The following is a 57,671-nucleotide window of genomic DNA, read 5'->3' as shown; positions in this document are numbered from 1 at the left end:
TATAGCTTGAAATATTATGTAGATAAAGCTAAGGAAATTGAAAAAATGGGAGCACATATTCTTGCTATAAAGGATATGTCTGCATTACTTAAACCTTATGCAGCTAAGAAACTTATAACTGCATTGAAGAATGAAGTTTCAATTCCTATTCATCTTCATACGCATGATACTACTGGTAATGGTGTTGCTACAGTATTAATGGCAGCAGATGCTGGAGTTGATATAGTTGACACAACTTTCAATAGTATGTCAGGTCTTACAAGTCAGCCAGCGTTAAACTCAATAGTAGCAGCTCTTGGAAATACAGATAGAGATACAGGTATCGATTTAAGTGGAATTCAAAAAGTATCTGATTACTGGGATACAGTAAGACCAGTTTATAATCAATTTGAGTCTGATTTGAAATCAGGAAGTGCCGAAATTTATAAATTTGAGATTCCTGGCGGACAATATTCAAACTTAAAACCACAAGTTGAAAGTTTTGGACTTGGGCATAGATTTAACGATGTAAAACATATGTATAAAAAAGTAAATGATATGCTTGGAGATATAATAAAGGTTACTCCGTCATCAAAAATGGTTGGAGATATGGCTATATTCATGGTTAAAAATGATTTGACACCAGAAAATATACTTGAAAAGGCTAAGAATATGGCATTTCCAGATTCAATAGTTTCATATTTCAAAGGAATGATGGGTCAACCAGAGGGTGGATTCCCTAAGGAATTACAGGAACTTGTTTTAAGAGGAGAAGAGCCTATAACTGTTAGACCTGGAGAATTACTACCTCCAGAGGATTTTAATAAAATTGAAGCATATTTAAAAGATAAATACAAATTTACACCATGCATGAAAGATATAATAAGTTATGCATTATATCCAGATGTATTTGAAGCATATATTAAGTCTATATTAGAGTATGGTGATTTAAGCCGCATGGGTAGTGATGTATTCTTCCATGGACTTGCAGAAGGTGAAACTAGTGAAATTGAAGTCGCAGAAGGTAAAACAATGATTGTTCAACTAGTTGAAATTGGCAAGTTAGATGAAGAAGGAAATAGAACTTTAGATTTTGAAATTAACGGAAATAGAAGAGAGATAAAAATAAAAGATAAAACAGAAAGAATAATAAGCAACTCTAATTCAGTTAATGCTTCCAAGATGGCTGATACTGATAATAAGTTAGAAATTGGTGCAAGTATTCCAGGAACTATAATTAAGGTACTTGTTAAAGCTGGAGATACAGTTAAAGAAGGAGATAGTTTACTTGTAGTAGAAGCAATGAAGATGGAAACAAATATTGTTGCATCTAGTGCGGGAACTATTGAATCTGTTTTAGTAAGTGAAGGACAACAAGTTAAAACAGGTGAATTATTAGTAAAACTTAAATAATAAGTATATATGAATAGCCCTATAAGATAGCTTATAGGGCTATTCATAGTGGATGGAATATTACATAAAAGGTTATTACTGTAATTGACTTTATTTTTTTATATTAAAATACTCTTTGGGTAATAAATATAGATAAATTAAAAGTTTGTAAGCATAGGTGTTATCTGAGAATACAGAAAATGACAAGCTTAAAATATAATATAAATATTAAATAAGAAATAGGGCAATTTACTGATTTTTATCCTAACTATAATATGTATTAATATGATAAATTTATTATATTATGTAGAAATTTCGTTGAGTATTAGTAGAATTTAAAATATAATGATAATATGATTAACTTACAAAGCATATTAATTTTAATGGTTATTTTTAAAAAGAGAATTGTGAGACAGATTGATATTAAAGTTAGGTAGGTTGATTGTATTTATAAATAAAGGGGTAGGTGGTGTAATTATGAAAAATGTGAATATTGTTATAGTGGATGACTCGCCTTTTCAAATTGCTTTATTGAGAGATTTATTAACAGAAAGTGGATTTAATGTTGTGGGTGAAGCAGGTTCTTTAGCTGAAACCATTGAGGTTGTTACAAATGTGAAGCCGGATTTAGTAACAATGGATATGACTATGCCGGGAACTGATGGATTTGAATGTACAAGGGAAATACATAAAATTGATCCTAATATTAAAGTTATAATTGTTAGTTCTATGATGGATGATGAAATAGTAAGAAAAGCGAAAAAGAATCACGTATGTGGGTACGCACAAAAGCCAGTAGATGCAGAAGAATTAACATTATTAATAAATAGAGTTATGGCAGATGAAGAACTGTTTTTAGAATTGGAAGGTCTATATTCATCAGTGTTTAGAGAGGCTCTATTAGATGTATTTAATAAGCTTACTAAAACAGTACCGGTGATTACACATGAAAGCAATGAAAATGTTGAGAAAATTAGCAAGGGAATTTCAATTGTCATGGGGGTTATAGGAAAGTATTCAGGAAGAATAATTTTCGATATGTCATTTGAAACTGCTAATAGCATAGGAAAGGCATTGCTTAAGAGAGAGGTAAAGAATACTGAAGAAATGCTTAATGTTATGTCTGAGATAACAAATATGGCGGCAGGAAATGCATGTTCAATGATAAACAAAAGAAATAGGATATTTGGATTAAGGGTTGCTCCGCCAACCACATTCCATGGAGAATCAATTAGTATATCGAAAGCAGAATTAGAAACTACTTATTCTGCAAATGCAAAAACTCAGTTCGGAGATTTATCAATTAGTATAGGCTTTGGAAGAGGTGAAGGAGAATGGATGTCAATTATATAAATCCAATATTAAATTCTTTTGCAAGTGTATTGCCACAGTTAGGGTTACCTGATGTAGAGAAAAAAGGAATAAGTCTAAGAGGCAGATTTATAGAGAGTCCTGGAGTTGTCATTATTGTTGGTATTATAGGTGACATTAAAGGTAATGTTATTTATGGGTTAAGCTTAGATGATGCAAAACGAATAGCATCTACAATGATGATGGGAATGCCAGTTGAACAATTTGATGAATTGGCTCAAAGTGCAATTTCAGAACTTACAAATATGTTAACTGCAACTGTAGCAACTAATTTTTCAAAAGAAGATATTAATATAAATATATCTACACCAACTCTTGTACATGGAAGCTTTACTGCAAATGCGAGTTCAGATAAAGTTGTATGTGTGCAAATGGGTGTTGGAGATATGAATATTGAGGTTAACATTTCAATGGAGAAAAACACAATTTAGAATATTTATAATTTTTATAATAAAACCATTTGTGATTTTGAATCATAAGTGGTTTTATTAAAGGCGAATTAGATTATTTAAGGAAGTGAATTCATATAAATAAGAGTATATTTTCAAAAGTTTTAAGAATAGCTTTGGGGATTTGTAGAGATATATTTTATGCGATATCAATTATATCCATTATAGTTTTAAGTGTTTTAAATACAACTAGTATATATGGTTATGCAATACAAAGATATAAATTAAATGAATACACTGGATTATCAACAGAAATATTAATGGATAACTATAAAAGAGTAATTTATTATGTTCAGAATCCGTTTATTAAGGAATTAAAGTTTAATAGTATAACTATGAGTGAATTCGGAAGGATACACTTTTTTGAGGTGAAGAGAATATTTATAGCGCTATATGTATTTAGTATAATATTTATTGGAGTTATAATCTTTAAAGTATTGGCTAATAAATCAAATGATTTAAAAAAGAGGCTTATAGCAAATTTTAATAGTGGTGTAAATATGATGGCAGTAATATTCATATTTGTTGGTGCAATATCAGCAAAGGATTTTTCTAAAGCATTTATTTATTTTCATAAAATATTCTTTAGAAATAATTACTGGATATTTGATCCTAGAACTGATCCTATAATAAATGCATTGCCAGAAGAGTTTTTTATGCTTGAATTAATGAGCATAATAATTTTGTTGGTAGTAGTTACTGTGGTTATAAAGTTACTTTATATTAGAAACAAATTAGGTTCGAAAAGTTAATTATAATTTACTTTTGAAACTCTCTGATATATAATAACATTTATAAGAAAAACTGATTAAATATAGCGAGGTTAATATGACATACGCTATGTGAAAGACTCTTGCTTTAGAAGGCGGGAGTTTTTTTATTATTAAGGAGGAGATTATTTTGCAAAAGATTATTTATGTTGGAATAGGTGGTTGCATTGGAGCTGTAATGAGATACCTAGTGACCATACAATCAGCAAAAATGATAAATTCTAATATTCCATTGGGAACATTAATAGTAAACGTAGTTGGAGGTTTCCTTATAGGAATGATAATGGAACTAAGTGTTTCAACAGATTTGATATCGCCCAATTTAAAGCTCTTTTTGACAACAGGTGTTATGGGTGGGTTAACAACATTTTCAACATTTAGCTATGAAACAATAAATTTAATTAGCGATGGAAGATACTTATTTGGAATTGCTAACATTTTATTAAATGTATTTTTAAGCATAGGGGGAGTTGCCTTAGCTAGACTAGCATGCAGTATATCAATTTAGAAAAGAATAGTTATTTTAAAAAACTAAAAAAAGATAATATTAAGGCAATGAGTTTATGAAAAGTATGTTAAAATATATATGAAATTTAAGGGGGATGGACTATTTGAAGTGTAAAATATGTGGTATGGAAATAAATGAAAGAAATTTTAACCTTAATGAAGAAGCTTTTATTAATAAGAATTCGATAGACAATATTATTCATTGTCCATTTTGTGGTGTAGGCAAGGAGTATTTAAGTGAAAGTAATGAAATAATTACAGTACAAAGTGACTCGTTTGATGAAAATACTTTGAAGATTTTAGATCATGCTGTTAAGCTTGAGATCTTTAATGGTGACTTTTATAATACGGCAGCTATGAAAGCTAAAAATGATAAAGTCAAAAAAGTATTTGGAGCATTATCAAAAATAGAAATATGTCATTCAAAAATACATCAAAGACTAGGTGATTTTATAAAGGCTCCTAATTTAAGTAAAGTCAGCTATGATAGATATGATAGTGATAGTGCACTTTTACAATTAGCAAAACAAAAAGAAGAACATGCTGTTGGATATTATGAAAAATATAAAGATCAGGTTAATGACAGCAATTTATTTGAAATATTTGCAGCTTTAGCTGGCGTAGAGAAGGAGCATATCATTCTTGTTGAAGAATAGATAATCTTTAATTTGAAAAGATTTAAGGCTTATTTAAATAAAAAATATGAGGGAAGAATTGATGTAAAGTTAATTTTGTTATTGTATTATGGTATGTATGGAATAAATTTAACATAAAGACAGTAATAATGTTCTTGAATTTAGACTTTTTATGTGTTATCATTAACAAGTATCGAAAATGACATTTAATAAATTAATAATAATTTTAAAAATATGTTTTTGATAAAAGCAATGATTAACATGGTTTGACGTCTGAGAAGAGACGATTTTCTCAATAGGAGAAATTAAGGTGCAAACCCTTATCATTCCACCATTGCCATGCTAGATGGGGAGTTAGCGGTGCCCTGTAACCTGCAATCCGCTATAGCAGGATTGAATTCCTCGCTTAGGTATTAGCGATTTATAGTCTGACTTTTGTAAGTGGTGTTGATGACTGGGTCCCACGCAATGGAAGCCCATGAACCTCGTCAGATCTGGAAGGAAGCAGCGATAAGTGGTTCCTTCCATGTGCCGTGGATCAATCTGGTCTGAGCTAACTGCATTAGTAACGTATAGAAAACTAATAACGAAGCGAGGTGCATGGTTTATTTTAATGTTTAATTATAGCATGGAAATGAAAAATTAATTAGGTTATTCTTCAATAGGATTAACATAGGACACAATAGGATAAGAAAGTGAGGGCATTTCAGTAATGAAATACCCTCATTTTCTTATCCTATTTATTATTTATTTAAATTTACTATTTACTTTACAATATTTTTAAGACAGCCTATACCTTCAATTTCGCATTCAACTATATCGCCAGGCTTTAGGAATTTAGGTGGTATGAATCCCATGCCTACACCAGCTGGAGTTCCCATTGCAATAATAGTTCCAGCCTTTAAAGTAATTCCCTGAGACAATTCATGAATTACGTCTTGTATTGAAGTAATCATAAGATCAGTAGTACTATTTTGTCTTAGCTCTCCGTTAACTCTAGAGCATATCCTTAATACTGGAGGATTAACAAATTCACCTTTAGTGACAATACAAGGCCCCATTGGAGTAAAACCATCTAAACTTTTACCAAAATACCATTGTTTATGTCTTGTCTGAAGGTTTCTTGCACTCACATCGTTTATTATAGTATAACCAAAAACATAATCAAAAGCTTTTTCTTTAGGTACATCTTTAGCGTCTTTTCCAATGATGACTGCTAATTCAGCCTCATAATCTAGACTATCAACTATTTGTGGATAACTAGGGATATAATCACCATCAGCAGTCGCAGTATTCACTCTTTTGGAAAAATATACTGCATATGGTCTATCCCCACCAAAGGCTTCGTTTTTATATCGAGCAGATTCAACCGCATGTTCCATATAGTTGATACCTAAACAAATAATATCTTGATTAGGATTAGGTATTGGAGGCATTTTAGAAATATCCTCTATGGAGATATATTCCTTATCATTATTAGTTAATGATTTTTGTAGAAGATCCATTTCATGATCTGTTATGTTTTCTATTAAACAGATCATGCTATCATAATTAATGCCAAGAGATTTTATAGGATAAACTCCTTGCTCATTGAGAGCTAGTATTCCTACTTGCTCTATACCTTCATGCTTAAAAGTTACAAATTTCATAATACATTCCCCAATTCTAAAGATTTTTTATTTTAAAGTTGTATTTTAGCCCATTTCTAAAATAGAATTTAATTCTTCGTAATTATGATAGAGTAATATGAATTTAAAACTGATATTACTGTATATTTACATCTGTATTAAATTTACAAAAGTATAATGCAATCCATTCTTTTCATCAATAAATTTCTCTGATGTGTATTCAGCATTATAATTTGAATAATTAATTCCAGGGAAATATGTATCGCCTTCAAATTCTTCATCTACTTTTGTTAAGTATAATTTCTTTGCATAAGGGAGAAATTGTTTATAAATTTCAGCACCTCCAATTACAAAGACTTCATCTTCACACTCCAAATATCTTTGAAGTACTGAATTAAAATCGTGCTCTATTGTCACCTTATCTGAATCTACATTAAAATTATTATCTCTAGTTAGAACTATATGTTCTCTATTTGGTAAAATTCCAGGCAATGATTCAAAAGTTTTTCTGCCCATAATCATTTTTTTGCCTGTAGTTATTTTTTTAAATCTCTTTAAATCCTCTGAAATATGCCATAATAATTTGTTATCTTTCCCGATTACATTATCTTTAGCAATAGCAACAATTATTGAAATCATTTATTATCCCACCTATCTTAGGCACAATCAAAAGTATATTATTTTCTTTCATATGCCTTAAATTTAATTATACTGATACGTCCATTTTTATAGATTCATGATGCTTATAATCTTCTAATTTTATGTCGTCAGGAGTAAAATCATAGAAATTTGTAATTTCTGGATTGATCCAAAGTTTTGGAGCATTATATGCATCATTTTTTCTTGTAAGTTGAAGTTTCAAACCATCTACTTGATTTTCGTATATATGAGCATTATTTATTACATGAGTAAATAATCCTGGTTTAAGTCCAGTAACTTGAGCTAATAGATGAACTAATACAGCATACTGAGATGTGTTAAATGGAACACCAAGTCCCCAATCTCCGCTTCTTTGAACAAGCATACAGTTGAGCTTCCCATCAGTTACATCCCACATTGTAAGAAAGCAGCAAGGATATAATGGAGCGCTATCTAGATATGGAATTTGCCATAAATTAATCATCATTCTTCTATCTTGTGGGTTATTTTTCAATGCATCTATTAATTTATCCATTTGATCGAATTTTTTTACTATCCAACCATAAGAAGTTCCGATAGTTCCATCTTCCATCATCCATTCATCCCATATTTTTACGTTTTGAGATTGAAGTTCTTTTACACTGTTTGATTGATCTTTAAAGATCCAAAGAAGTTCTTTAACGGCAGTTTTAAATGCCACAAATTTTGTTGTTAGTATTGGAAATTCTTTTTCTAAATTAAATTGCATAATTTGATGAGGTAGTTTATAAGTCTTGACTCCAGTTCTGTTATTATCGAAGTAACCATTTTCTAATATATCATTAGCAATGGCTAAATATTTATCATCATATAAACTCATTATAGATATGCCTCCTTATATTTAAAAACTATTTTTATAATAAAATTATTCAATATACATTTTAACCTAAACTATTTAACAAGTCATCCAATATATTTTATATAAAAGCATATTACAAGTACATGGTCTTCAGAAGGAGTGCAAGTTGAAGAAACTATTAGCAATTATTTTTAAATATTTTTATATTAAAAATATTTATTCAAATATATGTAATATAAGACTAATTGTGTATTTTGCATTGCACAAGCAATAGTGTATAATAATGTTATATTTAAGAGAAATGGCGAGGTGGTATCCCGTGGGTTATACAGCACTATATAGAGAGTGGAGACCAAAGAATTTTGAAGACGTTGTTGGGCAGGAACATATAACTACAACGTTAAAAAATGAAATTTTAAACGATAGAATTGCACATGCTTATCTTTTTTGTGGAACTAGAGGAACAGGAAAAACATCAACTGCAAAAGTAATGGCAAAGGCATTAAATTGTCTAGATTTACATAATGGAGAACCATGTAACGAGTGTGAGATGTGTAGAAAAATAAATGAGGGATTAGCAATTGATGTAACAGAACTTGATGCCGCTTCTAATAATGGTATAGACAAAATCAGAGATATTATAGATGACACAAAATATCCACCACAAGAAGCTAGGTATAAAATATATATAATGGATGAGGTTCACATGCTTTCAGTGGGAGCAGTTAATGCGTTCTTAAAAACTTTAGAAGAGCCTCCTAAGAGAGTAATATTTATATTAGCTACAACAGATCCCCAAAAGTTACCTATAACTATTCTATCTAGATGTCAAAGATTTGATTTTAAGAGAATAAGCCAAAAAGAAATATCTAGTAGACTTAAAAAGATAACAGATTCACAGGGAATAACTTATGAGCAAAAAAGTTTGGATTTAATTTCAAGAGTCTGCGATGGTGCGATGAGAGATGCATTAAGTATACTAGATCAAGCGATTGCTATGGGTGAAGATAAAATTAATTACGATGATTTAGTTAGTATATTGGGACTTGTAACTAATGAATATTTGTTTGACATAACTTACGCCATTATAGATAGAAGTATTGAAAAGTCGATGATTATAATTGATAAGCTTGTTTATTCTGGTAAGGATATGCAATTGTTCATTAAAGATTTAATAGCACATTTTAGAAATTTACTTATGGTAAAGGTTACAAATAATCCAGAAGAAGTTTTAGATATGTCTCTTGAAAATATTCATTTGATTAAAGAGCAGGGAAGAAAGATTAGAGTAGAAGAAATAATGAGAGCTATTAGAATACTTCAGGATTCGGAAATAAATTCAAAAGCTAGCAAGCAAAGTAGATTATATTTAGAGCTTGCTATTATAAAGATGTGTAAAATTGAGTATGATACTTCAAATGAGGTTATTTTATCAAGAATAAACAAGTTGGAGGAATCATTAAAAAGTGGCAAGATTCGAATGGTTCAATCAGAAAATATTAATGAAGAATTAAAATCTGCACATAATAATATAGGAACTAATTCAAATAATAATCAAAGTAGAAATGCTATTAATAAGGGCAACATAAATAGTAATGGTGTTAATTTAGAAGCTAATCCAAACTCATCGTTAACAGTAGATGATGTTGGGAGAGTATGGACAGAAATATTAGAAAAATTCAAGGCAAAGAGGGCAATGATTGTTTATGCTTCAATCGTTACAGCAAAACCATATAGCTTAAAAAATGGTATAGTTACACTTGAATATGATTCAATGTATGCATTTAATAAAGATAGGTTGCAGAAGGCAGAATACAGAGAAATTGTGAATACCGTATTTTCAGAAGTTCTAAAGGAAAAAGTAATTGTAGATTATGTAGTAAAAAATGATAATGAAGTAAAAGATCAAGAAGAGCTATTAAAAGAAACAATAGAAGGAATACCATTTGAAATATATGATGAATAGGAAGTTACTTATTCATTGAACTTGAGTATTAATAAAAGATGTTTTATAATTAATGAATGAGATTCAAGAAAGAGGAGGATTTTTTATGGCAAAAGGTGGATTTCCAGGAGGCTTTGGTGGCGGAAATATGAATAACCTTATGAAGCAAGCACAAAAGCTTCAAAAGCAAATGGAAGATATGCAAAAGGAACTTGAGACAAAGGAATTTGAAGCATCAGTAGGTGGTGGTGCTGTAGTTGTAAAAGTAACTGGTAAAAAAGAAGTATCATCAATTAACATAAAACCAGAAGTTGTAGATGCAGATGACGTTGAAATGCTTGAAGACCTAGTAATGAGTGCTGTTAATGAAGCACTAAGAAAAGCAGAAGAGGAAACTTCAAGCAAAATGGGTAAACTAACAGGCGGAATGCCAGGCGGGTTATTCTAAGAATTTCAATAGTTATTAATAAGTTAGCATACAGGAGTGTAGAAGAAACTTCAGCCTGTATGCTTTTTATAATAGGCTAAAAATATAGATAAAGGAGAATTATAAATTATGATGGAGTTTTATCCAGTAGCCATAGAAAAGTTGATAGAAGAATTTGCCAAGCTACCAAGTATTGGACAAAAGACGGCTCAAAGATTAACATTACATATCTTAAATCTTCCGGATGATGAAGTTAAGGAATTTGCGGATGCATTAGTTAAGGCAAAAGGAACGGTTAAGTATTGCTCGGTATGTGGAAACTTTACAGATAAAGATCCTTGTGCATTATGTGGGAATCCTAATAGAGATAAGGGTACAATATGTGTTGTAGAGCAGCCAAAGGATATTATGACAATGGAAAAGGTTAAAGAGTACAATGGAATATATCATGTATTACATGGAAATATATCTCCAATGCAGGGAAGAGGTCCTCAAGATATAAGAATTAGAGAGCTTGTTTCTAGAATGAACGAAGATGTAAAGGAAGTAATATTAGCAACGAATCCTAATATAGAGGGAGAGGCGACTGCAATGTATATATCTAAGATACTTAAACCTCTTGATGTTAAAGTTACTAGGATTGCTTCAGGTATACCTGTTGGTGGTGATTTGGATTATGCAGATGAAATTACACTATCCAAAGCACTAGAGGGAAGAAAAGAGATATAAAATAAAGGAACCTAAATAAGATTAGGTTCCTAAAAAAGTGTTACATAGATGGGAGTTAGAAGTTTCTATCTGCATTAGTGAAAAGCTTCTTAAGTATAATATATATATAGATTTGAAAAAGTGTTACAGTTATTGAAATAAATTATGGAATCAAATTATGTATATTTTTACCACTAGATGGATAAAATGGTAGTAAGAAGTTTTTTGGAGGGATTTACATGAATAAAAAAAATATTGTAGAGTACCTGATGAACAAGACTAATGACTCAAGTATGTATGCTAAGTTATTACATGATATGGAAATTGCAAAAATGGAAATAAATGTGGCTCGTAGCATGTTTAATAATGTTAACGATGACAAATTAATAGAAGTAGCTATTTATTCAGAGAATGTTGCAAGAAAAAGATATGATTACTTATTATCAATAGCAAGAGAAAAGGGGATAAGAGTAGAACATAATTATGTAGTAGAAAATAATGTACGAATTGTTGAATAAATAAAGTGGGGGAGCTAAATATGGAGGGACAATATTTAATATACGGATTAGCAGGGATAATATTATTATTTTTAATGATAAGATTATTAAAATGGCCGATAAAAATACTTATAAATGGTATCATAGGCGTTGTAATATTATATTTAGCTAATTTTATTATTGCAAATCTCGGATTAATAGGCATAAATGTTAATTTTTCGCTGGCGATTAATCCAATTACCGCTTTAATAGCAGGTTTTTTTGGAGTTCCTGGTGTTATTGTGTTGATTATAATAAGGTTATTTCTTTAATTGAGTTTTAGAATTTTCATTTAGAGGATTTTGACATTGCAAAATTTAATAATTATTCAAAGGTTGTCTGTATTTAGAAATATAAAAAGTTCATTATGTTTCTAAATACAGATTTTGTTATTTTTAATTATAATTATGTTTGTTAATTAAGTGATTTTGAGTTAATATTTAATGTATAAGGATTAAAATTCCTAGAGTATTATTTATTTTCCAGGGGGGGACTCTTTTAGCCTATTGAGATTAGTTTTATATTGAAATTAATGTAGTAATTTTTTATGTATAAACAATAAAAGAGTATATTATGAGTTACGTATAAGAAATAATTTATGAAGGGGAAAAGAAAGTGAACAAAGAATTTCTTAAAAAGATTATAATAACGGGAATGACAACTCTAATGGTAACAAACATGTGTTATATCTCAGCATCAGCTAAATGGATTAATGATAAGAACAATGGTTGGAGTTGGTTAGATGGAGATATTAAAACTACTGGTTGGAAAGAAATTGATGAAAAGTGGTATTATTTTAATACAGATGGAATAATGAAAACAGGATGGCTTAGTGATAATGGAAAATGGTACAACCTATCTAATAGTGGAGAGATGACTATAGGTTGGAAAAAGGTTGGTGAAAAGTGGTATCACTTTAATAATGATGGGGCAATGAGCATAGGATGGGTAAATGACAATGGCACTTGGTATTATACTAATTTTAATGGAGAAATGGAAACAGGAACATTAGGCATAAGTGGCAAAGTTTATACTTTCTCTGATAGCGGAGAAATGCTAAATGGTAATACTGAGCAAATAGAAAGTGGATCAGAGAATGTAAATGGTGTAAAGGATGACACGAATTCTCGTATTGCATATGTCGCAACCAATAATGATTCATTAAACGTTCGATCAGATGCATCAACTTCATCAGATATAATTGATACTATATACAGAGGTGCACAGGTTAAAATTGTTGATGATGAAAAGAATGGATTCTATCCCATAATAATAAATGGAAAAAAGGGATGGGTAAGCTCTAAATGGGTCACGTTTAATAAACCTGAAGATGATACAACAAAGAGTCCAACCTCTTCTAATATACCTAATTCTAGTGTAGAGACTCCATCAGTAGATAATAAAAATTCTAATGCTATCAGTAGTTCGCTTAGTGATATAAGGAATACACAGCCAAGTACGGATAATAAGTATTACTATTCTGATGATAATCTTTTTTATAAAGTTAAGCTTTCGCCACCATTTTATAGTGGAGGAAAACCAATTAAAGGAAATTGTACATGGTACGCTTGGGGACGAGCTTGGGAAATTACAGGAGTGAAGCCAAGTGATGCAGGATTTATAGGTAATGCCTATGAATGGTGGGACGCAAATCAAAAAAGCGGTAAATATCAGTATGGTTCTCAACCTAGAGTAGGAGCTATTGCGGTTTGGAAATCTAACATGCCTAATTCTGGAGGCGATGGACATGTAGCAATAGTTGAAAAAATAGATGGTGGTAAAATTTATATATCAGAATCAACTTGGAATGGTGTAACTTTTAGGTATAGAGAAATATATGATACTAATTATTTATATGGATATATTTATCTGGACAAGCCAAACCACTAAGAATTTTATAAGCTAAAGGGGCTAGGGAGTAGTTTTTATTAGTGAAACATAATAAATATTATTGCACATGCAATATAAATAGAGGTTAATAGTAAGTTATAAACGCTAATTATAAAAAACTATCCTGAAAGAGAGGTGTAGTAATGAAAAAAATTAAAAAGTTAAGTATCGTAGCAAGTATAGTAGCATTTATGCTGGTTGTATCTAATGGATCACATAATATTGCAATGGCAGAGGAATCATCAGTAACAAACAATAGTCAAGGAGTAAGATTAAATGATGATTTTTATGATGCAGTAAATAGTGATTGGATTAAAAATGCTAAAATTGAAGATGGAAAATCTACTGCGTCTACGTTTGATGATGTTGAGAATAAAGTGACAGAACAAATCAAAGATATAATTAACAATTTGTTGATTAATAAGGATGCGTATAAAGAAAATAGTGATGAGAAGAAAATAATAAATATTTATAATAATACTTTAAATATAGAAGCAAGAAATAGAGAAGGGATAAAACCAGTAAAGGAAAATTTAGATGAAATTAAATCAATTGGAACAATAGATGATATTACTAAGCTCTGGAAGGATAAGAGGATATTAAACTCAACAATAAAGTTTTCTGTAGAAAAAGATATAAAAGATGTGAAAACAAATATACTTTATATAAGTCCTACTGCGCTTAGTTTAGGGGATTCAGATGAATATACTAATCCAACAGAGAATAGCAAAAAAGAGCGTAAGTTAACGGAAGATTATTATAATAAAATATTGATGTTAAGTGGATATACTCAACAAGAATCTCAGAAAAAAGTTGATGATATGTTTAAATTTGAAGAAATGGTAGCTCCGTATATTAAAGGAAAAAAGGAAAAGACTACAACTAAGAATTTAATTGATGAAGAATATAATGTATATACAGTAGCAGAATTAAATAATTTAGCTCCCAATTTAAATCTACCAGAAATTATGAATTATGTGGGAATAGACAAAGCTAATAAGATTATTTTAGAAGATCCAGAATGGCTGAAAGCATTTAATAAATTATATAATCAAGAAAATTTACCTCTCATTAAAAATTATATTGAAATAGTTAATTTACTATATGCATCAAATTATTTAAGTGAGGATTTTGAAAATGCCAATAAAGAATACGCAAGTAATATGCTAGGCATAACTGGTAATGTATCAAAAGAGGAAGAGGCCGTTGATAATGTAAATTCTATGATGGGAATGGCTATTGGAAGACTTTATTCTGAAAAATATGTTCCTGAAAAGACTAAAAAAGATGTAGAGTCTATAACAAAGGATATTATAGCAGTTTACAAAAAGAGAATTGATAATCTTGATTGGATGAGTAGTCAAACTAAAAAAAATGCTATTGATAAGCTAGATAAGTTAAAGATAAAGATAGCGTATCCTGACAGTTGGAATGATTATTCAAAGTTAGATATTAAATCATACGAAGAAGGTGGATCACTTTTCCAAAATGCAATGACACTTAGAATATTTGAGCGTGATAAGATGTTTAATAAAATAAACAAACTAGTGGATAAAGATGAAGATCAGTTTAAGCCTCAAACAGTTAATGCTTTTTATAGTGCAACAGAAAATTCAATTATTATACCAGGCGGAATAATTCAAGGTCATTTTTATGATGTAAATGCACCTAAGGAAGTTAATTTAGGTGGAATTGGAGTTATTATTGGCCATGAAATTAGCCATGCCTTTGATAATACTGGAGCTCAATATGATTCTGATGGTAACCTTAATAATTGGTGGACCGAAGAGGATTATAAAGAATTCATGCAAAAAACTCAAAAGGTTGCAAATTTTTATAGTCAGATTGAAGCAATGCCTGGTGAAAAGTTAGATGGTAATCTTACTGTGGGAGAAAATATTGCAGATATAGGTGGAGTATCCTGTCTTTTAGATATATTAGGTGAAATGAATAATGCAAATTATAAAGCGTTTTTTGAAAGTTATGCAGTCACTTGGAGACAGATAACAACAAAAGAATATGCAACATATGCATTAATCATAGATGTTCACTCTCCTAATAAGGTTAGAGTAAATGCAGTCCTACCACAATTTCAAAAGTTCTATGACACATATGGAATTACTGAAAAAGATGGTATGTATGTTAAGCCGGGGGATAGAATAGGAATTTGGTAGTTAAGATGTTTCTATGATAATAATCATTAAATTATATTACTATTGTAATTTCAAATAATTCGGTTAAGAAGTTGACATTAACTAACTTTGAGATAATATTTAAATTATACAGTTTAATTAAAGGAGTAGTGATACTATTATGCCAGCAGGAAATGGAGTAAATTGCGGAGATTGTGGAGAACTAAAACAAGGAAGATGTAATGGAAAGGATCTGACTTGTTTATGTTATAAATGTCCAAGAAAATTAGCACAGTGTATGTGTGTTAAATATTGTAGAGAAACTGAATCAGTATTATATTTTGATGAAGACAATTAAAATATAACTTTATAATTACTTTAAATATACTCCTAAAGGAGTATATTTAGTATAAAAAATAATCAAATGATAATGTTGAAAGGCGAATAGCGAGAGAGTAAAATAATGTATAAATAAATGGATATGTGCAAAGAGGCATATGTAAATATCTCATTAAGAGAATTACATATGCCTCTTATTTTATATTATTTAATACTTTAGGAAAGGAAGTTTTAGCAAATGCGTAGTTTAGAAACAAATGATTGGATGGTTATTAACAATATAGTATATCAGATTAATTCTATTGAGAATTCTACTACTATGCGAAAAAATTTCCTTACTCAGATGGCTTTAGTTTTAGATTTTGATAGTGCTGATTTTTATATTGCATCAGAATTAAATAGTCATACATTAGTTAAACCAGTATTTTACAATTACAAGCCTAGAGCAGATGAAAATTACATGGACAAGTATGACGGTATAGATTATAGCAGGGGATTAATGTTTGGTGGTAAAAGTAAAGTATATAGAGAAAGTGATATTATTTCAGAGAAAAAGAGAGTAGAGACAGAATACTATAAAAAGTACTTTGAACCTAACAATTGGCATCACACACTAAATATGATATTGGCACACAAAAATCAGTTTGTTGGTGTAGTATGTTTCTTTAGAATAAAAGGAAAAGAGGATTTTATATATGAGGATTCTTTTGTACTTGATATTATTAAAGAACATTTAGCATTTAGGTTATATCAGGATCTAGATAATAATTCCATGGGTGGAGAAAAAATATCTATTTCCCAGTGTGTAGATACTTATGGATTAACCAAAAGGGAAGAAGCTGTGTTATGTGAACTAATGAATGGATTAGAGAATAGCGAGATTAGCAATAAATTATGCATTACAAATAATACATTAAAGAAACATGTACTTAATATATATAGAAAGCTAGGTATTAAGAATAGAGTTCAGCTATTCAAGATGGTTAAAGAAAGAGGATGAGAATACTACTTTAGGGGTATCTATATATTAAAAAGGATAATTAAAATGGTGTTTTTGGTGAATTGTTATAAAAAGATTTTGATAGTATATTATTCACAAGAAGTAGTGAAGAGTTGGCTAGAAGGAAGTTTGTATATAATTTTGCAATTAGGGAGGAGAGAGTTTATGAAAGAAATAGTATTAATTATAAGACCGGAAAAATTAGAAATTATTAAAAGTATTTTGGATGAATACCACTGTGGTGGAATGACAATATCAACGGCAATGGGATGTGGAACTCAAAGAGGCTCGCTAGAAGGTGTAAATGAGATTAAGGGTTTAAAAACAAATATAAATTTATTACCCAAAATTAAAGTCGAGGCAGTAGTAGAGGACAATATAATAGAAGATATTATCTTATCAGTAATAGACAAGGTAGCAACTGGAAATGTTGGAGATGGAAAAATTTTTGTTAGAAATATAGAACAAGTTGTTCGTATTAGGACAGGTGAAAGAGGAAGTAAGGCTTTATAATTATAAATATTTAGATGCAAGGGTGCATAAAGGTATGAATATCTTTATGCATTTTTTTGTTTTAGCTCATGATAGAAGAGTTAGGAAATTATAAGCATAAAAGCTATTTTTATTTAGAGGAGTGATTTAGATGATAAAAGGTATATTAAAGAAACTTATATTAAGTATAACAATAGGATGTATGGTAACAATGAGTTTATCTGGCTGTGGTTCAAATACTCAATCAACTTCTAATGGAAGTACAGGTGAAAATTCTGGTGAAAGTAAGGAATTAAATGTTATCTGCTGGTCCGAATATCTACCAGATGACGTCCTAAAAGGTTTTGAAGAAAAGTATGGAGTTACAGTTAATATGACTACATTTACTGATCCAGATGAAATGCTTGCAAAAGTTAAGTCAGGAAGCAAAGGGACATATGATATGATTATTGGCCCGGCTCAAGATATTAATATACTAAAATCTCAAGATTTGATTCAAAAATTAGATACAAGTAAAATAGAGAACTTCAAAAATATTGATGAGCAATATTTACATGAAGCAAATGATCCTAAAAATGAATACAGTATTCCTTATCTGGGTACAAGCATATTAATCGCAGTTAATACAGATAAAATTAAGGATAATATAAAATCATATAAAGATTTATTGAATCCTAAGTATAAAGATACCATGGTTGTTGTTGAAGATGCCAGACCAATAGTCGGGATTGGATTAATGACAAATGGATATAAGATAAATGATACAAGCGATGAAGGATTAAAGAAAGCAGAGGACTTTTTAACACAATTGAAACCAAATATTCATGCATTTAACGGTGATAGTCCAAAAACATTATTATTAAATGGTGAGTGTTCATTAGGCCTTGTTTATGGAGGTGAATGCGCTTTAGCAGCTAAGGAGAATCCAGCAATTAAAGTGGTTTATCCAGAAGAAGGCATTTATTTCACATTTGATATGATGATGAAAGTGAACGGAGCTAAGAATTCCGAGAATGCAGACTTACTAATGAACTATATATTAGATCCAGAAGTAAGTGCTACTATTTCAAAGACTTTCCCATATGTAAATCCAAACAAAGCAGCTAAAGATATTCTAGGAGACGACTTTAAAAATAACAATATTATGAATATCCCAGAGGCTGAAATGAAGAAAAGTCAAGGCTTACAAGATATTGGAGAAAATGTATCAAAAATAACTGACTTATGGACTAAGTTTAAAGGATAAGGGTGAAAAATAAGACTTTGGAGGGGATTAAATGTCTGAGGTTATCGTGAAAATAGATAATATAAATAAAAAATACGGAGATAATCATGTAGTTAGGGATCTATTTATTGACATAAAAAAAGGTGAATTTTTAACTATGCTTGGCCCCTCAGGTTGTGGTAAAACCACAACCTTGAGAATGATAGCAGGCTTTGAAACACCTACTAGTGGAAGCATTTATATTGAGGGTGAAGAGGTTCAAAACACTGAACCCTATGAGAGAGAAGTAAATACAGTTTTCCAAAACTATGCACTATTTCCCCATATGACTATTTATGATAATTTAGCTTTTGGATTATCAGTCAAGAAAGTTAACAAAGCAGAAATTAAACAGCGTGTTACAGAAATTCTCGAGCTAGTGCAGCTAGTGGGATTTGAAAATAGAAAACCAGATCAATTATCTGGTGGACAAAAACAAAGGGTTGCAATAGGAAGAGCCCTTATAAATAGACCAAAGGTTTTGCTGCTAGATGAACCTTTAGGAGCTTTGGATTTAAAATTAAGAAAGCAAATGCAATTTGAATTGAAGCGTCTTCAAAAAAAGTTGGGAATTACATTTGTTTATGTCACTCACGATCAAGAAGAAGCACTTACAATGAGTGATAGAATTGCAATTATGTATGGAGGAGATTTAGAGCAAATAGGAACACCAAAGGAAATATATGAAAAGCCAAAATCTAAATTTGTGGCAGATTTTATTGGCGAGTCAAATATCTTTTATGGAGTTGCGAATAAGCTAGGAAATGATGTACTAAAAGTAAAGTTAGAAAATGGAGATGGTATAGTATTAGATTCTCAGGTTATCGATAATGAAATAATTTATGTTCTAGTAAGGCCAGAAAATATAAAATTATCTAAAGAGCCAGTAGATGGGTTTACCCTTGTAGGAAAGATAAAAGAACATGTTTATATTGGAAATGTTAATAAAACAATAATTATGCTTCCAACAGGAATGGAGATAAAGATGAATACTACTCCAAAAGTGGAATTACTACCAATAGGTTCAGAAGTATATGTGTATTGGGAAAAGGAAGATGCAGTTGTTATTAAATCACAAAGCCAAGAAGTCTTCAATGTTGTAGATAATCCCGTATTTACAGTAGATAATCAAACAAAATAAGGAGGTGCTTAAATGAAAAGTAAAAAGAAAATAAACATGCCTCTTATAACCACAGTTGGTCCAGTTTCAGCATGGATGATTTTGCTAGTAGCTATTCCATTTATTTATGTCTTCGTTATGAGTTTTATGAACAAGGGGGCTTACGGTGGAGTTGTCATTGGATTTACATTAAATAATTTTGTACAAGTATTTGATCCGTTATATTTAAAGGTTTTTGGTGAATCATTTTTGATTTCGACTTTTACGACTATAATCTGCATAGTAATTGCATATCCATTTACTTACTTTATAGCCCAAAAAACAACTATAAAGAAGACAGTTTTTATGGCTATGGTAATAGTTCCTTTTTTAGTAAGTTCATTAATTAGACTTTTTGGATGGATCAATTTACTTCGTAAGGATGGTATTATTAATTCACTATTGTTGAAATTAGGATTGATTAATGAACCACTTCAACTAGTATATAATACAACCGGGGTCATGATAGGTCTAGTATATATGTTATTACCATTCATGATTTTACCTTTATATAGCTCAATTGAAAAATTGGATAAATCGCTTTTGGAAGCCTGTAGTGATTTAGGAGCAAAACCTATTACTTCTTTTATAAAAGTCACCTTACCACTTACGATGCCGGGAATATTTGCAGGCAGTATTCTAGTATTTATTCCTTCATTAGGATATTTCTTTGTTACTGACTTACTTGGAGGAAGTAAAACTCAAGTAATTGGTAATGTTATTAGAACTCAATTTATAACCGCCAGGAATTGGCCACTCGGATCAGCAATTTCAATATTTTTAATTGTAATTACTTTGGTACTTGTATGGTTATACCAAAAATCAGGTGGTAATATGGACGACTTAGGAGGTATGTAAAATGACAAAGATGCAGAAAAAGAATATATCTAGAATATTTAAAAATATTTATATTTATCTTGTTTTCTTATTCTTATATCTTCCTATCTTCTATGTAATTATTTTTTCATTTAATACTTCAAAGTTAAATATTACTTTCGAAAATTTCACTTTTCAATGGTATGGGACCTTCTTCAAAAATAGAACTTTAATGGAGGCGCTTTCAAATACTTTGATTATTGGGATTATAAGTACTATTATTTCAACTATTATAGGAACTATTGGTGCTATAGGGCTAAGTAAATACAGATTTAGAGGAAGAGATGTAATAGATAAATTATTATACATCCCTATAGTAATTCCAGAAGTAGTACTTGGTATTGCTCTACTTTCAATATATTCAGTTCTTAGTATTCCTTTAGGATTAATTAGTATTACTTTATCTCACATTACTTTCAGTATTCCTTTTGTTGTAATAACAGTGAGAGCAAGACTTGCTGGATTTGATAAATATCTTGAAGAAGCAGCTATGGATTTAGGTGCAAATAGGATTGTAACTTTCTGGAGAGTAACGTTACCGCTCATAATGCCAGGAGTTTTGTCTGGTGCTATGCTGGCATTTTCATTATCCATTGATGATGTTGTAATTAGCTTCTTTACAGCTGGACCAGGAAGTACAACACTTCCACTTAAAATTTTCTCAATGGTAAAGACTGGAGTAACACCAGAAGTAAATGCTTTATCCACAGTAATAATGGTTATAACTATTATAATTATAGCTTTAAATACTGCATTTCAAGTTAGGAAGCTTAAGGCACAATAAGAGAATAGTAGAACAGTATGTTTACCTGTTATTTATTTTCACGTTCATAAAGATAATAAGGAATAAAGGTTTACTAACTTGAATAATAAGAGGGTGAGTTAATGATTAAATATGATGTTGTTATTAAGAATGGAACCATAATAGATCCAAAGCGAAAAAAGAGTACTATTGCTAATATTGGAATTCTAAATGGAAAAATAAGAGCGATAACAAGAGAAGAGATGGAAGGTAACGCTGAATTAGATGTAAGTGGCAAAATAGTATGTCCAGGTATTATAGATATTCATGCTCATGTAGAGGGGGATTTAGATTGTGCTAGAGTGCTAGCAGCCATGGGAGTTACTACAGTATACAATGGTAATTGTGGAATGTCTCCAGAAAATATTAAGGAATTCTACAATAAGTATGATAGTTTTTTAATCAATCAAATAGAACAAATTGGACATACTACTCTGAGAGAACAAGCTGGGGTTACTGATAGATATAAATCATCCAGTGATGAAGAAATTGAAAAGATGAAGGTTATCCTTGAAGAAGCATTTGAATTTGGAGTCAGCGGATTATCATTCGGACTTGAATATGTTCCTGGAAGCTCAAGGAAGGAAGTATTAGAAATAGCAAAAGTTGCAGCCAAATATGGAAAGTTAGTATCAATTCATACAAGGTCAGACTCTTATGGTGGCCTTTCTAGCTTAAGAGAAGCTATTGACATAACTAGAAAAACAGGTGCAGCTGTAAATATATCTCATTTAACTTATCAGTTTGGAATGGGAATGGCAACAGAAGCTCTTCATATGATAGAAGAAGCTTTAGCCGAAGGGCTAGATATATCCGTAGATAGCGGAATGTATAGTGGATTTGCGACTTCCATTGGAAGTGCTGTTTTTGATGAAGGCTGCATAGAAAAGTGGGGATGCGATTATAGCAGCTTAATAGCTGGGACTGGTAAATATAAAGGTAAGAGACTAACCAAAGAAATGTATGAAGAACTTAGAGGAAATTATCCGGATGATACGGTCATAGGCATGGTAGGAGAAGAATATGAAGTATTTGAAATCCTAGAAAAACCTTATGTAATGGTCTCTACAGATGCAGGGACATTATACGAGGCTGGAGTTCCAGGTCATCCCCAAGATGCAGGGACATATCCTAAATTCTTTAAAACTATGGTAAGAGAGCAGCATAGAATCACTTTAATAGACGCTATAAGACGATGCACATATATGCCGGCAAAACGCTTAGGATTAATAAATAAAGGATTTATTGGAGTTGGAGCTGATGCAGATATTTTAATATTTGATGCAAAAATAATAGAAGATAAAGCAGATTATCCATGCTTTGGAGCCACAGATACAAGGCCAGAAGGCATTGAATATGTTTTTGTAAATGGAGTCATGACACTAAAAGGGAAAGAAGTATTGGATATAAGTGCAGGGAAAACTATTAAAGATAAGTGTCTTATGTGGAATTGGGAGCAATGAGAAGTATGGAATAAACTAATAAGGTCTACCACAAATATTCTTGAGAATATTAGAATATATATTCTTCGGAATATTACCATAAATATTCTTAAGAATAAGTATTCTTTACCATATATATTCTTCAGAATATGCTTAAGAAATCAGGCTTTACAGATATTTATTAGACTTTGAAATTAATTGTTGATAGAAATTAATCTGTGGAATTCACAGCAAAATAAATTGTTAGCAAAAATAAGTTGAGAGATCTTATATTAATTAAATGAGAGGAAGAGATATTATGGAAATTAAAAAGATGTACATCAATGGTGAATGGGTGGAAGCTATTTCTAAAAAGACGAGAGATGTAATAAATCCAGCTAATGGACAAGTAATTGCAAAGACAACAGAAGGTGGGATTGAGGATACTAAGCTAGCAATTGCAGCCGCAAAAGAATCTTTTTATGGAAAAGGTGAATGGAGGAGAATGAATGCACAAGCTCGTGCTGATATTCTTTTACAAATTGCAGATAAGATAGCAGAAAAAAGAGATAAATTTGCAATGCTCGATACAATAGACAATGGAAAGCCTCTTCGTGAGGCTGAGGGGGATGTTGATGATGGAATTCACTGCTTTAGATATTATGCGGGATTAATTACTAAACCATATGGTGGAGTTTATGATGTAAATGATGGTTTTGGACAAATGCATTCATATACGGTGCATGAACCAGTGGGAGTTTGCGGACAGATTACTCCTTGGAACTATCCATTTTTAATGGCTGTTTGGAAGCTTGCACCAGCAATCGCAGCAGGAAACAGTATCGTATTTAAACCTAGTTCAAACACTCCTTTATCAACAATTGCATTATTTGAAATATTTGATGAAATAGGACTCCCAAAAGGATGTGTTAATTTAGTATTAGGTTCAGGTGGAACTGTAGGGCAGGAAATAGCTGAAAGTAATGATGTAGACATGGTTACTTTCACAGGAAGCACGGAAGTAGGACAAAGTATTGCAAGAGCTGCTATAGGAAATCTTAAAAAAGTTGGGCTAGAACTTGGGGGGAAATCTCCAAATATTATTTTCGCTGATGCTGACTTTGAAGGAGCTGTTGAATGGGCCATGGTTGGTATATTCTTTAATCAAGGAGAAGTTTGCTCAGCAGGTTCACGTATTATTATTGAAGAATCAATTAAAGATAAATTTATTGCACGTCTTTCAGAAAAGGCTAATGCAATGACTATAGGTAATCCGGTAAATAATCCTGACATGGGACCATTAGTTTCGAAAGAGCATATGGAAACAGTATTAAAATATATTGAGATGGGTAAAAAAGAAGGTGCAACTCTAGTTTGTGGTGGTAAAAGATATACAGAAGGGGAATGTACAGAAGGCTATTATGTGAGACCAACTATCTTTGATAACTGTACTTCAGATATGACAATTGTAAAAGAAGAAATCTTTGGACCTGTTGTGACAATACAAACATTTAAAACAGAAGAAGAAGCTATATCATTAGCAAATGATACCATATATGGTTTGGCAGGAGCAGTATTTACATCAGATGGAACTAGAGCATTAAAAGTAATAAAGGAAATTAGAGCAGGCATCACGTGGATTAATTGTTATAATCCAACTTTCAACGAAGCACCATGGGGAGGATATAAAATGAGTGGATATGGTAGAGAGCTAGGTGTCCACGGTTTAGAAGAATACCAAGAAATAAAACAAATAAACATCAATTTAACCCCAGGACCAATTGGCTGGTACGAACACTAAAATTGGTTTTGTGAAGAATATAAAGTGAAGTGCGAACAACCGAAATAGAGTACATATATGTTCTATTTTTGTTGTTCGCACTTCACTTTAAGTATTAAGTTATTCTCTAAATTTTAATAAGTTCCATTTTGTAGACACATTGAACTTACGATATAAGTTCTGAATGTGTTTTTTTAGTGTATATCCACTTATACAAAGTTTATCTGCAATCTCATCATTATTCATATCCTGAAAGATTAATTGTAAAACTTCTACTTCGCGATTAGTTAAATTATACTTCGAGGCTAGATTTGCCATAGAGAAAGATATATTGGAAGAATTTTTTGAATCCTTTGTATAATATTCATAAAAGCGAAGATTGAGATGATCGCTAAAGGCCTTTACAATGAACATCTCATCGGAGGTAAAATCTCCTTCTTCTCGTCTACGATAAATTGTGAGAACTCCTAAAAATAAATCATTATATACGAGATTTAATTGTAATGAGTAATGAAGCCTAAATGGCTCGTAGCATTTCTTATATAGTACTGTTTTAACTCTCTCTTCTTCAGGCATTAAATCGCTTTCACGAATAAGTAGGCATTGTCCACTCAACATTACCCAACGAGTATAATCTTCATCTTCATTTAAAAGGTAATTTTTTTCAGTATCTGAGTAAACCTCAGGGACACAGATGGGATCACATACCAAGTTCTTCGAATTAGTATGGTCAGCCATTAAAATACTGGAGGCTGTATTAGGAATTAGCATTTTTAGTAGGTTCAAAAATGTTATTTTCATTGTATCAAAATCCGGAATGCTATATATCTGATAAATTATATTATTTATTAATAGAAATTCATTATTTTGCATATAGATACCTTCCATAACTATATATTACTAATATTTATATCTGCACAAATATTCTATAAATATGCGAGATTATTAAAGGTATTTTACCATAAATTACATAAATTGTACATGAGGTTATAATACTTAAATATTATTGTAAGTATATACTAACAAGGAAAGAAGATACTTATAAAGTAGTATACGTACTTCTAAAATAATGCAATAACCATACATTGAGAGAATTGTTTTAACTAGGGCATCTGATTTATAATAATATCAATAAAGAAAATAGATTAAATACAACGACGTATTACTGATTTAAAATCATTGTAATGCGTCGTTTTAATTTTAGAAAGGGAGTAATTATTATGGCACAAAGAGAACAAATTATTGAAGATTTAAACAGAGTTATAGGATATATAAAAAGCGATGGATTAACAAACGAGGAAAAAGAATCAATTACAAAGGATACAATAAATTATTTTGATAACTATGTAAGTCCAGGATGGCTTAAATACAGAAAATCAGTATCAACAAATGCAGCAGTTGTAGAATGGACAGATCAGGGAGCCTATTGCACAGGATTATATGGAGAAGAATTTATAGATTGCCTAGGTGGATTTGGAATTTATACATGTGGGCATAGAAATGAGGAAATACTTGATGTTGTAAAAGCACAGCTCGATCATCAAGCATTACATTCACAAGAATTATTAGATCCATTAAGAGGATACCTTGCAAAAGCAGTTGCTGAAATTACACCGGGTGATTTAGAATATTGCTTTTTCACTAATGGAGGAGCAGAAGCAGTAGAAATGGCATTAAAGCTTGCAAGAATTGCAACAGGTGGAAGATGGTACATTTCAACAGTGGGAGCGTTTCATGGTAAATCAATGGGTGCTATTTCAATGGGGGGGAAGAGCACATATAGAGTGCCGTATACACCAATGGTACAGCAAGTTCAACACGTTGAATATGGCAATGCAGAAGATATAAGGAAAGCTATAAGTAATCTATATGCAGTAGGAGAGAAAGTTGCAGCTGTTATACTAGAGCCAATACAAGGTGAAGCAGGGATTATCATTCCACCAGAAGGTTATTTGCAAGAAGTTCGTAAAATATGTGATGAATATGGAGTTGCTCTGATATTTGATGAAATTCAAACTGGAATGGGCAGGACTGGAACAATGTGGAGATGCGAAGCAGAAGGTGTAACTCCTGATATCATGACTTTTGGTAAGGCGTTTGGTGGAGGAATAATGCCAATAACAGGTATTATATGTAGACCCAAAATGTGGACACAGGAATTAGTGGACAATCCATGGCTTTTAGGATCACCAACTTTTGGGGGGAATCCAGTTTGCTGCTCAGCAGCGCTTGCTACAATAAAATATATGCTAGAAAATGATGTTCCAGGACAATGTAAAGAAAAAGGTGAATATTTAAAGTCAGGGTTAGAAATGTTATGGAAGAAGTATCCTACGGTTATAAATGAGGTAAGAGGTACCGGACTTATGTTAGCAGTAGAGTTTCGTGAAAGTGATATAGGATACTCTGTTGCTAAGGGGTTATTTAAAAGAGGCGTTATGACTGCAGGAACTTTAGTAAATGCTAAATGCATCCGCTTTGAACCGGCAGCTGTTATTTCAAAAAAAGATATGGATAATGTTATTGAGAGAATGGATACAGCATTGGAAGATACAAAAAAGGAATTTAATATTTAGAAGTAGAGATGCTATATATCAATGTATATAGCATCTTTTTCATGATAAGGAGATATGTGCTTATGAGACAATTAATGCTAGGTCCTGTGATATACAAATATAATGATTGTAAAACTTTTTGTAGGGAATTCCACATAGGCAAAGATGATCTGATAATTACGAGAAAAGAAATATATAATAATTGCTTGAAATTTAATGTAAATGAGGCAGCAGTTTTGTTTAAAGAGAACTATGGAATTGGAGATATGTCTGAGGATATCGTTGAGAGTATGTATGAACATGTTAGAAGAATATCTCATGAGAGGATTATTGCTATTGGCGAGAAATGTATTTTAGAGATTGGAAAATTATTTTCCTTAACAAATATTTCTCCAGTTGTAGATTTATACAATAATAAGTTAGAAATAATTAAAGAAAAAGAATTAGTATTAGTCCCAACTAAACTTGGTATCGGAAGTGAAGTAAATAATGTTTCTGCATTAGAATTAAAAGAAAATAATATGAAAGTAAGCCTTGTTGCAGATGAATTATATGCTGATAGTACAGTTATGATAACAGAATTACTAAGCAAATTACCACTAGACCTGCTTATAAGTAGCTCTATAAATGCATTAATTCATGCCATTGAATCGTATTTATCTCCCAGAGCAACTGAATATACTAGGCTTTTTTCTTTAAAAGCTGTTGAAATACTATTTACAAGCTATAAAAATATTATAAACAAGGAAATGGTTATGAGTAGTCATATATTAGATGATTTTCTTTTAGCAGGCAATTATTCAGAAATTGCTTTTGCAAATACAGGTGGGGAGGATTTAGATTTAATTAAGCAGGCATTAAGAAAAAAAGATAATACGGGTACGTATGTAGAAGCTAATTATATTACGTTTGTGGAAATGCTCAAATCTTATCAGGGTATATATCCTGATAGTGAGATCAGAACATTGAGTAGATTTTTTGCAAATTTGTTAGAGTGCGATACTAGCGAAGTGCTTGAACAAGTAGAAAATCTATTATGCAAACTAATTGTAAAAAGTTCATCAAGTAAGAGGCGATAGATTAAATATAGAAGAAACAAATATAAACTATAGAAATTTATAAAATTAAGTAAAAGATAAAAAGTCTAATGATAATAATAATTTAAATCTATAAATAAATTAGGACAACAAGCATATATGCTATTTTAGATTATGATATCAAAAAAAGTATGGAGTTTAATAAAAATGCTCTATATTTTTTTAAAATACAAAGAAATTATAATTGGGATAATAAGTTATATCTTTAGGGTGAGAAGAATATGATATTAATCATTAGAAACTAGTTAAAATCAAGAATATTTAGATTTATAATGCATATATTTAGTTCATCATAATGGTAATATTTTATAAAATTTGTATAGAGTTGATATTATCTATTTCAAATATAATATTGACATTTTTAGAGAATAAGATTATTATTATAGTATTAAATTGAGAATAAATTAAATTTTATGGAGTAAAAATTAAATATTGATAAATAGATAACAACGGAGTTATTAGACATTTTAGTTTTGTTTAATGACTCCATTGCCATAATATATTGAAATTTTTAAGCGAATGTGGAAGCGCTTCCAAGAAAACAGAAAATATTTAAAATTTTATTAAGAATTTTAAATAATCATACAGAATTTCCAAATATTAAAAAATAAATTATATAAAATAAAAAAAGAAGGAGAGAAATACATGTTAAAATATATTGGAAAAAGATTTCTTATAAGCCTTGTAACCATATGGGCTATAATCACAATAGTATTTTTTCTAATGAGACTTATGCCAGGAGGACCATTTGATGGTGAAAAGTTAACACCACAAATTAAGGCAAATATGGAAGCTAAATATGGAATGGACAAGCCGGTATTAGAGCAATATGGGATGTACATGAAGAATTTAGTTCAAGGAGATTTTGGCGAATCAATGACTTTTAAGGGAAGAGGCGTTACAGATACTATAGCTAAATCTTTTCCAGCATCTGCAAAAATTGGAGGCGTAGCAGTAGGAATGGCCGTGATAACAGGTATAATTCTTGGAGTGCTTGCAGCTCTTAAAAATGGAAAATGGCCGGATAAATTAATAGTGTTTATTTCTACATTATGCATAACTATACCAAGTTTTGTAATAGGTGCGGTTTTAATATATGTACTAGCAGTTCAGTTAGGGTTATTACCAGCGACTGGATTTGGAGAATGGGAGAATTATGTAATGCCATGTATGGCACTAGCAGCAGCACCATTGTCATTTATCACAAGACTTACAAGAAGTAAATTAATAGATGTATTGAAAGCTGATTATATAAGAACTGCGAAAGCAAAAGGCTTAAGCAAAACTACAATTATATTCAAACATGCATTGAGAAATTCTTTGATACCAATAGTTACATATATTGGACCATTAATAGCAAGCATATTAACAGGAAGTTTTGTAACAGAAAAGATCTTTGCGATTCCAGGGCTTGGAAATGAATTCGTACAGTCAGTTACAAATAGAGATTACAGTATGCTGCTTGGAGTAACTATATTCTATGGAACAATGTTAGTATTTTTTGCTTTCTTTGTAGATGTAATATACGTATTAATTGATCCAAGAATAAAACTACAAGATGCAGAAGTTTAGGGAGGAAGAGAAGATGGAAAATGGATTAAAAGTTAAAAAGGATTTATTTACTCCTCTAAGCGAAGAAGAAAAGAAAATTGAGGTATCAGTAAGACCAAGTATTAGTTATTGGAAAGATGCTTGGATGAGATTAAAAAAAGATAAGTTTGCTATAATATCACTTGTTGTAATAGTAGCTGTAATCCTTGGAGCTATCTTTGTTCCATGGTTATCTAAATACAATTATGCAGCAAATGATTTATCGTCAACATATTTGAAACCTTCAGCAGAGCATTGGTTTGGAACAGATAATCTTGGAAGAGATTTATTCGTTAGAAACTTTTATGGAGCAAGATATTCACTTCTTATTGCGGTTTTAGCGGCAGTTATTAATTTAGTAATAGGAGTATTTTACGGTGGAATAGCTGGTTTCTTTGGTGGAAAAGTAGATGCTATATTAATGAGAATAGTTGATATTATATATGCAATTCCGTTAACTATATATGTAATAATATTTATGGCTATTTTAAACAAGCCAGGTTCAGGCGGAAGTGGACTTCTTACAATAGTAATAGCACTTTCTATATCGTATTGGATTGGAATGGCTAGAATAGTTAGAGGTGATATACTTCAATTAAAGCAACAAGAATTTGTTCTTGCAGCAAAATCATTAGGTGCATCAAATGCAAGAATATTAATAAGGCATTTAATACCTAACTGTATAGGGTCAATAATGGTTACATTAACACTATTAATTCCTGAAGCAGTATTTACTGAAGCATTTTTGAGTTTTATCGGTCTTGGAATAGCTGCTCCAAGAGCATCTCTTGGAACTTTAGCAAATGAAGCAATGGTTGGTATTTATACATATCCATATCAATTAATATTTCCAGCAGCGATGATTTGTATAATTATATTAGCGTTTAACCTTTTTGGTGATGGATTGAGCCAAGCATTAGATCCTAAGAACAAGAGATAGGAGGAAGAAAGAGTATATGGAAAGATTATTGGATGTAAAAGACCTACAAACTTCCTTTAAAACTAGTGCTGGTGAAGTACACTCAGTAAGAGGAGTATCCTTCTACTTAGAAAAAGGAGAGGCATTAGGAATAGTTGGGGAATCAGGTTGTGGTAAAAGTGTTACTATGATGTCTATAATGAGACTTCTAGCTGATAATGGAAAAATTGTTGGTGGAGAAATACATTTTAATGGAAAAGATATCTCTAATATTAGGGAATCTGAAATGGAAACTATAAGAGGTAATGATATAGGAATGATTTTTCAGGATCCTATGACATCATTAAATCCTGTATATACAATAGGTGACCAATTAATGGAGCCTCTTTTAAAACATAGAAAAATTAGTAGAGCAGAAGCAAAAAAAGAAGCTATAAAGATGCTTGGATTAGTTGGAATTCCAAGCCCTGAAAAGAGAATGAAACAATATCCTCATGAATTTTCAGGTGGTATGAGGCAGAGAGCGATGATTGCTATGAGTCTAATTTGTGAGCCAAAGCTTATTATTGCAGATGAACCAACAACAGCATTAGATGTTACTATTCAAGCTCAAATTTTAGATTTAATGAAGGATTTAAGAGAAAAGCTTAATACTGCAATTATATTAATAACTCATGACTTGGGAGTTGTTGCAGATGTTTGTTCAAGGATAAATGTAATGTACGGTGGAATAATAGTAGAGACTGGAACAACAGAAGATATATTCTACAGAGGGAAACATCCGTATACATGGGGACTTTTAAGAAGCGTTCCAAATCCTAAAGAAGATATAAAGGAAAAGCTTATTCCAATTGAAGGGCAACCACCAGATTTATTAAATCCACCAGTTGGATGCCCTTTTGCAGCTAGATGTGACTATGCAATGAAGATATGTATTCAAAAGCAGCCTCCATTATTTGAAGTAGGGGAAAAACATAAAGCAGCATGTTGGTTATGCCATGAGGATGCACCGGAAGTTGAATCACCTATAAGGAGGATAAAGTAGTGGAAGCTAATAAAGATATAATTTTAGAAGTTAAAGACTTATGTAAGTACTTCCCTGCAAAAAAGGGCTTATTTAAGGGTAATAGTTATGTTAAAGCTGTAGATAGAGTTTCATTTACAATTAAAAAGGGAGAGACTTTAGGACTTGTAGGTGAATCTGGTTGTGGTAAAACAACTACAGGAAGAACAATATTGAAGCTTTATGAACCAACATCAGGACAAATAATATTTAATGGAAAAGATATAACAAAGAATTCAGTAAAAGAAATGGTTCCATTAAGAAAAGAAATGCAGATGATATTTCAAGATCCATATGCATCTTTAAATCCAAGAATGACTGTTGGGGACATAATTGGAGAAGCTATAGATATTCATAAGTTGCTAACAGGTGAAGCAAGAACAGAAAGAATAAGAAGTTTATTATCAAAAGTTGGGCTTGCTAGTGATCATATAAATAGATATCCACATGAATTTTCAGGTGGGCAAAGACAAAGAATTGGTATTGCAAGGGCATTAGCTGTTGAACCATCACTAATAGTTTGTGATGAACCTATATCAGCGCTGGATGTTTCTATTCAAGCTCAAGTTATAAATATGCTTGAAGAACTCCAAGAAGAACTTGGGTTAACTTATCTATTTATAGCTCACGATCTTTCAATGGTTAAACATATATCAACCCATATTGGAGTTATGTATCTTGGAAGAATGGTTGAAAAGGGAGAAAGCAATAAAGTTTATTCAGAAGGATTACATCCATATACACAAGCATTGCTTTCGGCAGTACCAATACCAGATCCAGATGTAGCTAAGAATAGCAAAAGAATAGTGCTTGAAGGAGATATTCCATCGCCAATAGATCCACCGCCAGGATGTAGATTTAAGGGTAGATGTAAATATGCAAAGCCAATTTGTTCAGAAGTTGATCCAGAGTTAAAGGAAGTAAAACCAGGTCATTTCGTGGCATGCCACTTGTATGATAACTAATGTTTATCAAGAAAAGTAATTAGTTACAATTTAATAATAATTAAGAAATAAAAAAATAATTAGATATTTAGCATACTGTTAAAGAATTTTGGGAAAAATGATTTAAACAGATATAAATAATAAATAATAAATTAAGGGGGAATATAAATGAAAACAAGCAAAGTAAAACAACTTTGTGCAGTAGCTTTGGCAGCAACACTTGGAATGTCAATCTTAGTTGGTTGTGGTTCAAATAAAGGTGGAGATAAAGCAGCTGCAAGTAAACAAGAAATAACTTATAATTTAGGAGCAGATCCAAGAACTTTAGATCCAGCATTGTGTACAGATACTACTGGAACTACTGTATTAGCAAATGCTTTTTCAGGTTTAGCTGAATTAGATGAGAATGAAAAGGCGATTCCAGGTCAAGCTGAGAAATGGGATGTATCTGATGATAAACTAACATATACTTTCCACTTAAAGAAGGATCTTAAATGGTCAAATGGAGATCCAGTTAAAGCAAGTGATTATGAATATGAGTGGAAGAGATTATTAAATCCTGAAACTGCTTCAGAATACGCTTATGCATTATACTATCTTAAAGGCGGAGAAGCTTATAACAAAGGAAAAGGAAATGCGGATGCTGTTGGGGTAAAGGCAACTGATGATAATACACTAGTTGTTACTTTAGAAGCTCCATGTCCATATTTCTTAGAGTTAACAGCACAATCATACTACTTCCCAGTAGATCAAAAGGTTGTTGAAAGTAATAAAGATTGGGCAAATGATGCAAAGACATTAGTTTCTAATGGTCCATTTAAAATCACAAATTATACAATAAAAGACTCAGTAGTTTTAGAAAAGAACGAAAATTACTATGATAAAGATAAAGTTAAACTTGATAAGTTAAACTTAAAATTTGTTGCAGAAGAAACATCAGCATGGGCAAGTTATAAATCAGGTCAATTTGATGTAGTTGATACAGTTCCAAAATCTGATGTACAAGGTGCTTTAAAAGATGGAAGTGCTAAGTCATTCCCTAATTTAGCAACTTATTTCTTATCAGTAAATGTTTCAGATAAGGCAAAAGCTGTAGATCCAAATGCTGCTAAGGTTTTAAGTGATTCAAAGGTAAGAAAGGCTTTAAATCTTGCAATTGATAGACAATCAATTGTTGATAATGTTACTAAGGCTGGCCAAATTCCTGCTCATGGTATTGTAGGAAAAGGAATTATAGGTCCAGATGGAAAAGACTATACAGAAAAAACTACTTATTTTGATCCAAAGGGAAATGTAGAAGAAGCTAAAAAATTATTAGCTGAAGCTGGATATCCAGATGGTCAAGGATTACCAACACTTCAACTACTTTATAACCCAGAGTCTGGTCACGGTGATACAATGCAAGCGATTCAAGATATGTGGAAAAAGATAGGAGTAAATGCTGAACTTCAAAGCCAAGAATGGAAAGTATTCTTAACAACAAGAGTTCAAAAACAATTTGAGATTGCAAGAGATGGTTGGAATGCTGATTATGTGGATCCTATGACTTTCTTAGATATGTTCCAATCAACATCAGATCAAAATAATTGCGGATATAACAATCCATCATATGATGCTTTAATTGATGCTGCAAAGAAAGAATTAGATCCACAAAAGAGATTTGATATAATGCATCAAGCAGAAGATATGTTAATGAATGATATGCCAGTTATTCCTTTATACTATTACACTAGAACAATAGGTATAAAAGATTATGTTAAAGGCGCTAGAGTATCTGTAATGAACACTATCTACTTTAAAAATGCTTATGTAGAAGGTAAAAAATAATAAACTTTAGTTAAATAAATTGCAAGAACTACTTTAAAATATGCTTATATTTTAAAGTAGTTCTTTTATTTTTTAGGAAGATATAATTAAGTTAAATCCGAAGATAGCTCTTAAAAATAATAGAAATACGCAATCTCAAAAGTGAAGCATGTCCCTATAAAGAAAACTATTTAATATATTCTATTGCAAGCGAGTTTTTACGTTTCCAGCTGAATTAAGTATAAGTACTCGATTACTAGGATTTTGAAAATATATACTTTAGGATTTATATTAAGCAATTTTTAAGACATATTTACATAGATTTAACAGTATAAAAGCATCAATATTAAAATCATAATTTGGCCCATAAAGTATTGAATTAAAGCCAAATAAGTAGTAAAATAAAAAAGATAGGATTTAAGAAGTGAAATAAATATTCCAAGTCCAAAGATAAAATTTAAAGTTTATTATAGAGTAATTTATATGGTGCAGAAGCTTAGAATTATATAGAAATATAAGGAATTTAAGTCTATGCAATTTTTTTAGCTCTACAATTCAGATAAGTTTAATAGGATATGGGAATTGGATATTGTTTATGGCACTTTAGTAGTGGAATTATAATTAATTGTGTGAATTTATGTTAGCTATTATGAAAAGGCGGATAATTTATCTGACTAATAATATTAGTAGTTAATAACTATGATATAACAATTAGTTATTGTTTGAAGCTTATAAATTTTATTAGAAATATTAGCAATAAGCGTATTTAAATTAAGGGGGATTTTAAACATGATCAAAGTATTAACAAACGACGGATTAGAAAATGCGTCAATTGAGGCATTGAATGGATTGGGAGTAGAAGTTGTCAATGAACACTTTAACCAAGATATATTGGGGGCGAAATTAAAGGAATTTGATGCAGTTGTTATTAGATCAGCTACTAAGCTTACAGCTGATGTATTTGAAGCAGAAGCAGGCGGAAATTTAAAATTGGCTATTAGAGCTGGTGTTGGAATAGATAACATAGATATTCCTGCTGCAGAAGGAAAAGGAGTAACAGTAAGAAATACTCCATCAGCAAGCTCAGATTCAGTTGCAGAACTTGCAATTGGTCATATGTTTGCACTTGCAAGATTTATTGCGATATCTAACTACACTATGAGAAATGGTGAATGGAATAAAAAGAAATATGAAGGAACTGAAATTGCGGGTAAAACACTTGGAATCGTTGGAATGGGAAGAATAGGCCAATCTTTAGCTAAAAAGGCAACTGCTTTAGGTATGAAGGTTGTATATTATACAATTGAAGGAAAACATGATGATTTAGATTATGATTTTGTATCTTTAGAAGAAGTATTAAAGGTTTCAGATTTTATTTCACTTCATGTACCTTATGATAAAGCGGCTGGTTCACTAATAGGAAAAAAAGAATTGGAATTAATGAAGAATACAGCATATCTTATTAATTGTGCTAGAGGTAAGGTTGTTGATGAAGCAGCATTAATAGAAGCACTTAATAAAGGTGAAATTGCTGGAGCTGGTATTGATGTATTTGAAGAGGAACCAACTAAGAATGAAGAATTAATTAACCATCCAAAAGTTAGTGCTACCCCACATATTGGAGCTGCAACTAAAGAAGCTCAAACAAGAATAGGTGAAGAAGTAGTTTCAGTAATAAAGGAATTCTTTAATCTATAATTTAGGAGGAATTTTTGATGGCGATAGTTAAAGCTTTTAGAGGAATTAGACCAGTTAAGGAATTAGCTTCAAAAATAGCAGCTTTACCATATGATGTAATGAGTAGTGATGAAGCAAGAGAAATGGTGGTTGGAAATCCACACTCATTTCTCCACGTTGATAGACCAGAAATAGATTTAGATCCAGAAATAGATGTACATGATCCTAAAGTATATGCAAAGGCTAAAGAAAATCTTGATAGAATGATAAGAGATGGAGAATTTATTCAAGATCAGGAACCTTGTTTATACATATATAGGCAAATAATGAATGGAAGATCTCAAACAGGAATTGTATTCTGTGCATCCATAGATGATTATATGAATAATATAATTAAAAAACACGAGTTTACGAGGGCGGATAAGGAACAAGATAGAATTAATCATGTTGATTATTGTGATGCAAATACTGGGCCAATTTTCTTAACATACAAGGAAGATCAAATTGCATCAGAAATAATAGATGCTTGGATTCAGAATGAAAGTAAAAGAAAACCTATATATAATTTCGTAGCCGAAGATGGTATAACTCACATTGTATGGGTTGTAGATAATGAAATTATTATAGACGAAATAGTTGACCTATTTAAGGAAATAGATTATTTATATATTGCAGATGGTCATCATAGATCGGCTTCCGCTGTAAAAGTTGGGCTTAAGAGAAGAGCCGAAAATCCAAATTATACTGGTGAGGAAGAGTTTAACTATTTCTTAGCGGTTGCATTCCCTGATAATGATTTAATGGTTATGGATTATAACAGAGTTGTTAAAGATTTAAATGGAATGACTAAAGAAGAATTGATTACGAAGTTAGAGAAAAGCTTTATTGTAACTAAATCTGAAAATAATGTGCCTGTAAAGCCTGCTAAGAAGCATACATTTGGGATGGATGTTGAAGGAGAATGGTATTTATTAGAGGCAAAAGATGGGACGTTTGATGAAAATAATCCTATAGCACAACTTGATGTTGCAATTCTTCAAAGTAATGTACTAACACCAATCTTAGGAATTGAAGATGTCAGAACATCAGATAGAATTGACTTTATAGGCGGTATCAGAGGAATCAAAGAGCTTGAAAAGAGAGTTAATTCAGATATGAAGATTGCTTTTTCTATGTATCCAACAGAGGTTCATGATATTATGGATGTTGCTGATATTGGAGAGGTAATGCCACCAAAATCAACATGGTTTGAGCCTAAATTAAGAAGTGGATTATTTATTCATGAATTAAAATAGTTGTCCTCCAACAATAATCTTTGACGACATGATAAAAAAGATTGAAGATTTTAAGGCAAAAGGACAAGAAAAAAGAATCAAAAATATTGAAATTTATATTGAAATTTAAATAGAAAAGAATTAGAGGGATAAGATTAAAATATTGACTTTCAAGGCTTGAGAGAGTATTGAAATAAAATATGATAAATCTTATCCCTTTTCTCATGTCTTTTTTCTGTTTAGTTTTCTGCAAACTTTATTATAAAAATCTGTGATTAATGTGGATATATCTAAGTTAAAAAGGAAGGTTTTGTGGATAAATTTATGCAGACCTTAAATAAGATAAAATGATTCAGAATTTAATAAATAGAAAATTAGAATTAATAAAGGAACTGAAGGATGTTAGCAAAGTGGAATTCCACTAATGCAACAACCTTTAAATTTAAGAAAGTTTCTCTTCTATAATTTCTGGTTCACCAGAATTATCTACAAAAACATAATAAGAGTATATCAATAAAAGCAAAATTATAAAAATGGCAGAAAATCTATACATAATTGCATAACTTTTATGCTCAGCAATGGAACTCAGAAGAATTGATCCAAGTGTATAGGATAAATCCATGGAAGATAAGAATGTTCCGTTAGCAGCTCCTTGCCTATTAGAAGGAGAGCGGTTTACAGCCCAAGCCTGAAGGGAAGGCTGAACGGCACCATACCCAAGTCCATAGAATAAGGATGAGAGTATAAGCATTAAAATAGAGTTTGCATAGGAGAGCGTTATAAGACCTATTATTAAGCAAATTGATCCTGGTAATATTACTATAGCATGTCCTTTTTCATCAAATATTTTTCCAACAAGAGGTCGTGTTATTAAAATCATTGCAACAAATCCAATAAAATAAATCCAAATAGAAGATATTTTTAGCTCCTGCCCGTATAACATTATATAACTCATAATTCCACATAATGTGATTACAAGAAAAAAGCATAATAAAGAAGGTAAGGCTGCTTTTTTTTCAAAGGAATCTTTTAATGAGCATTTGGAAATCGTACTAGATGTTGAAGCGATTTTTATAGTTGATTTAACTTGGCTGAGAAATATAATACCAATACCTACTAAAGTTATTGAAATAAGAACTATGTTTTTAAAACTGTATAAATTCATTATTACTATTGCAACCATAGGGGATAATGCCATAGATATTATCATTGAAAGAGAATAGTAGCCCATGCCTTCACCGCGTTTCTCTTTTGGCACAATATTAGAAAAAATTGCAGCAGCACCAGTAGATGCAAGCCCCCAACCTATGCCTTGAATAACGCGAACCAATATTATTGCATCTATTGGAAGCCAGATATATGATAGTGTGCTTCCAGCAAGTATTAGAGCGCCTAAAAGCAGTAGAGGTTTGATTTCAATCCTATCCATAATATTCCCTATGAATAATCTAACAAGTAAAGAAGTTATTGAAAATGTACTTACAACTAGGCTTGCTTCTAAATTATTACCACCACATAGCTTGGCATATGCAGGAAGCGTTGGAGTTAACATATAAAAAGCTAAGTATATAAATAAATTTGAAAGTAGCATAAATATATAATTTTTGGTCCAAAGTTTTGAGGTTTTTAAATTCTTTTTTATTTCCATATTAAATTCTCCTTTTTTATTATAAGTCATTTATATTGTTATCAATTTTTAAAAGAACCGCATTATATACATCCAGTTTTTCAGGAGATATATCTTTAAGTAATTTATTAAATAAATCTTCTAAAAAAGGAGAAACCTCTTCAACAAGATTTAAACCACTATCTGTTATATGAATTTCAAAGGAACGTCTATCTTCTTTGCTTGGGTGTCTTTCAATGAAAGCCTTTCTTTCAAGTATATCAAGTATTCTAGCTAAAGTGGATTGGTCTTTGCCTGAAACCTCAGCTAAAAGTTTCTGACTTATTTTATTCTGATTAGAGAGTTTTAATATTACTGTCCATTGCTCAGTCGTAATATTAAATTTTTCTAATTTATTATTTAGATAAGATGTTAATTTCTTAGAAACTTTATTTGTTAACATTCCAATATCTTGGTCATAAGATTCAAACATATAATTACCTCCAGTAAATAAAGTTGTTGTAAATATAATTGGCTTACAAATAATTGCTACAACAACTAATTATAAACACATCTGAAAAAAATTCAAGATTAACTTCATTATAAAATAAAAACTATGATGAAAAGAAGATTTATTAATAGTAAAAAGATCCACATTATAAACAAAGTTATCAACAGATTCTGTTGATAACTTTGTTTATAATGTGTGAACAATAACATAAATATTTAATACTTATGCCATTTTTATATTTGATTGATAAATATATGTTCTACTAATCAATCGAGAGATATATTTAGACGAAATTAATTTAACTGTCTTGGCCATTTTGAGTTATAAATTACTTCAAATTAAATAAATTTAAATGTTGCTGAAGGATTTTAATAAGTTTATATAGTGATTTGATTCTCTAAGAACATGATCAGCAAAGAGTGGTAGAATTATTGATTTTATTTTACAAGTTAAAAGGCCTTCAGTACTCTGGGCTTTGAAATTTCTGAGATTAGTGGCTGCACTTAAGGTAGTCTCGGTAAGTTCAGACAAATCTTCTGTTGATTTATCCATATCAGAAGCCTCATCTCTCAATGCCTCGAATTCTTTTCCAAAATTATTAGCTATATTGAATAATTCTACTTCGGTAGGATCTAGCATTCCTCTAATAGTAAATGAATGTTCTGCTAACTTATCATCCCAAAAATTTTCAAGTATCAGTATATCTCTCTTAGTACCAATTCCGACACCACTTTGCAATCGTGTTAGAAGCTCTGTAAATATTATTGCTTCACTAAGCACATGGTTTAGAACTGCAGGATATAAAGTTGTAAATACCTTGCAAGATAAGACGTCATTTCTAAGTTTTGTTTTAAATTTAATAATCATATTAGTTGCGGCTATAGATTGGTGGTTAAGCATATATACGTTATCGGTTAGCATAGATGTATCACTATTTCTCATACCAGATATTAATGACTTTTCCATAGAAGTTATATTAGAGTCTATAAAAATTCCAGTAGCAAATTGAGTAGCTTTTTCAGCATCCATAGTATATTTTGTTATTATTTCATTCGAATCTAATGTTTCGAAAGGGATAACTCCATCTGATAGTAATATGGCACGAGATAGTAAAGTTGTAAATTCATTTTTAAAAGCATCAGCTTGACTTATAAGATCTTTGTTCTTTGGTGGTAGGGCTGCTTCAATAAATATCGAGTGTTCCCGCATAATTCTTAGAAAGAATAAGTTTAATTCTAAAGATTGGTTAATAAACTCTTGTTTTGATAGCATTTTTTACTCCTGAATATATTCGTTATATCTTTATAATATATTCAAAAATATAAATTAAGTGATATATTAATTTTTATCAATTCGCATTATTATGGAAGCTTATTAGTAAATAATATATAATAAAATAAAAGTTATATATACTTTAGGATGAGGTAGATGATGGATAAAGAAGTATTAACAGAATACCTTAGTGGATTAGAGCTAGGAAATGATATTAAAGAAAAAGATGGCTTTATATTGATAGATAAAGATGGTGTTATAATGGAATATAAAATCATTTCTAAAGAGCAAGAGCTATTGGAATACATTGATAACCATGAAGGTCATATAGAAAATAGAAGTGGTTTATTAGTGACATTTGAATGTAATAATATTTTAGGAGAATTTTATAATACTATATTTTTAAAGAAGTTTAGATTTGATAGCTATTCTAATAATGAAATAAATAATTCCTCGCGATTGATATTTAATAATTGTGAGTTTGTTGAGGATATAGAATTATTAGGTGGAGATTATAAAAGAATAAAAATTAATAATTGCTTAATAAGAAATAACATGTTTGTAAGGTTCATAAATTGTGATAAGTTAAGAATAAGTGAAACTATAGTTAAAGAAAGCATAGTAGTGGAAAATTCTGAGTTTGGAAAGTTCTATGGAAATGCATCTATATTTAAAGAAAATTTACTTTTTCAAGAAGTTAATATACTAAATGATTTTATTTTAGATAAAATCAAAGGTGAAAAAGAATTGTGTTTTGTTGATTGTAGGTTCGAAGGGTTAAGTAAGTTAGAGTTAGATATAAATGGAGAATTAAGTTTTTTACAATGTTCTTTTTATAAAAAATCAGAAATTAATTTTGATGATATTAAAGGTAAGTTTAGTTTGTACAAGACTAATTTCTCAGATAAGTGTTATCTAGAGTACGAGTTGTTGGAAAATAAAAAGTACAAGCCTTTGATTTTTGATAATGACTTTAAAAAAACAAAATGGAATTTTTTGATTGTATCAGATATATATAAATCGAGCGGAAGGATAGATCAATATCTAGAAACGCTGTATTATTTTAAGAAGTATGAGAGACTGGAAAGAAAAAGTAAAAATAAAGGTAATTTTAATTTGCTGTATTATTTAATTGGAATAACCACGAAGTATTATACAAGTTGGGAGAGAACACTATTATCTATGGTAGTGGTGATTGTATCATTTTTTTTACTATACTGTTTTTTTCCGAATCTGCTTATGTGTAAAGATGTTCAGTTGAGTTCAAAAAATCTATTCATAACGGTATTTGAAATGCTTAAGAATTCAAATTTTGATGTTAATTTTTTAATTAGTAAATTTGGTAATACATTATATTTTACAATAATAACATTTACGACAGTTGGATATGGTGATATAATTCCACTAAGTTGGATGAAGATGGTTGTTGGTTTAGAATCATTTTTAGGAGTATTTTTTACATCAAGCTTTGTAGTATCTCTATCACGAAGATTTATGTGATAAAAATAAATAAGTTAATTTTAAAGCTGAGGTTTTAAAATTAACTCTTGAAAATTTATGAATATGAATAAAGAGAAATCACTGCATTTTTGCAGTGATTTTTATTTATCAAAATTCGTTAGCTTGACAAATAAATGTTGAATAGTATACTGTATGGTATACAGTATGCTATTCAACACATAAAGTATTATAGAAACAGGAGGTGAAAATATGGGAGAAAACGATGCTAAAGAAAAGTTGATAGATGTTACTATACGTATGATATGTGAAGGTAAAAAGCCTAGTGAAATTACTGTAAAAGATATTACTGAGAAAGCGGGACTTGGTAATGGAATGGTAAATTATCATTTCCAGAGTAAAGATAATTTAATTCGTCTAGCAGTAAAAAAGGTTATGAGTTGTGCAACGAGATCTTTAAGTGAGAAAATGAAATCAAAGAGTAATGAATCATCAATTAATAGACTTACTTTCATATTAAAAGAAGTTGCAAACTTTATTGCAGATAATTCTGAAATTTCTAAGATTGCGATTTTAGATGATCTAGAGAATAATCAGATGACAGCACATTTACTAGGTTCAGAGGAGTCGTATAATAAGTGTCTTAGAGAACTTTATGGAGATGACATGCATAAATTCTGGATTAAGAACTACTTGATTGCAGGATATCTAAATTACATATTTTTAAAAGCAGAAAATATAAAAAATGAAATGGGATTTGACTTCTATAAAAAAGAAGATAGAGAAAAGGCAATTGAAAATTTAGTTAATGAACTAGCAAATTGTAAAATGTCAAAGATGAAATAGGCAGGCAAATTTATATAAATATATTGTTAGCACTTAAAAATAATAATAGATAAATTTAATATAAAAGGAGTAATTATGCTATGATGATTGTAGATAAAGAAAAGTGTGTGGGATGTGGACTTTGTGTTAAAGATTGCTTTCCTAATGATATTGAAATAAATGGGAACAAGGCAGAGATTAAAAATGTTAGATGTATGAAGTGTGGGCACTGTATTGCAGTTTGCCCTAAAGGAGCAGTATCTACAGATGAATATAATATGGAAGATGTAAAAGATTATAATGAGTCTGAGTTTAACATAGAATCGGAGAAACTTCTTAATTTTATTAAATTTAGAAGAACTACAAGACAATTTAAAGATAAAGAAGTAGAAAAAGAAAAGATATTAAAAATTATAGAGGCTGGTAGATTCACTCAAACTGGAACTAATAGTCAAAATGTTTCATATGTAGTTGTAGAAGATAATATTGAATTATTGAAGGAAATGGCTTTAAAAAACTTAGAAACTAGAGGGGAAGAAATACTTAAAAATCTAAATCCACAAACTTTGCCTTTCAAGAGATATGCACAAATGTGGATTAAAATGTATAATGATTATAAAGAGGATTCTAAGAAAAATGATAAATTATTTTTTAATGCACCTGCGTTGATTCTTGCAGTTTCAGACTCGACTGTGAATGCTTCTTTAGCGTCATCAAATATGGAACTTATGACTAATGCTTTAGGCCTTGGAACATTTTTTAGTGGATTCTTTACAATGGCAGCACAAGGAAATCATGAAATAAGAGAATTACTTGGTTTAAAAGGTAAAGAAGAAATTGTAACATGTATGGTTGTTGGATATCCTAATGTGAAATATGTTAGAACTGTTCCAAGAAGAGATGCAAATATTTCGTGGAAATAAAAATTAATATCATATAGCAAAAATAGAGTTATCTTAGATCGGATTTCTGGTATAAGATGACTCTATTTTATTGATAAAAATTAAAAATCTTTGTAATCAAAAGTAATTATTTATGATAATAACGTAATTAGGTTGGATTAGATATAGGATTAGCTTAACATTTATCTTTGGTAGTAAAAGTGAATATTAAGATTAAATATATTCAATTAGCTTATTTTCGACTACTTGAATATAGTAAAATACAATGTTATCATGAAAATATTATATTTACCCTGTTAAGCTATATTATTACAAATAAGTTGCGTTTATACTTATTATTTGTAGTAATGTGTATATGAATGGAGTTTATTCTAGAAAAAGATAAAGTTTATAGGAGTGTTAATGAAATGAATAGGAATAGTAAGCTGTTTAGAAAGATAGTGATTGGAATTATCATTATGCTTCTACTCCCAACTGTAACTGTTGGATTAGTAGCAATTTTTAAGTCTAATGTTGTTTTGGAGAATAATTTGAAGACTACAAGTGTGCAAACTATTAAAGAAGTTGATAAAGGTTTTTCGCAATATCTAGAAATTTTAAATACTCAATTGAGAGTGATATCGAAAAATGCCGATATCAAAGATTTATCAAATCCGCAAGTAGATCATGCACTAATATCTAAATATGTACAAGATATGTTTAAAGATACTAAGGATTCAATAAATGGAATTATTAATGCAGGATATGCAACTGAATATGGAGAGCTTGTGTTAGATAGTGGAACGATGAATATTAATGATTTCAATTATAAAGAACGGGAATGGTATAAGAAGGCTAAGGAAGCTGATGGAAAGGTTGTATACATAAAACCATATAAAGATAGCGTAACAGGAAAGCAAGTAATGACAGTTGCTCAGGCTGTTAAAGATAATAATGGACAAATCACTGGGGTAATAGTAGTAGATATGTCTTTAGATTCCATGCAAGAATATATTAGTAACATAAAACTACTGAATACGGGATTCATAGTACTAGTTGATAACGATGGAGATGTAGTAGCAAATAACAATAATAATAAAGAGATAGATGATAATATTAGTAAATTATCATTTTGGGAATCAGCTAAAAATGAAGAAAGAGGAGTATATAATTGCGAAAGTAATGGAAAAGAATTTTATGCCTGTCAAGAAACAGATGCTTTAACAGGATGGAAAATGGTAGGTATAATTGATGGCAAAGAAGTAACAAATAATGTTTTAACAATGAAGGTAACGGTTATTACTGCTAATTTATTATGTGTAATTATAGGAATAATTATATCAATGATTTCAGCATCTTATATTGTGAAAGAAATACATAAATTAAAAGAAGCGTTTAGTACAGTAGCTGAAGGAGACTTCAGTAAAAGAATAATTGTAACGGCTAAAGATGAATTCGCTGAACTTGGAGATAACTTTAATTTTATGGTAGAGAATGTCTCGAAGTTATTGAAAGGAATTCAAAATACATCATCTGATTTATTAGAAGCATCAGGAAATATATCCAGCATGTCTGAGGAAACAACTGCATCAGTATCAGAAGTTTCAAATGCAATACAAGAAGTTGCAAATGGAGCTACAAACCAAGCGCAATCAGCAACAGAGGTTGCAACGAGTACTGAAGAATTATCAAATAGAATAGATGAAGTAGATGGAGAGACTAATCATATTAATGAGTTAGCTAGTGAAGCTGAGAAATTAGGTACTCAAGGATTATCTATACTTAATGACTTGATATTTAAGGCTGAAAAGTCTAAAGAAAATGCAATTAAGTCTGGCGGCATGGTTCGTGAAATGGGAGAAAGTATAAATAAAATAAATTATATATCGGATGTAATAGCAGGAATAACTGAACAAACTAATCTTTTAGCTTTAAATGCAAGTATAGAAGCTGCAAGAGCTGGAGATGCAGGAAAAGGCTTTGCGGTGGTTGCAGAAGAAATCAGAAAACTAGCAGAAGAATCAAAAAAATCTACAGATGAAATAAAAGCAATTGTTTCAGAAATAAATAATAAGAGTGAATCTACTAAAATAGCTATGAAAGAAAGTAGAGAAATGTCACAGAAACAAGGAGAAGCAATAAAGGAAACAGAAGCTATATTTAATAAAATAGTTGATTCTATAATTCCTTTAACAGGAGCAATAGAAAATATTAAAGTCTTAAATGAAAAAATGAATTTAAATAAAGAGGCAGTTAAGACACAAATTGAAAATATAGCAGCGGTTTCAGAGGAATCGGCATCAATATCTGAAGAGGTTACAGCATCAGCTCAGGAAGTAAATGCAACAATGGCAGAATTAACAGAGTATGCTGGTAACTTGCAACAGATATCATATAAATTGCAAGAAGAATTAAAGATGTTTACAGTAGAATAGTATTTTAAATAGGAAAAGATTGATATAGAGAAAGCCATCTTTTGTAAGTGCATATAAATATATTTAGACACTTTCAAGGGATGGCTTTCTCTATATAAAATATTACTTTTACTACATCATTTCTAACATTTGTTTTATTATTCTAGTAGAATTTTTAACTGCGATTGGGACAAATTTCTCATAATCCATATGAGCACCATTATTTGCGTTATCAGAAATAGATCTTATAACTACAAAAGGAATTGAGTTTAGATAGCAAACTTGAGCTATACTAGCGCCTTCCATTTCACAAGATATTGCTCCAAACTCCTGATCAAGCCAATGAATTTTTTCTATATTTGCTATGAATTGGTCTCCAGAAGCAATTCTTCCTGTAAAACTATTTAATTCTGGAATTTTCTCGCATGCACTTTTAGCTATAGAAACCATTTCCTTATCACATTTAAAATCAAATGTATCTAGTCTTGGAATCTGTCCAACTTTATCTCCGAAAGCTGTGGTATCCATGTCATGTTGAACTAAATTTTCAGCAACAACAATATCACCAGGATAAATTTCCTTTCCTATTCCACCAGCAACTCCTACATTAATAATTTTATCTACTTTGTATTCAGATGCTAATATTTGAGTGCAAATAGCTGAATTAACCTTGCCGATACCGCAAACCACAGCTACAACATCTTTTCCATATAATTTTCCTTTGTGGAAAGTCATATTAGCCTTATCTTTTTTTTCTTCAATAGTTAAATCATTTAGTAATAGTTCTAATTCTTCTGCCATAGCAGCAATTATTCCAATAATCATATAAAAGTGAGCCTCCTAAAACAATTAATTAATAAATATGATATAACCGCTCTGTATATATTTAATTCTTATGCAAATTTATTGAGTAATATCTAAAAGCTAAAAATGACAAGTTGTTAATACGAACGAAACAAGTCGCTTTGATTATATACGCTCTAAATTGAATAAATTATAGAAAAATAAATATCTTGGTTAAACATATTTGACACTAATATATATTATAATCATTAGTTTACAAATTTAATAGATAAATTTGTAAAATTATTTTTGTACCTCATGCTAAGTTAAAAGAAAAGTTTTAGTATTAATTAATATATATATGTAAATAATCATTACTGAGCTTATAATATATAATAATTATACTGCCAATTTTCGATTGTTTTTGTGTTATAATATCAATTGAAAGTATAAGATAATAAGGAGAGAAGATGTATGACAGCACAGCATTCTTTATCAAGAACTGAACTTTTGATAGGTAAAGATGGATTAGATAAATTAAAACATAGTAAAGTTATTGTTTTTGGTGTAGGTGGAGTAGGAAGCTATACGATAGAAGCTCTTGCAAGAGCAGGAGTAGGTGAGTTGATAATTGTTGATGATGATACTGTTTGTTTAACAAACTTGAATAGACAAGTGCATGCTACCTATAAGACAATAAGTCAGCCTAAGGTAGAAGTAATGAAAGAAAGAATATTATCTATAAATAGAGCATGTAATGTTATAACACATCAGATTTTTGTTACACAAGAAAATATAGCGTCTATAATTCCTGATGATGTAGATTATGTAGTTGATGCAATAGATACAGTATCAGCTAAATTAGGATTAGTAGAGTATTGTTATAAAAAAGGCATAAAAATAATGAGTTCTATGGGAACTGGTAATAAATTAGATCCTACACAATTTAAAGTTACAGATATATTTAAAACAAAAATATGCCCTTTAGCTAAGGTTATGAGATCTGAGCTACGTAAAAGAGGAATAGAAAAATTAAAAGTAGTTTATTCAGAAGAAGTTCCGATAAAACCTAACTATGATGATGTTGTTACATGCAAAACAGGATGCGTTTGTACTGGTGGTACTAAGAAGTGCGCTATTAAAAGACAAATACCTGGAAGTATATCATTTGTTCCTCCAGTTGCAGGAATGATAATTGGTGGAGAAGTTATAAAAGATATATTAGAAATAAAGTAGCACTAGATTCAGGTATTGGTATAAAAGTTTCAAGTATATAGTAAATTTATAGTAATTGATTTTAACTGACTCTTTTGGTGAAGTATATTGTATTTTTTTTAGTAAAAGGATACTATATATTTACTTGAAAGAGTTAGTTTTTTATTAATTATAGACAAATCTAAAAGAAGGTGAGCATCATGAAGCGTATTGATAGGATTTACAATTATATCGAAAATAACTCGAAAAAATTTACAAAGGATAAGCTCTTAGAAGTTAAAGGATTTAGTGCACAGGAAATAGGAGAACATCTTGAAATATTAAGAAGTAATGTGTCGAGAGAACTTAATGCACTTTGCAGAGATTCGAAAATCATTAAGATTAAAAATAGACCCGTTCTTTATTTCGATAGAAAAAGTTTTGAGGAAATATTATCTGTAAAGTTACCAGACGACTTGGAAGAGATATCAGATATAATGGAATTTGCCTCAAGTGAAGAAGTGGTAAGAAATGAAGAACAATCTCCTTTTAACTATTTAATTGGAGCTAATACTAGCCTAAAAAATCAAATCGAACAAGCAAAGGCAGCCCTGTTATACCCGCCTAATGGGCTTCACACTTTGATAATTGGAAGTACAGGAGTTGGGAAAAGCTTATTTGTTAATATAATGTACCAGTATTCAAAATATATAAAAAAATTACCTGAAGATGCGCCTTTTGTTGTTTTCAATTGTGCGGATTATGCTAATAATCCACAATTACTTTTATCGTATATTTTTGGACATATTAAGGGTGCTTTTACAGGAGCTGATAAGGAAAAAGAGGGAATCGTTGAAAAGGCTGATGGAGGAATACTATTCTTAGATGAGATACATAGATTACCGCCAGAAGGGCAAGAAATGATTTTCTATTTCATGGATACAGGAACCTATAATAAGCTTGGAGAAACAGATAGACAGCGCAAAGCTAATGTATTGTTAATAGGTGCAACAACAGAAGATCCTAATTCTACATTATTAAATACTTTTATTAGAAGAATTCCTATAACTATAGTTATTCCGAACTTTGAAGAGAGATCTTTACAAGATAAATTAGAACTCATACATTATTTACTTTCTAAGGAAGCTCAAAGGGTAAATAAGACTATTAAAATTTCATCGGAATCGATAAAAGCATTAATTGGAAGTACAACATATGGAAATGTAGGCCAATTAAAGTCAAATATACAGCTAGTTTGTGCCACAGGATTTCTGAATTGCATGAATACAGATAAATGTATTGAGATAAATTTAGATTTACTCCCAGAAAGCATAAGAAATGGAATACTTAATTTTGAAAGTAAAATAAAAGACGACTCCAATTTTTGGGGAAGGGTTCCTAGCACATTGGTGGTTAAACCTGATGGTAACAAAACTTTTTTAGAGACTGATGCTTATGAGCCACCATTTAATATTTACAATATAATAGAGGATAAGGCGTTTGTTTTACAAGAAGAAGGCATGAGCGATCAAGATATTAAAAATTATATAACAACAGATATAAATGTTCATTTAAAGCAATTTTACGCGAGATTCAAGAATGATGCGTATCGTAGAGAAGGTTTATTAAAAATTGTTGATAAAGATATTGTTGATTTTGCTGAAGAAATAAAAATGTTAGCTGAAAATAGATTGAGCAGAAAGTTAAGTGATAGATTTATATATGCTATAAGCCTACATTTTAGTGCGTTATTTAATCGTATAAAGAAAAACACAGTATCATTTTCAACAAATATTGAGTTAACATTATCATCTAATAGTAAAGAATACGGGGTAGCTAAAGAGATTCATAAGTTAATAGAGGATAGATATAACTTAATAATTCCAGAAGTTGAAATAGAATATTTAGCTTTACTTCTAAGCTCAATACAAGAATTATCTCATCAAGAAAGAGTTGGAATAGTAGTTGCATCTCATGGTACAAGCACTGCTACAAGCATGGTTGCTGTGGCCAAAAAACTTTTTGATGCAGAGAATATCGCAGCAGTTGACATGCCGCTTGAGAGAAAACCTTCGGATATTATAGATAGTGTTATTGAAAAAGTTAAGCAAGTAGATGAAGGAAAAGGAGTACTACTTTTAGTAGATATGGGATCTTTAAATAGTTTTGGGGAAACTATAACGAAAAAGACCAAGATAAATATTAAGAGTATTGATATGGTATCAACGGCTCTAGTACTAGAAGCAGTCAGAAAATGCTCAATTTTTGATGCCGATCTAAATTCAGTATATTCATATTTAATTACTGATTTTAGAGGATATACAAATAATATGATGACAGAAGGTAAAACTGGAGAAGATAATGCTATAATTACAATTTGCTCAACAGGTAAGGGCGCTGCAATTAAACTCAAGGAATTAGTTGAAGCTGTAGCAAAGAATATCTCAATTAACGATAATATTAGAATAATCCCAGTAGGATTAAATAATCTAAATGAGTCAATAAAACAGATTTCGCGAAAAAATAAAATTTTAGCACTTGTGGGAATAGCAAATCCTAATATGGGAATTCCCTTTATATCGATTGAAGAACTAATTGATGGATCTGGAGAAAATATTTTGAGAAATATAATTGAAGGAAAGGATATTAATCCGGTTATAAAAGGAGAAAATCAGATTGTTTTAAAAAATCTTTGTAAGCAAACTTTAACAGAGATTTTAACCTTTCTTAATCCTGAAAAGATATATTCTTTATTAGATGATTTTATAAAATCTATTGAAAAATCTTTGAATGTACATTATGAGAATCCAACTAAACTAAGAATTATGTTTCATGTTGCATGTGCATTAGAAAGGATGCTTTTAAATAATGGACTGGTATATGATTCATCTGATTCAGAATTAAATCCAAGATATCTGGAAGTGTTAAGAAGAGCAAATTTAATATTTAAAGAAGCTTTATCAATAGAGCTGACGGATGATGAGCTATACTATATGATTGATGTTATAGATGTGTGTTAAATTTAATTTATATAAGAAAAATAATGTGTCAAAATACAATTAAAAGTGTGTCAAATAATACTTTAGAGTGTCAAGGTGAAAACTTATCCGCATTGTATGCGTTTAGAATTCATGTTTGGAGAAAAGTATTTGTTGACACACTTTTTTTGGCATGGGAATTGCTAAGTATATTGGTATAGAAATAATATTTGTAGCAGGAAAGGATGATGAAATAATGATAGCAGTAATCGTAGGTACTCATGGTATATTCTCGGAAGAAATCCTTAAATCAGCTGAAATGATTTTTGGAGTCCAAGAAAATGTGGGAAGTGTTACTTTTCAGCCAGGCGAGGGTATAGATGCTCTAGTTGAAAAATACAATTCACTTATAGAAAAAATGAATTCAACAGATGGCGTATTGTTCATGGTAGACCTTTTTGGAGGAAGTCCATTTAATGCAGCGAGCATAATTGCAATGAAACATGAGAATATGGAAATTGTGACAGGTGTTAATCTCCCAATGATATTAGAGGTTCTAGGAAGTAGAGATTTTTCAAGTGTGTCAGAACTTTTATCAATTGCAGAAAATTCCGGAAAGGAGGCTATAAGAATTTTATCTAAAAATATTGAAGAGGATTTAGATGATGAGATAATATAGCAACCTATGATTAGTTAGTATAAGAATTACATGAATTTAATTATAATATGAAATTTGAAAGGTGAGATATAAAGATGGAAATTAGTTTTGTAAGAATAGATGACAGATTAATACATGGACAAGTTGCAACAGTTTGGACAAAGTATAGTGGATGCAATAGAATATTTGCCTGCAGTGATGAAGTTGCAGCAGATGACTTAAGAAAACAATTAGTAATTCAAGTAGCTCCTCCAGGGATAAAAGCATATGTGCTTCCAATAGCAAAGGCAATTGAAGCATATAATAATCCTAAATTTGACAGTTTTAAAACTTTATTCTTATTTACAAACCCTACAGATGTATTAAGAATGGTTGAAGGTGGAGTACCTATTAAATCTGTAAACGTTGGAGGAATGTGTTACAAGGCTGGAGATAAACAGGTTACAAATGCATTGTGCATGAATGATGTTGATATTGAGGCGTTTAAAAAGCTTAATGAAAAAGGCATCGAATTAGAAGTAAGGAAACTAGCAAAAGATCCTAAAGTAAATTTGATGGATAAATTTAAAGAATTACAACTTATATAGATATAGATTTTATCTAACAACCAAAGATAAGGTCCTTTAAAAACTCTTAGATTTTGATAGAAGGAATAATAAATCCTGTTAAAAGATTAGATATATAAAATTTAAAAAAGTTTTTATATATAAATTAAAAGAAAGAGGGGAATTTACAAATGAGCACTTTACAATTAATTTTATTAGTGATAGTTGCAGCAATTACTGGTATGGCAAGTGTACTTGATGAGGCACAATTTCATAGACCAATAATTGCATGTACATTGGTTGGACTTGTACTAGGGGATATTAAAACAGGAATTATACTAGGTGGAACACTTGAAATGTTAGCATTAGGATGGATGAATGTTGGTGCGGCTATGGCGCCAGATGCGGCTCTTGCAAGTGTAATTTCAGCAATACTTGTTATAATTGGTAAACAATCAATTGGAGCAGGTATAGCAGTTGCGGTTCCAATAGCAGCAGCAGGACAAGTTCTTACTATTTTCGTAAGAACAATAACGGTATTTTTCCAACACTTAGCTGATAAATATGCTGAAAAGGGTAACACAAGAGGAATAGAAATGTGCCATATACTAGGTTTATCACTTCAAGCAATACGTGTGGCTATTCCAGCAGCTATAGTAGGAGTACTTGCAGGAACAGATGCAGTAAATGCGGCACTTGCAGCTATACCACAAGTTATTACAAGAGGACTTCAAGTTTCAGGTGGATTTATAGTAGTTGTTGGGTACGCAATGGTAATGAATATGATGAATAGTAAATCATTACTACCATTCTTCTTTATCGGATTCCTACTAGCGGCATTTACAAATTTCAATTTGATTGGTTTTGGTGCTGTAGGTGTTATTGCAGCAATATTCCATATCAAATCAATAGCTAACGAAGGTAAAGTAGCAGTAGCTGGAACAGGAAGTATTGATGACATTGATGATTCAGACTTAATGTAATTACAGAAAGGAGATAAAATAATGAGTGAAAAGAAATTAAATAAAAGTGATATAGTAAAAATGTTTATCCGTTCAAATTTTTTATTGGGATCATTTAATTTTGAAAGAATGCAAGCAATAGGTTTTTGTGTTACATTAATTCCAGCTTTGAAGAAATTATATAAAGGTGACGAATTAAGTGCAGCACTTAAAAGACATTTAGAATTCTTTAATACACAACCATTTATGGCAACGCCAATTATGGGAATAACAGCAGCCATGGAAGAACAAAAGGCAAATGGGGCAGATATAGATGAGGGATCAATAAGTGGTGTTAAGATTGGTCTTATGGGACCACTTGCCGGAGTTGGAGACCCAATATTCTGGGGAACACTAAGACCTGTTCTTGCAGCATTAGGGGCAGGACTTGCACTTACAGGAAGTATAATTGGACCATTAATTTTCTTCATAGGATTCAATGCAATAAGACTTGCAACAAACTGGTATGGAATGTTCTATGGATATGAAAAAGGAACCCAATTAGTTGCTGATATGGGAGGAAATAAACTTAGATATCTTACAGAAGGTGCTTCAGTACTTGGATTACTTGTTATAGGTGGTCTTGTTTCAAAATGGACAACTGTTAATATACCTTTTGTTCTCTCTAAATATACACAAGCTGATGGAAAAGAAGTAGTTACAACTATTCAAAGTGTACTAGACAGCTTAATGCCAGGATTAGTTCCACTTTTACTAACATTTTTATGTATGTATCTATTAAAGAAGAACGTGAATCCATTAATAATAATCCTTGGATTATTTGCAGTAGGTATTTTGGGCGTAGCTTGTGGAATATTACAGTAGATATATAAATATTAAATAAATAAACGGTTAAATTAGATAATGTAGTAAACTTCCTTAAAAATAGAACCCGCAATATATTAGTATGGTATGTAGAAATATCAACAATATATTGTGGGTTTTGTGTATAAGTATGTACTAAATCCGACTTTTGTGGATAAAATTTATGTATTAGGTCTAAGCATATAGCTACAATAGTAAATTTGCATTTGATATCTGAATAATGTAAGTTCACAATCAAGATTAAATCTAAAAAAACAATATTAGTATATATGGTGCTATAAAAATATGAAATATATAATTTCTTATTATATTTTAGGTAGTGTAAAAAATATATGAAAAATCAATCCAACTACCATTTAATGTTAAATTATGTTTGCTAGTTGCCCTTGACACACCTAAAGATAAATGGTCTTAGGCAGTTAAGGACGGGTGAATGATAATTTTGAACATGACTAATAGACCCGCCTATTGAGATATTTTACCATTTATCTTTGTGGGCGTGTCAAGGGTGCGTTTCACCAACTGCTTTAGATCATTAGGCAGTTATTGTACAGTTATTTAGAACAAAGTCTTGAGATAGTTCAATAAATTTGCACCATCTAGTAGGCATGTTGGACATTGACTCTAACTCTTCAAGGATTACAGGAGTTTTGCCTTCAAGGGCAGAATGTGGTCTTAGAAAGTTAAAGTATGCCACAAACATAGTTACAAATGCAACCGACCCGTTAGGACTTCCGAAGCCAGTAGTAGCTCTATAATTGCCTTTAAAGGTTCGGTTAAGACGTTCAATAATTTGCTTCAATGGCCTATATTCTTTTGAAACTTCATCTTTATTGGTTAAGCCTATAACTTGAGTAACATCGAATTTTATACTATGGCTTGCAAAGAAGTGCTGTGCAAGAAGATATATAGGGTTACCATCAGTTATAAGATTAAGATCTTCAGGTATTTCTTTTAACTTACTTAGAACATCATCGATGGCTTTTACAGCCGTTTCGGTATCTCTATGTGGTGATACTCTGTAAGATAGAATAATCTTTTTAACAGCATCAAAAAAGAAGAAAATATAGTTCCACTTACCGTTAACTTTTATGTAGGTTTCATCGCCGCAGAAAGAGTCAGAAAGTTTATAATCGTAGTTATCTATAAATGGCTTAACTACAATTGAAACGGCATTAACATAGTTTAAAATTGCTTGATGAGATATTTTAATATCATGAATATCTTTAAGCAATGCAGCTGTCTTTCTGGAAGATAAACCGTAGTTAACGTAGTAAGTTAGAATGAGTCCTAAGGTGTAAGAAGAAATCATAATGTTTGGAAGAGAAACCTTTGATTTTACCGGACTTTCTTTAGAAAGTGGCTTAAAGTCAAAAGTGAAATCTCTAAATATGTATCTAACTTTGAACTTACCAGGATTCTTCTTAAAATCTTGTTTTTCAGATTTTGTCATTGATTTAAGATTATTTTGGTAAAAAGAGCAATTATCATTCTTACACTTATAAACGTAGAAATCCTTACGCGCCTTGATTCTTTCAAGTGTTTTACTGCAGTGAGGACATCTTAACACTATGGATTTCTGATAGTAATTTTTAGGATTGAATGTGGTATCACAGACTTTGCAAAGATATTGTCCTCGGCCTCCGTTATTATCGTAAAGATAGGTATGTGGAGCACCACACTTAGGACAGATAACATCCTTAGGAGCTAACGCTTTGTTTTTGCGAGGTTTCACAGGAGCAAATTCTTTGCCGTGCTTAAACTCATATTCAGCTATTAGAAGCTTATAGTTAAGTTTTTCGGGAACATCAAAGATTGGTTGATCATCTACTTGAAGCTTTCGGTATTCTTTCTTAACAGGTTCGTCCGAAATGCTTTTAAGCAAGTTTTTGCCAACCAGCAAAGTCATGAGATACTTTATAATTTCAATAAGATAAATTACAGTTTCAAGAAGAAACTTATTAATCATGGTAATAGCTTGCCTCCTTTTTTAGTTCAGTGTTTTTGTTTTGCAAGTATAAAATATCTTAACTTTTTGGGGGTGGCAAGTTATTTATATAAAAAATAAGAAAAATTAAAGGGTTGCTGCCTTAGTTAGATAAAAAACTTTGACAGTACCATATTTTAAATGAGAGGGTTATTTATGAAACTAGAGTATAATTATATTGCTTTTCTGATTATCAATTTTTAGCTAGTGTAAGAAGAGTGTATAGGGTTATGAGGTGGCACTATATGTAACTAGTAATAATCTTTTATATAGAATTTAGAGAAATATAATTGATAAGAGTAACTAAGATTACAGCAAAAAGGAAAATTAAAATAAGTGTTGAATGATTATATAGGAATGTTGAATAATGAAATTAAAAATAATAAATAATGGATTAAAAATCGAGAAGACAGATTTTCACGATTGTAGAGGGGAATTATATGGAATCAAACATGAAAGTAAAGATACAAGGAAATAGATCGAATAAAACAGAATATCTAATAAGAGATATAGATGATATTATCATTGGTAGATTCAGTACTGATGAATTAACTGGCAGAAGCAAAACATGCAACGTCAATCTTAAGTTCTATAGAGAATATAATTATGAATTATTAAGTGATACACTATCGCTTATATTAAAGGGAATATTTAAAGATTCGAATATTTTTAAGGTTAACATAAAAGTTCTCGAAAAAATAGACTTAACTGCATTTTTAGATCTAGGTTTTACTCTAGAAGGAATATTTAATGAAAATGAATATTTTCAAGGTGAATATATTGATGAACTGTCATTTGGTATAACTAGAATTGAATATGACCAAATGTG

At 30.6% G+C, this 57,671-nt stretch carries 51 protein-coding genes and 1 other RNA gene (2 of these 52 cut by a window edge); 43 read left to right on the top strand and 9 right to left on the bottom strand.

What is annotated here, in order from left to right:
* From PZA12_RS24165 to ffs, 7 genes are all read left to right on the top strand, one after another.
* Positions 1-1,392, top strand: the 3' end of a protein-coding gene (locus PZA12_RS24165) for a pyruvate carboxylase (RefSeq protein ID WP_078117528.1). It extends 2,049 nt beyond the left edge of the window; only the last 1,392 of its 3,441 coding nucleotides appear in the window; its start codon lies off the left edge, out of view; the stop codon is at positions 1,390-1,392.
* A gap of 456 nt (positions 1,393-1,848) precedes the next feature.
* Positions 1,849-2,724, top strand: coding sequence for a response regulator (locus PZA12_RS24160; protein WP_078117527.1), 876 nt, complete (start codon positions 1,849-1,851; stop codon positions 2,722-2,724).
* On the top strand, positions 2,706-3,173 hold the full coding sequence (locus PZA12_RS24155) for a chemotaxis protein CheX (RefSeq protein WP_078117526.1): 468 nt from the start codon (positions 2,706-2,708) through the stop codon (positions 3,171-3,173). The genes PZA12_RS24160 and PZA12_RS24155 overlap by 19 nt, the downstream gene beginning before the upstream one ends.
* 134 nt (positions 3,174-3,307) lie before the next feature.
* Positions 3,308-3,943: a TIGR01906 family membrane protein gene (locus PZA12_RS24150; RefSeq protein WP_078117525.1), complete on the top strand. Its 636-nt coding sequence runs from the start codon at positions 3,308-3,310 to the stop codon at positions 3,941-3,943.
* Between the two features lie 148 nt (positions 3,944-4,091).
* The gene (gene crcB / locus PZA12_RS24145) at positions 4,092-4,469 is read left to right on the top strand and encodes a fluoride efflux transporter CrcB (RefSeq protein ID WP_077841656.1); all 378 of its coding nucleotides are present in this window, start codon (positions 4,092-4,094) and stop codon (positions 4,467-4,469) included.
* A gap of 103 nt (positions 4,470-4,572) precedes the next feature.
* The gene (locus PZA12_RS24140) at positions 4,573-5,124 is read left to right on the top strand and encodes a ferritin-like domain-containing protein (protein WP_078117524.1); all 552 of its coding nucleotides are present in this window, start codon (positions 4,573-4,575) and stop codon (positions 5,122-5,124) included.
* Between the two features lie 316 nt (positions 5,125-5,440).
* Positions 5,441-5,707: signal recognition particle sRNA large type (ffs, locus tag PZA12_RS24135), an RNA gene on the top strand.
* 160 nt (positions 5,708-5,867) lie between these two features.
* Here the strand turns inward: ffs and PZA12_RS24130 are convergent.
* The 3 genes from PZA12_RS24130 to PZA12_RS24120 form a co-directional block, all read right to left on the bottom strand.
* Positions 5,868-6,752, bottom strand: a complete 885-nt coding sequence (locus PZA12_RS24130) for a fumarylacetoacetate hydrolase family protein (protein WP_078117523.1) — start codon at positions 6,750-6,752, stop codon at positions 5,868-5,870.
* A gap of 126 nt (positions 6,753-6,878) precedes the next feature.
* Positions 6,879-7,370, bottom strand: a complete 492-nt coding sequence (locus tag PZA12_RS24125) for a dihydrofolate reductase (RefSeq protein ID WP_103698402.1) — start codon at positions 7,368-7,370, stop codon at positions 6,879-6,881.
* 67 nt (positions 7,371-7,437) lie between these two features.
* Positions 7,438-8,229: a thymidylate synthase gene (locus tag PZA12_RS24120; RefSeq protein WP_017212280.1), complete on the bottom strand. Its 792-nt coding sequence runs from the start codon at positions 8,227-8,229 to the stop codon at positions 7,438-7,440.
* A gap of 298 nt (positions 8,230-8,527) precedes the next feature.
* Between PZA12_RS24120 and dnaX the strand changes: the two genes are divergently transcribed.
* The 16 genes from dnaX (at position 8,528) to PZA12_RS24040 (ending at position 25,000) form a co-directional block, all read left to right on the top strand.
* Positions 8,528-10,174, top strand: coding sequence for a DNA polymerase III subunit gamma/tau (gene dnaX, locus PZA12_RS24115; RefSeq protein WP_103698403.1), 1,647 nt, complete (start codon positions 8,528-8,530; stop codon positions 10,172-10,174).
* Positions 10,175-10,259: 85 nt separating this feature from the next.
* Entirely contained in the window at positions 10,260-10,601 is a 342-nt protein-coding gene (locus PZA12_RS24110) for a YbaB/EbfC family nucleoid-associated protein (RefSeq protein ID WP_023974902.1), read from the top strand.
* A gap of 111 nt (positions 10,602-10,712) precedes the next feature.
* Positions 10,713-11,309, top strand: a complete 597-nt coding sequence (gene recR / locus PZA12_RS24105; RefSeq protein ID WP_077844315.1) for a recombination mediator RecR — start codon at positions 10,713-10,715, stop codon at positions 11,307-11,309.
* A gap of 218 nt (positions 11,310-11,527) precedes the next feature.
* Positions 11,528-11,806, top strand: a complete 279-nt coding sequence (locus PZA12_RS24100) for a YaaL family protein (protein ID WP_077838921.1) — start codon at positions 11,528-11,530, stop codon at positions 11,804-11,806.
* Between the two features lie 20 nt (positions 11,807-11,826).
* Positions 11,827-12,096, top strand: a complete 270-nt coding sequence (locus PZA12_RS24095; RefSeq protein WP_023974900.1) for a pro-sigmaK processing inhibitor BofA family protein — start codon at positions 11,827-11,829, stop codon at positions 12,094-12,096.
* 343 nt (positions 12,097-12,439) lie between these two features.
* Positions 12,440-13,714, top strand: a complete 1,275-nt coding sequence (locus PZA12_RS24090; RefSeq protein ID WP_103698404.1) for a CHAP domain-containing protein — start codon at positions 12,440-12,442, stop codon at positions 13,712-13,714.
* A 143-nt stretch (positions 13,715-13,857) separates the two neighbouring features.
* On the top strand, positions 13,858-15,888 hold the full coding sequence (locus PZA12_RS24085; RefSeq protein WP_103698405.1) for a M13-type metalloendopeptidase: 2,031 nt from the start codon (positions 13,858-13,860) through the stop codon (positions 15,886-15,888).
* A gap of 139 nt (positions 15,889-16,027) precedes the next feature.
* Positions 16,028-16,204 carry a hypothetical protein gene (locus tag PZA12_RS24080; protein WP_017212276.1) on the top strand — a complete coding sequence of 59 codons (177 nt, stop codon included), beginning with the start codon at positions 16,028-16,030 and terminating at the stop codon, positions 16,202-16,204.
* A gap of 219 nt (positions 16,205-16,423) precedes the next feature.
* Positions 16,424-17,185: a helix-turn-helix domain-containing protein gene (locus PZA12_RS24075; protein WP_103698406.1), complete on the top strand. Its 762-nt coding sequence runs from the start codon at positions 16,424-16,426 to the stop codon at positions 17,183-17,185.
* A 165-nt stretch (positions 17,186-17,350) separates the two neighbouring features.
* A complete protein-coding gene (locus tag PZA12_RS24070; protein ID WP_077838918.1) occupies positions 17,351-17,698 on the top strand; it encodes a P-II family nitrogen regulator in 348 nt (115 codons plus the stop codon).
* Positions 17,699-17,828: 130 nt separating this feature from the next.
* Positions 17,829-18,923: a polyamine ABC transporter substrate-binding protein gene (locus PZA12_RS24065; RefSeq protein WP_017212274.1), complete on the top strand. Its 1,095-nt coding sequence runs from the start codon at positions 17,829-17,831 to the stop codon at positions 18,921-18,923.
* Positions 18,924-18,954: 31 nt separating this feature from the next.
* Positions 18,955-20,082: an ABC transporter ATP-binding protein gene (locus PZA12_RS24060; protein WP_103698407.1), complete on the top strand. Its 1,128-nt coding sequence runs from the start codon at positions 18,955-18,957 to the stop codon at positions 20,080-20,082.
* 12 nt (positions 20,083-20,094) lie between these two features.
* The gene (locus PZA12_RS24055; RefSeq protein ID WP_017212272.1) at positions 20,095-20,958 is read left to right on the top strand and encodes an ABC transporter permease; all 864 of its coding nucleotides are present in this window, start codon (positions 20,095-20,097) and stop codon (positions 20,956-20,958) included.
* Between the two features lies 1 nt (position 20,959).
* The gene (locus tag PZA12_RS24050; protein ID WP_012061088.1) at positions 20,960-21,760 is read left to right on the top strand and encodes an ABC transporter permease; all 801 of its coding nucleotides are present in this window, start codon (positions 20,960-20,962) and stop codon (positions 21,758-21,760) included.
* Positions 21,761-21,864: 104 nt separating this feature from the next.
* Positions 21,865-23,241, top strand: coding sequence for an amidohydrolase family protein (locus PZA12_RS24045; protein WP_181006002.1), 1,377 nt, complete (start codon positions 21,865-21,867; stop codon positions 23,239-23,241).
* A 277-nt stretch (positions 23,242-23,518) separates the two neighbouring features.
* Positions 23,519-25,000, top strand: a complete 1,482-nt coding sequence (locus PZA12_RS24040) for an aldehyde dehydrogenase family protein (RefSeq protein WP_103698409.1) — start codon at positions 23,519-23,521, stop codon at positions 24,998-25,000.
* A gap of 99 nt (positions 25,001-25,099) precedes the next feature.
* Here PZA12_RS24040 and PZA12_RS24035 read toward each other — a convergent pair whose 3' ends face one another.
* On the bottom strand, positions 25,100-25,852 hold the full coding sequence (locus PZA12_RS24035) for a helix-turn-helix transcriptional regulator (RefSeq protein WP_077838912.1): 753 nt from the start codon (positions 25,850-25,852) through the stop codon (positions 25,100-25,102).
* Between the two features lie 347 nt (positions 25,853-26,199).
* Here PZA12_RS24035 and PZA12_RS24030 point away from each other — a divergent pair, with 347 nt between their 5' ends.
* The 9 genes from PZA12_RS24030 to PZA12_RS23990 all read left to right on the top strand — a co-directional run bounded on the left by PZA12_RS24030 (position 26,200) and on the right by PZA12_RS23990 (position 37,925).
* Positions 26,200-27,555, top strand: a complete 1,356-nt coding sequence (locus PZA12_RS24030; protein WP_103698410.1) for a putrescine aminotransferase — start codon at positions 26,200-26,202, stop codon at positions 27,553-27,555.
* A 62-nt stretch (positions 27,556-27,617) separates the two neighbouring features.
* Positions 27,618-28,613 carry an iron-containing alcohol dehydrogenase gene (locus PZA12_RS24025; RefSeq protein WP_103698411.1) on the top strand — a complete coding sequence of 332 codons (996 nt, stop codon included), beginning with the start codon at positions 27,618-27,620 and terminating at the stop codon, positions 28,611-28,613.
* A gap of 663 nt (positions 28,614-29,276) precedes the next feature.
* Positions 29,277-30,203, top strand: a complete 927-nt coding sequence (locus tag PZA12_RS24020) for an ABC transporter permease (protein WP_012061082.1) — start codon at positions 29,277-29,279, stop codon at positions 30,201-30,203.
* Positions 30,204-30,216: 13 nt separating this feature from the next.
* Positions 30,217-31,161: an ABC transporter permease gene (locus PZA12_RS24015; protein ID WP_012061081.1), complete on the top strand. Its 945-nt coding sequence runs from the start codon at positions 30,217-30,219 to the stop codon at positions 31,159-31,161.
* A gap of 16 nt (positions 31,162-31,177) precedes the next feature.
* A complete protein-coding gene (locus tag PZA12_RS24010; RefSeq protein ID WP_103698412.1) occupies positions 31,178-32,185 on the top strand; it encodes an ABC transporter ATP-binding protein in 1,008 nt (335 codons plus the stop codon).
* Complete coding sequence (locus PZA12_RS24005; protein WP_012061079.1) at positions 32,185-33,168, top strand: ABC transporter ATP-binding protein; 984 nt, start codon at positions 32,185-32,187, stop codon at positions 33,166-33,168. Before PZA12_RS24010 ends, PZA12_RS24005 begins: the two co-directional genes overlap by 1 nt.
* Before the next feature lie 147 nt (positions 33,169-33,315).
* On the top strand, positions 33,316-34,974 hold the full coding sequence (locus tag PZA12_RS24000) for a peptide ABC transporter substrate-binding protein (RefSeq protein WP_103698413.1): 1,659 nt from the start codon (positions 33,316-33,318) through the stop codon (positions 34,972-34,974).
* A 768-nt stretch (positions 34,975-35,742) separates the two neighbouring features.
* Positions 35,743-36,651 carry a D-2-hydroxyacid dehydrogenase gene (locus tag PZA12_RS23995; protein WP_077854785.1) on the top strand — a complete coding sequence of 303 codons (909 nt, stop codon included), beginning with the start codon at positions 35,743-35,745 and terminating at the stop codon, positions 36,649-36,651.
* 17 nt (positions 36,652-36,668) lie between these two features.
* Positions 36,669-37,925, top strand: a complete 1,257-nt coding sequence (locus PZA12_RS23990; protein ID WP_103698414.1) for a DUF1015 domain-containing protein — start codon at positions 36,669-36,671, stop codon at positions 37,923-37,925.
* Between the two features lie 421 nt (positions 37,926-38,346).
* Here the strand turns inward: PZA12_RS23990 and PZA12_RS23985 are convergent, their stop codons facing one another.
* The 3 genes from PZA12_RS23985 to PZA12_RS23975 form a co-directional block, all read right to left on the bottom strand.
* Positions 38,347-39,552, bottom strand: a complete 1,206-nt coding sequence (locus tag PZA12_RS23985; protein ID WP_103698415.1) for an MFS transporter — start codon at positions 39,550-39,552, stop codon at positions 38,347-38,349.
* A 19-nt stretch (positions 39,553-39,571) separates the two neighbouring features.
* The gene (locus PZA12_RS23980) at positions 39,572-40,003 is read right to left on the bottom strand and encodes a MarR family winged helix-turn-helix transcriptional regulator (protein WP_077838904.1); all 432 of its coding nucleotides are present in this window, start codon (positions 40,001-40,003) and stop codon (positions 39,572-39,574) included.
* Positions 40,004-40,369: 366 nt separating this feature from the next.
* Positions 40,370-41,293: a DUF2935 domain-containing protein gene (locus PZA12_RS23975; protein ID WP_103698416.1), complete on the bottom strand. Its 924-nt coding sequence runs from the start codon at positions 41,291-41,293 to the stop codon at positions 40,370-40,372.
* Between the two features lie 156 nt (positions 41,294-41,449).
* On the opposite strand from PZA12_RS23975, the gene PZA12_RS23970 reads away from it, so the two are divergent.
* The 4 genes from PZA12_RS23970 to PZA12_RS23955 all read left to right on the top strand — a co-directional run bounded on the left by PZA12_RS23970 (position 41,450) and on the right by PZA12_RS23955 (position 46,892).
* Positions 41,450-42,793: a potassium channel family protein gene (locus PZA12_RS23970; RefSeq protein ID WP_242984840.1), complete on the top strand. Its 1,344-nt coding sequence runs from the start codon at positions 41,450-41,452 to the stop codon at positions 42,791-42,793.
* A 210-nt stretch (positions 42,794-43,003) separates the two neighbouring features.
* On the top strand, positions 43,004-43,597 hold the full coding sequence (locus PZA12_RS23965; protein ID WP_077838901.1) for a TetR/AcrR family transcriptional regulator: 594 nt from the start codon (positions 43,004-43,006) through the stop codon (positions 43,595-43,597).
* Between the two features lie 80 nt (positions 43,598-43,677).
* Positions 43,678-44,499 (top strand): nitroreductase family protein, encoded by an 822-nt coding sequence (locus PZA12_RS23960; protein WP_103698417.1) that lies wholly within the window; start codon positions 43,678-43,680, stop codon positions 44,497-44,499.
* 386 nt (positions 44,500-44,885) lie between these two features.
* Positions 44,886-46,892, top strand: a complete 2,007-nt coding sequence (locus tag PZA12_RS23955) for a methyl-accepting chemotaxis protein (RefSeq protein ID WP_103698418.1) — start codon at positions 44,886-44,888, stop codon at positions 46,890-46,892.
* A gap of 111 nt (positions 46,893-47,003) precedes the next feature.
* Here the strand turns inward: PZA12_RS23955 and PZA12_RS23950 are convergent, their stop codons facing one another.
* Positions 47,004-47,696 carry a 5'-methylthioadenosine/adenosylhomocysteine nucleosidase gene (locus tag PZA12_RS23950; RefSeq protein WP_077838898.1) on the bottom strand — a complete coding sequence of 231 codons (693 nt, stop codon included), beginning with the start codon at positions 47,694-47,696 and terminating at the stop codon, positions 47,004-47,006.
* Positions 47,697-48,128: 432 nt separating this feature from the next.
* On the opposite strand from PZA12_RS23950, the gene PZA12_RS23945 reads away from it, so the two are divergent.
* From PZA12_RS23945 to PZA12_RS23920, 6 genes are all read left to right on the top strand, one after another.
* Positions 48,129-48,890, top strand: coding sequence for a tRNA threonylcarbamoyladenosine dehydratase (locus PZA12_RS23945; protein WP_078117511.1), 762 nt, complete (start codon positions 48,129-48,131; stop codon positions 48,888-48,890).
* Between the two features lie 179 nt (positions 48,891-49,069).
* Complete coding sequence (locus tag PZA12_RS23940) at positions 49,070-51,868, top strand: sigma 54-interacting transcriptional regulator (protein ID WP_103698419.1); 2,799 nt, start codon at positions 49,070-49,072, stop codon at positions 51,866-51,868.
* A 214-nt stretch (positions 51,869-52,082) separates the two neighbouring features.
* Entirely contained in the window at positions 52,083-52,505 is a 423-nt protein-coding gene (locus PZA12_RS23935) for a mannose/fructose/sorbose PTS transporter subunit IIA (RefSeq protein ID WP_077844316.1), read from the top strand.
* Positions 52,506-52,579: 74 nt separating this feature from the next.
* Positions 52,580-53,071: a mannose/fructose/sorbose PTS transporter subunit IIB gene (locus PZA12_RS23930; protein WP_023976850.1), complete on the top strand. Its 492-nt coding sequence runs from the start codon at positions 52,580-52,582 to the stop codon at positions 53,069-53,071.
* Positions 53,072-53,220: 149 nt separating this feature from the next.
* Complete coding sequence (locus PZA12_RS23925) at positions 53,221-54,012, top strand: PTS mannose/fructose/sorbose transporter subunit IIC (RefSeq protein ID WP_041898903.1); 792 nt, start codon at positions 53,221-53,223, stop codon at positions 54,010-54,012.
* 21 nt (positions 54,013-54,033) lie between these two features.
* On the top strand, positions 54,034-54,855 hold the full coding sequence (locus PZA12_RS23920; RefSeq protein WP_103698420.1) for a PTS system mannose/fructose/sorbose family transporter subunit IID: 822 nt from the start codon (positions 54,034-54,036) through the stop codon (positions 54,853-54,855).
* 535 nt (positions 54,856-55,390) lie between these two features.
* Here the strand turns inward: PZA12_RS23920 and PZA12_RS23915 are convergent.
* A complete protein-coding gene (locus PZA12_RS23915; protein ID WP_168983577.1) occupies positions 55,391-56,824 on the bottom strand; it encodes a DDE-type integrase/transposase/recombinase in 1,434 nt (477 codons plus the stop codon).
* 458 nt (positions 56,825-57,282) lie between these two features.
* Here PZA12_RS23915 and PZA12_RS23910 point away from each other — a divergent pair, with 458 nt between their 5' ends.
* Positions 57,283-57,671, top strand: partial view of a GNAT family N-acetyltransferase gene (locus PZA12_RS23910; RefSeq protein WP_103699415.1) — the start only. The gene runs 559 nt beyond the window's last position; the window shows 389 of its 948 coding nt (coding positions 1-389); the start codon lies at positions 57,283-57,285; the stop codon falls past the right edge of the window.

Origin of the sequence: Clostridium beijerinckii (assembly GCF_036699995.1) — a bacterium.
Classification (GTDB): domain Bacteria; phylum Bacillota; class Clostridia; order Clostridiales; family Clostridiaceae; genus Clostridium; species Clostridium helianthi.
The sequence above is the reverse complement of the archived record's forward strand: the minus strand, read 5'-3'. Positions and strand labels throughout refer to the sequence as shown.

Coding starts and splice junctions, on each gene's coding strand:
- PZA12_RS24060 (WP_103698407.1), top strand. CDS start 18,955: ATGTCTGAGGTTATCGTGAAAATAGATAATATAAATAAAAAATACGGA.
- PZA12_RS24020 (WP_012061082.1), top strand. CDS start 29,277: ATGTTAAAATATATTGGAAAAAGATTTCTTATAAGCCTTGTAACCATA.
- PZA12_RS23975 (WP_103698416.1), bottom strand. CDS start 41,293: ATGCTATCAAAACAAGAGTTTATTAACCAATCTTTAGAATTAAACTTA.
- PZA12_RS24125 (WP_103698402.1), bottom strand. CDS start 7,370: ATGATTTCAATAATTGTTGCTATTGCTAAAGATAATGTAATCGGGAAA.
- PZA12_RS23945 (WP_078117511.1), top strand. CDS start 48,129: ATGACAGCACAGCATTCTTTATCAAGAACTGAACTTTTGATAGGTAAA.
- PZA12_RS23980 (WP_077838904.1), bottom strand. CDS start 40,003: ATGTTTGAATCTTATGACCAAGATATTGGAATGTTAACAAATAAAGTT.
- PZA12_RS23920 (WP_103698420.1), top strand. CDS start 54,034: ATGAGTGAAAAGAAATTAAATAAAAGTGATATAGTAAAAATGTTTATC.
- PZA12_RS24080 (WP_017212276.1), top strand. CDS start 16,028: ATGCCAGCAGGAAATGGAGTAAATTGCGGAGATTGTGGAGAACTAAAA.
- PZA12_RS24010 (WP_103698412.1), top strand. CDS start 31,178: ATGGAAAGATTATTGGATGTAAAAGACCTACAAACTTCCTTTAAAACT.
- PZA12_RS24000 (WP_103698413.1), top strand. CDS start 33,316: ATGAAAACAAGCAAAGTAAAACAACTTTGTGCAGTAGCTTTGGCAGCA.
- PZA12_RS24055 (WP_017212272.1), top strand. CDS start 20,095: ATGAAAAGTAAAAAGAAAATAAACATGCCTCTTATAACCACAGTTGGT.
- PZA12_RS23965 (WP_077838901.1), top strand. CDS start 43,004: ATGGGAGAAAACGATGCTAAAGAAAAGTTGATAGATGTTACTATACGT.
- PZA12_RS23985 (WP_103698415.1), bottom strand. CDS start 39,552: ATGGAAATAAAAAAGAATTTAAAAACCTCAAAACTTTGGACCAAAAAT.
- PZA12_RS24130 (WP_078117523.1), bottom strand. CDS start 6,752: ATGAAATTTGTAACTTTTAAGCATGAAGGTATAGAGCAAGTAGGAATA.
- PZA12_RS23950 (WP_077838898.1), bottom strand. CDS start 47,696: ATGATTATTGGAATAATTGCTGCTATGGCAGAAGAATTAGAACTATTA.
- PZA12_RS23915 (WP_168983577.1), bottom strand. CDS start 56,824: ATGATTAATAAGTTTCTTCTTGAAACTGTAATTTATCTTATTGAAATT.
- PZA12_RS24065 (WP_017212274.1), top strand. CDS start 17,829: ATGATAAAAGGTATATTAAAGAAACTTATATTAAGTATAACAATAGGA.
- PZA12_RS24110 (WP_023974902.1), top strand. CDS start 10,260: ATGGCAAAAGGTGGATTTCCAGGAGGCTTTGGTGGCGGAAATATGAAT.
- PZA12_RS24050 (WP_012061088.1), top strand. CDS start 20,960: ATGACAAAGATGCAGAAAAAGAATATATCTAGAATATTTAAAAATATT.
- PZA12_RS24070 (WP_077838918.1), top strand. CDS start 17,351: ATGAAAGAAATAGTATTAATTATAAGACCGGAAAAATTAGAAATTATT.
- PZA12_RS23930 (WP_023976850.1), top strand. CDS start 52,580: ATGGAAATTAGTTTTGTAAGAATAGATGACAGATTAATACATGGACAA.
- PZA12_RS23970 (WP_242984840.1), top strand. CDS start 41,450: ATGATGGATAAAGAAGTATTAACAGAATACCTTAGTGGATTAGAGCTA.
- PZA12_RS24025 (WP_103698411.1), top strand. CDS start 27,618: ATGAGACAATTAATGCTAGGTCCTGTGATATACAAATATAATGATTGT.
- PZA12_RS23960 (WP_103698417.1), top strand. CDS start 43,678: ATGATGATTGTAGATAAAGAAAAGTGTGTGGGATGTGGACTTTGTGTT.
- PZA12_RS24155 (WP_078117526.1), top strand. CDS start 2,706: ATGGATGTCAATTATATAAATCCAATATTAAATTCTTTTGCAAGTGTA.
- PZA12_RS24035 (WP_077838912.1), bottom strand. CDS start 25,852: ATGCAAAATAATGAATTTCTATTAATAAATAATATAATTTATCAGATA.
- PZA12_RS24030 (WP_103698410.1), top strand. CDS start 26,200: ATGGCACAAAGAGAACAAATTATTGAAGATTTAAACAGAGTTATAGGA.
- PZA12_RS24040 (WP_103698409.1), top strand. CDS start 23,519: ATGGAAATTAAAAAGATGTACATCAATGGTGAATGGGTGGAAGCTATT.
- recR (WP_077844315.1), top strand. CDS start 10,713: ATGGAGTTTTATCCAGTAGCCATAGAAAAGTTGATAGAAGAATTTGCC.
- PZA12_RS24120 (WP_017212280.1), bottom strand. CDS start 8,229: ATGAGTTTATATGATGATAAATATTTAGCCATTGCTAATGATATATTA.
- PZA12_RS23995 (WP_077854785.1), top strand. CDS start 35,743: ATGATCAAAGTATTAACAAACGACGGATTAGAAAATGCGTCAATTGAG.
- PZA12_RS24100 (WP_077838921.1), top strand. CDS start 11,528: ATGAATAAAAAAAATATTGTAGAGTACCTGATGAACAAGACTAATGAC.
- PZA12_RS23940 (WP_103698419.1), top strand. CDS start 49,070: ATGAAGCGTATTGATAGGATTTACAATTATATCGAAAATAACTCGAAA.
- PZA12_RS23925 (WP_041898903.1), top strand. CDS start 53,221: ATGAGCACTTTACAATTAATTTTATTAGTGATAGTTGCAGCAATTACT.
- PZA12_RS24015 (WP_012061081.1), top strand. CDS start 30,217: ATGGAAAATGGATTAAAAGTTAAAAAGGATTTATTTACTCCTCTAAGC.
- PZA12_RS23935 (WP_077844316.1), top strand. CDS start 52,083: ATGATAGCAGTAATCGTAGGTACTCATGGTATATTCTCGGAAGAAATC.
- PZA12_RS23990 (WP_103698414.1), top strand. CDS start 36,669: ATGGCGATAGTTAAAGCTTTTAGAGGAATTAGACCAGTTAAGGAATTA.
- PZA12_RS24085 (WP_103698405.1), top strand. CDS start 13,858: ATGAAAAAAATTAAAAAGTTAAGTATCGTAGCAAGTATAGTAGCATTT.
- PZA12_RS24095 (WP_023974900.1), top strand. CDS start 11,827: ATGGAGGGACAATATTTAATATACGGATTAGCAGGGATAATATTATTA.
- PZA12_RS23955 (WP_103698418.1), top strand. CDS start 44,886: ATGAATAGGAATAGTAAGCTGTTTAGAAAGATAGTGATTGGAATTATC.
- PZA12_RS24160 (WP_078117527.1), top strand. CDS start 1,849: ATGAAAAATGTGAATATTGTTATAGTGGATGACTCGCCTTTTCAAATT.
- PZA12_RS24075 (WP_103698406.1), top strand. CDS start 16,424: ATGCGTAGTTTAGAAACAAATGATTGGATGGTTATTAACAATATAGTA.